The organism is Roseomonas sp. CAU 1739, from assembly GCF_039839775.1.
In the GTDB taxonomy this organism is placed as follows: domain Bacteria; phylum Pseudomonadota; class Alphaproteobacteria; order Acetobacterales; family Acetobacteraceae; genus Neoroseomonas.
On the sequence record NZ_JBDOQQ010000017.1, the window covers coordinates 54,130 to 111,800 of the forward strand.

The window sequence follows — 57,671 nt, forward strand, 5'->3', positions numbered from 1 at the left end:
TCGTGTCGCGGGGCGCCTTGCGGCACGGTCCGACCCGCTCAACGCGACAAGGCCCAGGCGTCGATCCCAGGGCCGCGTGCCGGGCCCCGCCCGGCCCCTTCTCAGCCAGGGTGGAGGCGGGCGTCGTGGCGCACTGGCACCGGTATGTTCACCACGAACGCCGCCCCGTCCTCAGCCGGCGCCAACGCAAGCGTGCCGCCGGCCGCCTCCACCAGGCTCCGCGCGATCGCCAGGCCAAGTCGTGTCCCGCCACTCTCCCGCTGATAGTGAAGTAGCGGTCAAACACCCGGCCGACATTCCTCGCCGAAATGCCGCGCCCGTCATCGCTGACCAGGATGCGCACCTGCTCCTGCGCCACCCTCCAGGCCACGCGGCATCACGCCCCTGCCCCGGCATGCTGGCGCACATTCTCGAACAGGGTCGACAGGATGCTGCGCGGCGCATGTCGCCACAGTCGACGTGACGCATCATCGATGCGCGCGACGATGGCCGTATGGGCCTCGGCATGCCCATGACGGCCGCCCCGGGAACAGGCGCCGCGGCCACCGCCGCGTCACGGGGTCAACGCGGCAGGGCGCGCAGCAGGCTCGAGAGATTTCCAAGGACGCGCACCGCATCCAGCGCGCCTTGCTCATGGGCTTGGGCGAGGATCGTATCGATCGCCCGCGCGGCATCGGCGAGCACCGCCGTGTCCTGTGGTTGACGGCCAGGCACCGCGGGCCGCGGGCCGCCTACCACCAAACCCAAGGACGCCCCGGCGAAACGTACGGTCTGAGACATGGGAACCTCCCGAAAACTTGAGTCCGCAATGCGAACTATGGCTTCCGGGCCGGGCACGTCCACTGAACAATGACCAAGTGCTGCCTGCAGCAACCTGCGAGCAACACCCCTTAACCCATTCGAATAACGAAATTTTGGTCGCTGGCTAACGCAGCGTTGACGACGAATTCGCGCCCTCACGACGCCCACCCGTACAGCCTAGTCGAGAGAGATGGCGATAGCCCAGACGGGAAAACCCCGTTCACTCACAATAGACAGACCATTCACGGTGCGCCGGACTTGCGCCCTTGCAGCCGCCTCCATGCCGAGGAAATTATATCCTTAGCGGTCTGACCGGCCCGTCCCCCCATGAGTTGAACGAGCCCCTCGGTTGCCAACACCACGCCGCTTGCTGACGACCGCCTTCGCGCAGGCGCTCCGCGAGCACATTTCGGATCACGACCGGCCGCTGGCGACGCTTGCTTGCGCGGCACGATCAATCGCCGATCTGCTGGCTGCCGCCCGCGTGCAGGCCGCGGCGGTTACCGCGTCCGGCTTTGACGAGCTGGCGTTGGCATTGCGCCACGCGCTGCACGCCCTGTGGATCGAATATGGTGGGGACCCCTGCCAGGTGCCCGATGCCTTCGGCGCATCACACTAGAGAATGATCAGTTCACGCCCGATCACCCATCACGCTCTAACCTATTGTTTGATCGCGTGATTTTGACCACCGGTGAGTTCGCACCCGCGGCCACCACGCTCCAGAGACGTCTCCGTTCGCGCTGGATCGGCACCGGCCGGGCCATTCGACGTCCATATCCTGGACGGGCGGCTGCGCGGGGGTGCGGTCCTAGTCCGGCGAGGGCAACGCCCGATCGGCCTGGCAGCGCGCCAGCGACAATTGTTGCGCCGCGATCACCCGCCGCACCTGGCGACCCGGCGCGGTGTCCAGCGTCAGGCAGGCGCAACCATGGCCGTAATACCCATTGGTCGCGACCCAATCGCGCGTCGACATGTCCGGGATCACGTCCATGCCGGGCACCGGCTCGCCCCCCTGGCTCGCCAGCCACCATTGGCCATCGCGGTCGGTCAGCCACCAATTGCCCGGGGTCGGATTGACCAGCCAGCCGCAGCGGCGCTCGGGCGCGGCCAGCGCCGGCAGCGTCGCGATCAGACCGATTCCAAGGACAAAGGTGGCAATACCGGGACGCATGACGGGGCCCTCCACCGTCATCGTGGCAGATTCGGGCGCCTGCGCCACCCGCATGGCCAGCACTTGGGGGGGTGCCAGCCCCAAGGTTGTCCGACGCCGGACAACCCCGATGCGGCGTAGCATTCCGACCGGCGGCGCATTGCCGCCGCGCCGCTGCGCGACCTGGTCTCGGCATTCGTTCCCGTTTCGTCACGCGACCGCTATGACCGAACTCGTGGTCACCACCCGCACCGACGGATATGCCGATGACGGCCTGCTCTCCTTGCGCGAGGCGTTGCTGTTCGCCGAGATCTTCGCGACGCCGGTGACCATCCGCTTCGACCCGGCCGCCTTCGCAGGCAGCAGCAACGGCACCACGGCGAAACTCGACCTCGGCACGCTGGCCATCGGCGCCCCGGCGAAAGTCACGATCGAAGGGCGCATCGGCCTTGATGTGGTGCGCATCGATGGCGGCTTCACCGGCCATCCCAACGCGCCCAATCCCGGGTCGCGGATCATGACGATCGCCGCGGGGGCCGAGGTCATGCTGCGCGGCGTCGCGCTGGCCAAAGGGTTCGAACGCGGCGCCGCGGGCCTGGCGACCCAGGACGGCACCGAGGGCGCCAGTGGCGGAGCCACCACCATCCATGGCGCGCCAGGCCCGCCCGGCAATGGCGGCACCGGCGCGACCGGCGCGGTGACCAATGGCGGGCCAGCCATCGCCGGCATCAGCAATGCCGGCAGCCTGACGTTGGACGGCGTGTTCTTCGCCGGCATGAACGCCCTCGCCGGGGTCGGCGGCGCCGACGGCGGCGCGGCGGTGGCGATCGCGGTGCTGCTCGACACGCCGGCCTTGTCGGCGGGGTCCTTCGCGGTCATCGCCTGACAGCCGCCCAGGGCGGGTCTATAGCGGCGGCATCCAGCCAGGGATGCCCGCCTTGCGTCATTTCGCCCTCGCACTTTCCCTCTGCGGCGCGCTCGCCGCGCCCGCCGCCGCGCAGACGCTGCGCATCGGCATGGCGGCCGAGACCACCGCCGCTGATCCGCACAACTACGCCGCCGCGCCGAATTCGACGTTCCGCGACCATGTCTTTGACGGGCTGACCGCCCTCGATGCCCGGCTACGGCCGAGCCCCGCACTCGCCACCGCCTGGTCGCGGCGGGATGACCTGACCTGGGTGTTCGACCTGCGGCAGGGCGTGACCTTCCATGACGGGCAGGCCTTCACGGCGGATGACGTCGTCTATTCCTACTGCCGCGTGCTGAACAACGACGCGGAGGTGGTCGGCTCCTTCTCCCGCGAGATCCGCCGCATCGCCGCGATGACCGCCGAGACGCCGCACCGCCTGGTGATCCGTACCGCGGAACCGGAGCCGCTGCTGGTCTCCGACCTCGCATCGGTGGCCATCATCCCGCGCGGGTCGCGCAGCGGCCTGACCTATACGCCCGAAGGCTGCGGACGGGTCGGCCCTTGGCCCAGCGTCGGCGAATTCAACGAGGGCCGCGCCGCGATCGGCACCGGCCCGTATCGCCTGCGGTCCTACGACCGCAGCAGCGGCATCGTGCTGACGCGCAACGACGCCTATTGGGGCGACAAGCCGCATTGGGCCGAGGTGCGGCTGCGCCCGGTCACCGCCGCCGGGCCGCGCCTTGCCGGCCTGCTGGCGGGCGACCTGGATGTGGTGGAAGCGCCGGCCACGGCCGACGTGCAGCGCATCCGACAGAACCCGGCCTTCGCGCTGGCCGTATCACCCACCACGCGGCTGATCTTCCTGCAGATGGACCAGCGGCCGGACGCGCCCTTCGTGCAGGGGCCGGGCGGGGGGAATCCGTTGCGCGACGTGCGGGTGCGCCAGGCGCTGTCGCTGGCAATCGACCGCCGTGTCATCGCCGAACGCGTGATGGACGGGCTGGCGACGCCGGCCGGGCAGTTGCTGCCGGAAGGCATGCGCGGCACCGTGCCTGGCGCGGGCGTGCTGCCCTATGACCCCGCCCGCGCACGCGCGCTGCTGGCGGAAGCGGGCGTGGCCAGCGGCCTGTCCTTCACGCTGCACGCCACCAACAACCGCTATGTCAACGATGCGCGCGTGGCACAGGCGCTGGCGCAGTATTTCCAGCGCATCGGCGTGACCGTCACGGTCGATGCCATGCCGTCCAACGTGTTCTTCGCGCGGCGCGGGCGGAAGGATTTCTCCGTGCCGATGGGCGGCTGGGCGGCCTCGGCCGAGGAGACGCAGCTGTTCTTCCGCGCCTGGATCACCACCACCGATCGCGACCGCGGCTTCGGCATGAGCAATTATGGCGAGTTCTCCGACCCCGAGATCGACCGCCTGGCCCGGAGCGCCTTCGCCACCATGGATGAGGGCGAGCGCGAACGCCTGATGGAACAGGCTTCGCGCCTGGCCATCGAGCGGCTGCCCGTGCTGCCGATCCATTTCGAGAACGCCGCCTGGGCCTTCCGCCGCGGGCTGACCTATGAGGGACGGATGGACCAGACGACGCTCGCCCAGGCGATAAGGCCCGCGCCATGATCGATGTGGACGCCATCGCCCGCGCGCTGGCCGCGTCGGGCCGCAGCGCCACCAGGCTGGTCGACCCGCTGCACGGCAAGCCCATCATGCTGCAGGCCTATCGCGCCGCCGCGTACACGGCCGATGCGCCGGTGGTCATCGTGCAGCACGGCATGGGCCGCAACGGGGACGAATACCGCGATTTCTGGATCGAGGCGGCGGACCGGCACGGGTTGCTGATCCTGGCCCCCACCTTCGCCAACAAGACCCATCCGGGGGCCGAACCCTACAACAATGGCGGCGTGCTGGATGGCGCCGGGGAAGCCACACCACGCGAGGGCTGGGCGTATCACCTGCCGGCGCGGGTGTTTGCCGCGGTGCAGGCGGCGGGGGTGACGCGGCGGCGCCAGGCGTTCCTGTTCGGCCATTCGGCGGGCTCGCAATTCGCCCATCGCATGGCGTCGCTGACCGACCGGTCGCCCTTCTGCGCCATCGGTTGCGGCAATGCGGGGTGGTATTCGCTGCCGCTGCTGGACCAGCCCTTCCCGGCCGGCCTCGGCGGGCTTGGATTGACCGATGCCGCGCTGGAGGCATGGCTCGCCTATCCGCTGCTGATCCTGGCCGGGACGGCGGATGTGCAGCGATCCGGCCCGTCCCTGCCGTCGAACCCGGAAGCGGTGGCACAGGGGCCGCATCGCTTCGCCCGCGCGCACAACTTCCTGCGCGTGGCGCGGGAGGAAGCCGCCCGGCGCGGCGTTCCCTGCCACTGGCGCATCGAGTCGGTGCCGGGCATCGGCCATGACGGCGACGCCATGTCCAAGGTCTGCGCGGCGATCTGGTTCGAGGGCGCGCAGCCGGATGCGGCCCGCATGGCGGCGCTGGCCGGCAAGGTCGCGCTGTAGCCTTCGGCGCCGGGCCCGGCCCGGCGCTGCATCGCGACGGTGGCGTTTCACACCCCGCGGGACCATCTTTGTTCCCATGAACCTGATCGCCCCCGGCCCCGTCCTGTTCATCCCTGAAAAGCGCCCGGCCCCGCCGATGGAGCGGGCCTTGAAGGTCGTCTCCCCCTTCGAGCCCAATGGCGACCAGCCCACCGCGATCCGTGAACTGACCGCCGGGCTGGTGAACGGCGAGCGCGACCAGGTGCTGCTGGGCGTGACCGGGTCGGGCAAGACCTTCGCCATGGCCAAGGTCATCGAGAATTTGCAGCGTCCGGCGCTGGTGCTGGCGCCCAACAAGACGCTGGCCGCGCAGCTCTATGGCGAGATGAAGTCGTTCTTTCCCGACAATGCGGTGGAGTATTTCGTCTCCTACTACGACTACTTTCAGCCGGAAGCCTACGTCCCGCGCACGGACACCTATATCGAGAAGGATTCCCAGATCAACGAGCAGATCGACCGCATGCGGCATTCCGCGACGCAGGCGCTGCTCGAACGCAATGACGTGGTGATCGTCGCCTCGGTGTCCTGCATCTACGGCATCGGGTCAGTCGAGACCTATTCCCGCATGGTGGTGAAGCTGGAACGCGGCGGGCGGATCGACCGCGACGCGCTGGTGAAGGGCCTCGTCGAGCAGCAGTATCGCCGCAACGACGCCTTCTTCGCGCGCGGCACCTTCCGCGTGCGCGGCGAGAGCGTCGATATCTGGCCATCCCACCTGGATGACCGCGCCTGGCGCATTTCATTGTTCGGCGACGAGATCGACGGCATCCGCGAATTCGACCCGCTGACCGGCGAGATCACCGGCGAGATGGAACGCGTCGCCGTCTATGCCAACAGCCACTACGTCACGCCGCGCCCGACGCTCACCCAGGCGATCGCGCAAATCAAGATCGAGTTGAAGGAACGCCTCGCCGAACTGGAGGCTGAGGGGAAACTGCTGGAACGCCAGCGGCTGGAACAGCGCACCATCTTCGACATCGAGATGATGGAGACGACCGGATCCTGCAAAGGCATCGAGAACTATTCGCGCTATCTCACCGGCCGCCGCCCGGGCGACCCACCGCCGACGCTGTTCGAATACCTACCGGAGAACGCCGTGCTGGTGGTGGATGAAAGCCATGTCACCGTGCCGCAGATCGGCGGCATGTTCCGCGGCGACTTCGCGCGCAAGGCGATCCTGTCGGAATTCGGCTTCCGCCTGCCCTCCTGCACCGACAACCGGCCTCTCAAGTTCGAGGAGTGGGACACCTATCGCCCGCAGACGGTGTTCGTCTCCGCGACACCAGGCCCATGGGAGATGGAGCGCACCGGCGGCGCCTTCGCCGAACAGGTGATCCGCCCGACCGGCCTGGTCGATCCGGTCTGCGAGATCCGCCCGGTGGAAGGCCAGGTGGATGACCTGCTCGCCGAATGCCGCGAGGTCTCGCAGAAGGGCGGCCGCGTGCTGGTCACCACGCTGACCAAGCGGATGGCCGAGGACCTCACGGAATACATGACCGAGGCCGGCATCCGCGTGCGCTACCTGCATTCCGACGTGGACACGCTGGAGCGCATCGAAATCATCCGCGACCTGCGCAAGGGCGTGTTCGACGTGCTGGTGGGCATCAACCTGTTGCGCGAGGGGCTGGATATTCCCGAATGCGCGCTGGTCGCCATCCTCGATGCCGACAAGGAAGGCTTCCTGCGCTCGGCGACCTCGCTGATCCAGACCATCGGCCGCGCCGCGCGCAACGCGGAGGGCCGCGTCGTGCTCTACGCCGACACCATGACCAACAGCCTCAAGCGCGCGCTCGAGGAAACCGAGCGCCGCCGCACCAAGCAGACGGCGTGGAACCTTGAGCACGGCATCACGCCGACCTCGATCAAGCGCGAGATCGCCGACGTGCTGCGCGACGTGTCGCAGGGCGACTACATCACCGTCGATGCGGTGGAAGGCGAGGAGGACCAGAACTTCGTCGGCAAGGACCTCCAGGCATCCATCGCCGAGTTGGAACGCAAGATGCGCGCGGCGGCGGCGGAACTGGAATTCGAGACGGCGGCGCGGCTGCGCGACGAGATCAAGCGGCTGGAAGCGCTCGACCTGGGGCTGGAGCCGAACCTCGCCGGCCGTTCGCTGCGGGAGGCGACGCCGCGCGCCGACTGGAAGCCGAAGCCGATGGGGCCGGGCGGCGGCGGCTACGACCCCAAGAAGGTCAAGGGCGGCCGGAAGCGCAAAGGACCCTGACGCGATCGTGAATCCCGGGGCAGCGCCCGCCGCATTTCGGCCGGTCGCTCGCCACACGCCGGGATTGTACTGACCCCATCGAACACCACCGATGGAGTCCTACACCATGACGATGTCCCGACTGCGCATGACGGCCGCAGCGCTTCTCGCCCTCGGCCTCGTGGCCTGTTCCGACCCGGTGGGGCAGCGGGCGCTGGTCGGCGGTGGCCTTGGCGCGGCGGGCGGGGCTGGCATCGCAGCGTTGACAGGCGGATCACCGCTGGCCGGTGCGGCAATTGGCGGCGCGGGCGGCGCGGCGGTTGGCGCCCTGACGGCGCCGCGCTCGCGTCGCGGCTACTACTGACGAGCAGGCGGGGCGCTGCCGGTCAGCGCCCCGACACCCGTTCCAGCAGATAGCCGAAGAACGGGTTCCAGGTGATGCGGGCAAAGCTGTTCGCATCCATCACCAGCACCCCGCGTTCCCCCCGCACCGCAATCGCCCCGAGTGCGACACCCATGGCGTCCGCAGGGTCCGGATCCCCGCCGTAGAGCCCATCGCTGGCCGGAAACGGCAGCGCGACGTGCGACAGCGAATAGACCGAGCGCGGCCATTCGACGCCCAGCGCGTGCACCTCCTCCATCGCGCTGCCGGCCGCGATGCGCCGGGCCACCGCCGCCAGCCCCTCCCCGTCATTGCCGACCACCGTGACCGCGTAGCGACGCGTCGCGGCAGGCAGGATGCGGCCCAGCGCGCCATCGGCGCCCGTGGCGAACAGCGGCCCGAACTTCACGCTGCGATTGATGTCGAACAGCACCACCTCGCTGCCATTCGCCGGCAGCCGGTCATACAGCCGCGTCAGTACCGCCGGCGTCGACACCGTCGCATCCACCACCGACTGGAAGGTCAGCACCGGCGGCAGGGTGCCAAGCCGCCCTGCCTGCGCCAGCCGGTCGATCTGCGCGTCCAGCGCGCTGGTCAGCCGATGCGTCTGCCGCGCCGCATTCACCGGGAAGGAGTTGAACTTGAACGGGTTGAACTCCGGCAGGATGTCGAGCCAAGCCGCCTTGGCGAAGCGTGGCAGGAAGGCGGGCAGCCCCGCCAGCCCGGCGAAGCGGGCAAAGGCCGTGACACCCACCATCGGCGAGAGCAACACCAGCCGGTCCGCCTGCGGCAGGCGCGGATCCTCGATCGCATCCAACGCGTGCTTCAGCGCCAGCGCCCCGCCATTGGAATACCCGACCAGATGCAGCGGCCCAGCCGGCACGCGCGCCCGTGCCGACCGCATGGCCAGGCGGGTCGCCGCCATCCACTCCTCCCACACCGCCTCGGTCAATCCGGCGGGGACCATGCCGTGGCCGGGCATGCGGATGGCGATGGCCAGGAAGCCCCGCGCGCGATAGGCCTCGGCCAGGTGGCGCAGGCTGTAGGGCGCATCGGTCAGCCCGTGCAGGAACACCGCGACGCCCACCGGCGGGCCTGACGGTTCCAGCACGAAGGACCGGTTCCAGTCGCGCGCGAAATGCGCCGGATTCACCGGGCTGCCGTCGAACCAGCGATTGATCGGGATGCGGTCGGCGGCATCCAGCCGGTCCGTCACCGCGGCGTGTGTGGCGGCGAAGGCAGCCTCTTCCGCGGACATCCAGGCGGCCCAGTCGGCGCGGTCGGTCGCGGCGACCGACAGCTCCGGCGGGACGAATTCGTGCCAGGGGCCAAGCGGCGGGCCGCTCTGCACATCCCAGATGCGCAACCCCACGATAAGCACCAGCAGGGCCGCCACCAACAGGATGGCGCGCTTCAGGCCGCGCGAGAGGAAACCGATCATGACAACTCCGTGCGACCCTTGCGCCCTGCATCGCCCCGATGGAGGGTGTCGCGCAACCTCGCATGTGATGACCGGGCCGGAATGAACGCTGACAGCGCACTGCGCACCATGGCCGGGCTTTGCACCGCCATTCTCCTGGCCGCGGCGCTGTCGCTGGCGCAGTCGGTGCTCGCCCCGGTCACCTTCGCGCTGTTCCTGATCGCGCTCGCCTGGCCGCTGCAGCGCGGGCTGGAACCGCGTCTGGGCGGTGCGGTCGCGATGATCGTCACGCTGCTCGTGACGCTCACAGTCGTGGGATTGATGGTGTACCTCGCCGCCTGGGGCTTCGGGCGGGTCGGCCGCTGGGTCATCGCCAATGCCGCGATGATGCAGGAACTCTATCTGCGCAAGCTGGAATGGGCCGCCGCGCAGGGGATCGAGGTCGCGCCGATCCTCGCCGAGCACTTCAACATGCGCTCCCTCGTGCGCCTGGCCCAGGAGGTGCTGAGCCAGTTGCAGGGCCTGCTGACCTTCGTGGCCGTGACGATGGTCTTCATGATCCTCGGCCTGCTGGAAACCGGCGGCACGGCGCGGCGGATGCAGGCGATGGGCGGCACCGGCGTCGCCGTGCTGGAAGCGCTGGCCGAGACCGCATCCAAACTACGCACCTACATGGCCGTACGCACGGTGATGAGCGCGCTGACCGGCCTCGCCGTCTTCGCCTTCGCCTATGCCATGGGGCTGGAACTGGCGGCCGAATGGGGCGTCATCGCCTTCGTGCTGAACTACATCCCCTTCATCGGGTCGTTCCTCGCCACGCTGTTCCCGACGGTGTTCGCCATCCTGCAATTCGGGTCGTGGCAGTCGGCGATCACCGTCTTCGCCAGCCTGCAGGTGATCCAGTTCCTGTCAGGCAGCTACATCGAACCGCGCCTGGCCGGCGCGCGGCTCGCCATTTCCGCCTTCATGGTGCTGGTGGCGGTGTTTCTCGGCGCGTTCATCTGGGGCGTGCCGGGCGCCTTCATCGGCGTGCCGGCGCTGATCGCCGCGCTGACGGTCTGCGAGCGCTTCGAGGGCAGCCGCTGGGTCGCCACGCTGCTGTCCGGAAAATAGGGGAAGGGGGCACCGGCCTTGATCATCCAGTCTGCATGCCGGCTGCGTGCCCGCCTCGCCACGGTGCTCGTGCTGCTGCTGGCGCTGACGGGGTGCGGCTACATCAACCGCCTCGACCCGCCACCGCTTGCGGCGACGGAGGCACTGCCCATCCTGGGCATTCCGAATGCCCGCTTCTGGCCGGATGGTGACACCGGGCCGCTGCTGCGCGAGATCGGCCAGTTGAATGCGCGCCAGGCCGCGGTCGTCGACCCGCGCCAGCCGCTGGCACCGCGCAACTTCCTGGCCCTGTCCGGCGGCGGCGACAACGGGGCCTTCGGTGCTGGGCTGATGGTGGGCTGGACGGCTTCGGGCCGCCGGCCGGTCTTCGACGTGGTCACCGGCATCTCCGCCGGCGCGCTGATCGCGCCCTTCGCCTTCCTCGGCCCCAGCTATGACCAGCAATTGCGCGAGGTGTTCACCGAGGTCGCCCCGCAGGACGTGATCCTGATGCGAGGCATGCTGCGCGCCGTGCTGTTCGGGGAGGCACTGGCCGATACCTCGCCGCTGTACCGGCTGATCGAACGCCACGTAAACGAGGCGATGCTCGCCGCCATCGCGGCCGAATACGGCCGCGGGCGGCTGCTGCTGATCGGCACCACCAATCTCGATCTCGGCCGGCCGGTGCTGTGGAACATCGGCGCCATCGCCGCGAGTGGCCACCCGCAGGCGCTGGAACTGTTCCGCCGCATCCTGCTCGCCTCCGCCTCCATCCCCGGCGCCTTCCCGCCGGTGCTGGTGGATGTCGACGTCGATGGCCGCGCCTATCAGGAAATGCATGTCGATGGCGGTGCGGCGCTGCAGATGTTCCTCTACCCGCCGACCCTCACGTTGCGGCCTGAATTCCGGAGCCGGCGCAACATGCGCGAACGTACCGCCTGGGTGGTGCGCAATGGTCGGCTCGATACCGAATGGTCCTCGACCAACCGCTCGATCCTCGGCATCGCCTCGCGCTCGGCCTCGACGCTGCTGCATTTCAGCGCGGTGAACGACATCACGCGCATCTACCTGACCACGCAGCGCGACGGGGTGAATTTCCGGCTGGCCTATATCGGCCCGGAATTCGATGCGCCGCGATCGGAACCGTTCGAGACGGCGTATATGCGCGCGCTGTTCGAGTACGGGTATCGGCAGGGCGTGGATGGCAATCGCTGGGCAACCTCGCTGCGGCCGATCGGGTCGATCGAACGGAACAACGACGGGCGTTGACGCGCTGCGACGCGGCGCCCGGAGAGGGGCTTTGCCCCTCTCCGAACCTCACCCCACCAAAGGCCGGTGGGCCTTTGGAAACCGTCACCTGGCGCTTGGCATCCCAGCCAGCGTTGGGTGCGGGAATTCGGGCCATCCGCGCGGTGTGAATGTCTCCTTTGGCGCTGACGATCGCGCCCGGCACCAAATCAAGGTTTCCAAAGGCCCACTGGCCTTTGGTGGGGGTGGTCCGGAGGGGGCGAAGCCCTCTCCGGCCTTCCGCGCCATCCCCGCGACGATGAAGCTTCGCACTACTCCAGTCGCAACGCCGCGCGCATTTCCGCCGCACCGGCAGGGTCGGCCAGGGCGGCCAATCGGCCCGCGGCCAGCATCGCCACACGCTGCGTCAGCGCACGGCGGCGCACCGACGCCAGGCGGTGTTCCGGTGCCTCGCGCAGCAATGCCGCCTCGCGGTCCTCGGCCACCAGCAGGCCAACGTCGCCGGGCAACAGCGCCTGCGGAAAATCGAGATCGACGGCGAAGTACAGCCGGTCGCACCAGGCGCGGTAGTCCTGCCACTTGCCGTCACACAAAAAGTCCCGCGCGCAGGACTTCACCTCGAGGATGACGAGATCGCCGCTGGGCAGCAGCGCCAGGATATCGGCGCGGCGCCCATCGGGCAGCGGCACCTGCTCGACCGGCGCCCAGCCGCGCAGGGCGCAGAAGCGCGCGGCGGCGCGGGTGACGGAAAGCGTACGGGCGGGGGCGTCCATTGCATCAATGTTCGCTCTATGTTCGCTGCGAATCAAGACCGGCGGCATTCGCGGGCGGCGAATACCGCCTTCGCCAAGCACTGCTTCCGCCCGCATCCGCCGAACAGCAAGGTGCCGTCACCAAGGGAGCGAAACGACGACATGGCCGCATCAGACCTCCGGCGCCGGCTGCTGGCGAATGACACGATCCTGTGCGGCGGCGTGTGGGATTCGCTCTCCGCCATCATCGAGGAACGCGCCGGGTTGGACGCGGTGAAGCTCGGCTCCTCGCAGCTCGCCGCCTCGCTCGGCTTGCCGGATATCGGGCTGCTCTCGGCCGCCGAGACGCGCGACCGCATCTTCAACATCACCGACCATATCGAAATCCCTCTGATGGTGGATTTCGAGAGCGGCTACGGCAGCGAGCGCGACATCGCCTCCGCCGTCCACTGGGCGCATGAGTTCGAGCGCGCGGGTGCGGCCGCCATCCACATCGACGATTACGGCGACGACAAATGCCCCTGGCTGCCGCCCTTCATCCCGGTGCTGATGAGTGCGGAGAGCATCGCCGACAAGATCAAGGCGATCTGCGACCGCCGCCGCAGCGAGGACTTCCTGGTCATGGTGCGCTCCGGCGCCACCTCCTCGATCGCCTTCAAGGACAAGGAAGCAGCCTTCGAGGAAAGCCTGCGCCGCTTCCATCTGTGGAAGGACGCGGGTGCGGACATCATCTGGCCGCGCGTCTTCACCGAGGATCATCTCGCCCGCGCCCGGGCGGAACTGCCCGGTGTGTTGTCGCAATCCATCGCGGGGAAGAAGGCGCAGGGCCGCGTCGGCGCGGAGGGCCGGGCGGAACCCTCCTACTCCGCCTATGAATACGCCGATCGCGGATACCGGTTCCTCACCGTCGGCGCGACCTTCCAGACCGTGATGATGCAGGCGCTGACCACCGCCGCACGCAAGTTCCGCGAGACCGGCGACTGCAACGACTTCGCCGAGATGTCGATGCCGTTCAAGGAATGGATCGAACTCGTCGACTTCTCCGACTGGTACGCGCTGAACGCGTGACGCAGGGCAGGAACTGGAGGACACCATGCTGACACGACGCACGATGCTGGCCGCGGCCGGCGTGCTGGCGGCACCGCGCCTGGCCCGAGCCGCCTGGCCCGCCGACCGCCCCATCGAGGTGATCGTCCCCTACCCGCCCTCAGGCGGCGGCGACACGCAGACGCGCTTCGTCATCAGCCATGTCGCGCGCCAGATGCCGCATGCGCGCTTCGTCGTGCAGAATCGTGCCGGCGCCGGCGGACAACTTGGGTTCGAGGCGAATTTCAACGCCGCACCGGATGGCTATACCTTCGGGCTGATCACCAACACCGCGCTGCATGGCCAACCGCTGGAACGGCGGGTGCGCTTCCGGCCACGCGACTTCTCCTTCATCGCCAATGTCGTCTTCGATCCCACCGCCTTCTGGGTGGCGGCGGACAGCCCGTTCCGCAATCTCGACGACCTGGTTGCGGCGGCGCGGCGGGCGCCGGAGACGATCGGCGTCGGCACCGCGGGCGTCGGCTCAGACGACCACCTGCTGATGATGGCCTTCGAGGAACTGACGGATACCCGCCTGCTTCACGTGCCCTACAACGGCACGGCGCCGACGCTGCGTGACCTGCTCGGCGGACGTTTGCCGATTGGCGGTTTCAATGCCGGTGAAGGCGGTGCGCTGTATCGCGAGGGCAAGATCCGCTGCATCGGCCAGTCCGGGGCCGAGCGCTGGTCGGGCATGCCGGAGGTGCCGACCTTCCGCGAGCAGGGTTTCGACCTGATCAGCGGCAGCGCGCGCGGCTATGCCGGCCCGCCGGGCCTGCCGCCCGACATCCTGGAAGGGTTCCGCACCGCCTTCGCCGCGGCCATGGACACACCGGAATTCCGCGCCGATGCGGTACGTCTCGGCCTGCCGATCCAGCCGCTGATCGGCGAGGCCTATCGCCGCATGATGGCAGAGGAGGATGAACGCATGCAGGCGCTGTGGCGTCGGAGGCCGTGGCGGGAAGGCTGAGCAGCTTGCTCAGGCGCAATCGTCTGCGAGATGGTCGCGCAGCAGCCATACCGGCGGCGGCAGGGCCGCATCATCGCGCACCACCAGGGACAATTGCCGTTCCGCCCAGGGTTCCGCGAGCGTCACGCCGCGCAGTCCGAAGCCTGCCGCGTGCGGCAGCACGACGCCTTCCGGCATGACGCCAATGCCGTGGCCGGCCGCGATCAGGTGCCGCGCCGCATCGGTGCCCTGCACGCGGAATCGCCAGCGCGGCGTGCGGCCAAGCCGTTCCGCCTCATCCTCCAGCCGCAGCGCCAGCGATCCGCCGGCGAGCACACCGATCATCGGCTCCTCCAGCACCTCGGCGTAGCGCAGCGCGTCGCGCCCGGCGAAGCGATGCGCCGCCGGCATCGCGACGACCAGCCGATCGGTTCGCCAGGGATGCGCGACCAGACCCTCCGGCAGCGCATCGGACCGCGAGACGATGCCGATATCCGCCTGGCCGTCGATCAGCGCGCGCAGCACGGTCAGCGCCGTCGCTTCGGTCAGCTCGACTCGGATGCCCGGCTGCCGCTGCGCGAAGCCGGCGAGCGATTCCGCGAGGCGCTGGCCGGTGATGGCCGAGGCGGTGGCGTGCAGCCGCACGCTGCCCCGTCCACCGGCCGCGAAGGCCCGCATGTCGTCGGCCAGCAGCGACAGGCGATCGAGCAGCCCGCGCGCATGCACCGCCAGCGCCTCCCCCGCTGCGGTGGCGCGTACACCGCGCGAACTGCGCGCCAGCAGCGCTACGCCGAGATCGGATTCCAGCAACTGCAGCCGCCGCGTCGCCGCCGAGACCGCGATGCCGCAGCGATCCGCCGCCCGCGTCACGCTGCCCGCATCAAGGCAGGTCAGGAACAGGCGCAGCGTCACCCAGTCGGGCGGCGGTGGCATGCGTGGCTGGCCCTACCGCACCAGGCCGCTCGGCTTCGGCGTCGCCCCCACATTCCCGGCCGTCCGCCCCGCATCGACCGGCAGCGTCACCCCGGTGATCCAGCGCGCCGCCGGAGACGCCAGGAAGCAGGCGGCCTCCGCCACGTCCCAGGCCGATCCTTCGACCTTCAGCAGCCCAGCCGTGGCGCGCTGCTGGCGCAGCTCATCGGACATCCCACGGGAAGCGACCATCGGCGTGTACACATAGCCGGGTGCCACCGCGTTCACTCGGATCAGGTCGCCGCCATGATGCGCGGCCATCGCCCGCGTCATCTGCACGATCGCGCCCTTGGTCGTCGCATACAGCAGCCCGGGATGCCCGCCTTGCAGCCCGGCCACGGAAGCGAGGTTCACGATCGCGCCCGCACCCTGCTTGCGCATCTCCGGCACGGCATGGCGCGCCATCATCACCATGGACTTCACGTTGACCTGCATGCCGTGGTCCCAGGCTTCGAGGTCGAGCACCGTCGCGTCGCCGGCCGGGCCGGAGATGCCGACATTGTTCACCAGGATGTCCACCCGACCCCACAGCCGCAACGCCTCGGCCACGGCAGCCTTGCAGTCGGCATCCTTCGACACGTCGCACACCGCGGAGGCGCTGGTGCCCCCTTCGGCGTGGATCATGTCCCCGGTGCCCTTCAGCCAGCCGAGTTCCACATCCAGCAGCAGCACGCGCGCCCCGCGCCGCGCGAGCAGGGCCGCAATGGCGCGGCCATTGCCGAGGGTCGTGGTCCCGGTGCCGGGATCACGCGATCCGGCGCCGGTCACGATGGCGACGCGGCCATCGAAACGCGTGTTGTCCTGCATGCTTCGTTTCCTCCTGTTGTCGCGAAGCCTGCACCGGGACGAAGGGCCTGCAAAGGTTGCGCGCGCCGTGGCCCGGGCCCACCTGATCGGAATGATTCGCCGCGCCCTCCTCGCCGTCGCCCTGCTCGCCACGCCTGCGCTGGCGCAGGAGGCACCGGTCGTCTCCGAACGCGCGACCTTCCGCGTCACCACCTTCGCGACCGGCCTCGAACACCCCTGGGGCGCGGTGTTCCTGCCGGATGGCTCGATGCTGGTGACCGAGCGACCGGGCCGGCTGCGCCGCGTCACGCCGGATGGCCGCGTCTCGGCGCCGCTCGCCGGCGTGCCGCAGGTGGAGGCGGTCGGCCAGGGCGGGCTGCTCGACATCGCCCTGGCACCGGATTTCGCGCGGACGCGGGACGTGTTCCTGTGCCAGGCCGCGATGGTGGAAGGTGGCGCGCTGACACGCCTGGTCACCGCGCGGCTGTCGCCGGGACATGACGGGCTGACCGGCCTGCGGCGCCTGCTCGACGCGACGCCGGCGCAGTCGAGCGGCCGGCTGCATTTCGGCTGCCGCATCGTCTTCGACCGGGATGGCTTCCTGTATCTCTCGACCGGGGAGCGCAACGAGCGCGCCCGCGCGCAACGGCTCGACGATCTCGGTGGGAAGGTCATCCGCCTGATGCGCGACGGGCGCGTGCCGCCGGACAATCCGTTCATCGGTCGTCCCGATGCGCGAGCGGAGATCTGGTCCTACGGCCATCGCCACCCGCAGGGCCTGGCCATCAACCCCTGGACCGGCAGCCTGTGGGAAGCGGAATTCGGCCCGCGCGGCGGGGACGAGATCAACGTCATCCGCCGTGGCGGGAATTACGGCTGGCCGGTGGTCAGCCATGGCCGGGAATATTGGGGCCCGCGCATCTCCCGCGAGGTCAGCGCACCGGGAATGGAGGACCCGATCCATGTCTGGGTGCCCTCGGTCAGCCCATCCGGTATCGCCTTCTATGACGGGGCGGCCTTTCCCGGCTGGCAGCGCAGCCTGTTCGTCGCGGCACAGGCCGAACCGGGGCTGGTGCGGCTGACCACCGATGGCGACCGCGTGACGGGCGAGGAGCGGTTGCTGTGGGGCAAGGCGCGCATCCGGCAGGTGGTGGTGGGGCCAGATGGGCGGTTGTTCCTGCTGACGGATGCGCCGGATGGGGTGATCCTGCGGCTCGATCCGGCGTGATCGGAGGATCTGCGGGATTGGAGCGACGTTCCTGGCCTGCCCAACGCGGTGAACGAGGGATCATTGGAGGGGCGCTGCCCCTCCAAGCCACCCCGCCAGGGGGCTGCGGCCCCCTGGACCGCGGGGGTTTGGCGCTGGGCATCGCGGTTCGGCGGCGTGGAACGCGACCGATGGGCGCTACGCCGGACATCGGCCCCGCTGCCGATCCACATAGTGCAGATCGCGTTTAGATGGAATCATCTGGACGCGTGAAGATGCTCTCAAAACAATAGGCTGGAGCATGTGGCGTGAGCGCATGCGAACGCAGCATGCTCCAGCCTCGGATTATCCTGATCCGGCTGCTGCATTCGGCGGAGCGTTCGCGAGCCACGACTTGGCGCCGGACGACCACACCCGGACCAGCCTTGACGTCAGGTGCAAAAGCCCCGCGGTCCAGGGGCCCATTGGCCCCTGGCGGGGAGCGGTCCGGAGAGGGGCGGCGCCCCTCTCCGCGCCCTTCACGGCAAGTTCAACATCACCCGATGCGCCGCACTCGGCGTCCCCTGCGGCAACCGCAGCCTCAGCTTCGCCGCCAGCAGATGCACCCCCGGATGCCCCTTCGCCTCCGGCAATTCGGCGCTCGCTTCGGCGAGCGGCCCGTCCTCCCCGCAGAGGCCCTGCAGCCAGGCGTTCAGTGCGCGGGACGCCGCCGCCGGGCCGTGGCCGCGATGCAGTTCATGCGCACCGCGCAGCGCCAGCGCCTGCAGGAAGCGCCCCATGCCCAGCACCCAGGGCAGGCGGGCGGCCATCGCGGCATCCGCCGTCGCTGACGGGGCGTGGAAGCGCGGCGGGTTGTGCAGCGTAGGCGCCAGGAGCACCGCCGCGCGATCCGCCCCGCGCGGAACCAGCAGCGTCAGGCCGAGCGTGGCGAGGCTGATTTCCTGGCCATCCGAGGGATCGCATTCGGTTGGCACGGCGCCCATGGGCGGCAGGCCGGCCTCGGTGCCGTCCTCCCGGCCTTCGATGGAAGCCGCCCAGCCATCGCGGCGAAAGGCGGCGGCGATGCGGGCGGCAAGCACCCAGCCGCCACCGGTCCAGCGCGGCGCACCCTCCCCGCCCCGGGCCAGCACGCGCGGGCCGACCAGGGTGAGGAAGCGCGCCTCCTCGCTGTCGCGCAGCGTGCGCCAGGCGATGTGGCGTGGGCCTTCATGCACGCGGGCGAAGTCGCGGCGGCCCGGCAGATCCGACCAGTTGGCGAGGTCGAGCAACGCCGGCGCGGCATGCGCCACCACCGGGACGAAGGCGCCGGCACCCGCCGCGGCCAGTCCGCGCAGGGCGAGCACATCCTCTGGCTCGGCGGAGAAATCGGCATCCATCAGCAGCAGGCCGAAGGGTTCCTCCGCGCCGAGCCCTTCATCCCACAGCAGCAGGGACAACTCGCTGTCGGCCGGGTCCTGTACGTCGCGCAGGTCGCGCACGACCTCGCGCTTCGTGAGCGGCATCAGCTTTACGATCGCCGGCGCACCTTCCTGCGCCTCGACGAGGCGATGCAGGGAACGCCAGGCGGCCTCCAGCGCCACAAAGCGCGGATGGTTGCGGATCGCTGCCTGCATCAGCGCGATCATCGCCTCGACCTTGGCCAGCGCGCGGTCTTCCGAACCGCCGGCAGCGGTCACGGTCGGGCGTGCCGCCTCGGTCGCGGCCAGTACCATCGCGAACGGGTCCTCCGCGTCATCGGGCGTCTCGGGCATCGGAACCTCCGCGGTGGCCAGGGGGCAGGGTAGCGCGGCACGCGGGGGCTGTCCCGCCATGGCTTGACGCGACCACGCGCGGCACCGATGCATGCGCCGCTTGCGCCCGGACCTCGCTCTCCTCCCCCTCCTCGCCGCTGCCGGCTTCGCCGCCGGGGGCGGTATGCGCCTGATGGACCCGCTGCTGCCGCTGCTCGCCGCCGATTTCGGCGTGGGCGTGGCGGCGTTGGCGCCGGTCGTCGCAGGGTTCACACTGGCCTACGGGGCCGGGCAGCTGGTGACGGGGCCGCTCGGCGACCGCTTCGGCAAGGTGCGCGTGGCGGCGATCGCGCTGCTGCTCTACGGGCTCGGGCTCGCTGCCTCGGTGCTGGCCTGGGACCTCGCATCGATGACGCTGCTGCGCACGGGAACCGGGCTGGTGGCGGGCGCGGTGATCCCGCTCGCCATCGCCTGGATCGGCGATGCGGTGCCCTATGAAGACCGCCAGGCGACGATTGGGCGATTCCTGACCGGCATGGTCATGGCACAGTTGCTGATCGGGCCGCTGTCGGGCATGGCGGCGCAGTTCTTCGGCTGGCGGGCGTCCTTCCTGATGCTGGCCGTGCTTGCGCTGGTGGTGGGCGGGCTGCTGGCGCGCCGGCTGGGCCCCGCCGTCATGTTCGGTGGCGCGACGGGGCAAGCGCGCGGCTTCGGGTTCGGCCAGTACATGCGGCTGCTGCGCGCGCCCGCAGGGCGGCGACTGATGGCGGCCGCGGCGCTGGACGGCGCGGCGCTGTTCGGCGGTGCCTTCCCATTCACCGGCGCCTTCCTGATCGAGGATTTCGCCTTGTCGCCCGGTGAGGCCGGGCTGGTGGTGGCGGGCTTCGGCCTCGGGTCGTTCCTGTATACGCGGCTGGCGAAGCGGCTGGTCGGACGACTGGGCGAACAAGGGCTGGTCGCCGCCGGCGGTGCGGGGCTGACGCTGGCATTGGCGGGGCTGGCTTTCGCACCGTCCTGGTGGGTGGTGGCGGCGCTGCAGGTGCCAATGGGAATGGCCTTCTACATGTTCCACGGCGTGCTGCAGGCGCGCGCGACGGAAGCCCTGCCGGATGCGCGGGCAACCGCCGTCTCGGCCTTCGCCATGGCGCTGTTCCTGGGGCAGAGCGTCGGCGCACTGGCTTTCGGGGCGGTGCTGCATGCGGCGGGATATGGCGCCGTGTTCGCGGGTGCCGCGGCGGTTACGGCGGGGCTGGCAGCCTGGGTTGCGATGGCGCCGGCGCGGTAGCGCCGGTCCCGATCGGGCGGAAGTCGCTGACCGGGTAGGCATGTCTGCTCGCATGCAGGTCTGGGGCGGTCGCCCCGCGCCGGGGTGGGCGGGGTGGCTTGCCTGCCCGAAATGCCGAAGGCCCGGTGTCGGTTTCCAACGGCCGTCCGGCCTTTGGTGGGGTGAGCTCGAGAGGGGCGAGGCCCCCTTCGGTCCCGCAGGTCAGGCCGCCGGTATCAGGCCGGCACCGCCTCCCGCAGGGCCAGGGCGAGCGGGCGGACATGCTCGGCATAGCGGATCGTGCGGCCATAGACGCCCCGGGCGGCACGCTCGGCGCCGATCCGCTCATACTCGGGCACCGACACCTCCGGCCAGGCGAAGCGCGCGGGCAGGATATGCTCCTCGGCCAAGGCTGCGGGATCGGCGCGCAGCAGGGCTTCCGCTTCCTCCGCCAGTGGGGCATAGGCCGCGATGGCGACGCGCTTGCGCGCCAGCGTCCCGGCATCGAGGCGCAGCACCTCGCCACTCCGGCGCGGCGCCATCAGCGGATAGGTCAGCCGCGCCCCACCGATGCGCACCGCCACCGCATCGGCCACCGCGGCCGCCAGGTCATGCATCGGGTTGTAGCCTTCGACGGGATCCGCGATGACCGACGCGCCGGGCGTCGCCGCCGCGGCGATCGCATCCGCCGCCGCGATGAACGGCGCGACATCGCCGTGGAGGATCGCGGCATACCAGGCACGGTCGGGCATGGCGCCGAACACCGGCCCAGGGGCGGCGCCGCAGCCCTTCGCCAGGGCCGCCGAATACTGCGTGCGGGCCGGGGCAATGCTGCCCGATCCGTCAGTCAGGATGCACAGCAGCGGCCGTTCGCGCTCCATCCAGGCGAACAGGCGCAGCTCATGGCCAGGATGCGCGACGATCAGCAACGGGCGTGTCATACCATCACCCTAATGCCGCAGCCGTTACCGGACCAAGCCCGCACCCCGCGCGCCATCCTGCTGACCAACATCATGCTCACCCGGCGCACCGGCACCGAGGTGGTGACGGGCCAGCTTGCCGACGGGCTGCGTCGGCGCGGGCACGACGTCATGGTCTTCACGCCGCAGGCCGGTCCGCTGGCGATGCAGATGCGAGCGCGTGGGCATGTGGTGGTGACTGACCCGGCGGCGCTGCCGCGACGGCCGGACATCATCCACGCCCATCACATCGGCCCGGCGATGGCCGCCCTCGCGGCCCATCCCGGCGTGCCGGCCATCTTCGTCAGCCACGACGCCACCGCGCCGTTCGACGCCGCGCCGCCGCATCCGGCGATCCGGCGCATCTTCGCAGTCGATGAACGCTGCCGCGCGCGCCTGGTGGCCGATGGCGTGCCGACGGAGGCGGTCGGCCTGCTGCCGAACGCGGTGGACCTGTCGCGCATCCCGCCGCGCGCCGCCCCGCTGCCCGTGCGGCCCACGCGCGCAGTGGTGCTGGCCAAGCAGGGCGCGCATCTGCCTGCCATCCGCGACGCCTGCGCGGCGGCGGGCATCGCGGTCGAGGAATTCGGCCGCGGGCCCGGCCGCATGACCGATGCGCCCGAGGCGCTGTTCGCCACCGCGGACCTGGTGTTCGCCACCGCGCGCGCGGCGCTGGAAGCCGCGGCGGCCGGGGCGGGCGTGATCGTCTGCGACGCGCGCGGCTGCGCCGGATTCCTCACCCGCGCTCGGGCGGAGGCCTGGCTGCCCTGGAACCTCGGCGCGGGCATCCTGGCCAACCCCGCCGCGCCCGGCCCGATCGCCGCGGCCATCGCCGAATGGTCGGCCGGCGAGGCCGCGTCTGCGTCAGCGCTCATCCGCGCCGAACGTAACCTCGAGGCGCTGCTTGACCGCATCGAGGCGATCCATGCCGAGGTGCTTGCCGCCGGCGATACGGTGGACCCGGCGCAGGCGGCCGCCGCGATGGGGGCCTTCATCGCCGGCTGGGTGCCGAGCTTCGACCTCCAGGCACCGTGGCGACCGCTGGCCATCGCGGTGGGCGGCGCAGCCCCAGCCCCACCCGCCGCCGAGATCCTGCCGGGTCAGGTTGCCACGCTCAGCGAGCAGGTCACCCGCCTGGCCGCGCAACACTCCGCCGTCGCGCCGATGCTGGAGGCACTGCGGGCGGAGCTGTCGGTCGTCGCGGCGCGCAGCCAGGCGATCGCGGCGCGTGGCGAGGCGATCGAGGCGCTGTTGCATCGCGGACCGCTGCGACGGCTGCGCGACGGCGCCGCGGCCGTCTGGCGGGCGGTGGTGCCGCGCGCGATCCGCGCGCCGCTGAATCGCTGGCGCCGGGGCAGGCCGGCGCCTTGACGCGAACGGGCCGGTTCAGCCGGCCTCGTCTTCCTCGCCTTCGACCATCGCGGCCTGCAACTGTTCCGTGGTGATCAGCAGGATGCGGCGCGCATCGAGGATTTGCGGCGCCTGGTGCTGCAACTCCTCCCAGCGGTCCTCCACCGCATCGAGCGCGGCATCGAGGTCGGAGAAGGTCTCGGTCTGGGGCGCGGCGCCGGCGGCGCGCCAGCGCAGGGTGACGGGGCCTTGGGTGGTCATGGGGGCAGCACCGCGGATCGGGGTTGAGGCCGTGCCGGCTGCAGCCGACGGCAGCAGGACATAGGCGGGAAGCGGCCGGCTTGGCCAGGGGGCGCGCCTCGCATGGATCACCTTCGGATGGAATTCATCCGGTCGCGTGGCGACGCTGATACGGCACCGCCGAGACCAGGTGGCGCGACCGACCCGCGCGAGGCGCGGTCCACCGCAGGCACCTCGCCTGCCGGCGCGCATCGCGGTAAGCAGACCGACCAATCGGATCGGGAGGAAGGCGGCATGACCGTGCAGCGCAAGACGGCACTCATCACCGGGGCGGGGCGCAATATCGGGCGCGCCGTCGCACTCGGCCTGGCGGAGGACGGCTTCAACGTCGTGGTGAACGGATCCTCCGACCGCGCCGCCTGCGATGCGGTCGCGGCCGCCGCGCGCGGCTTCGGCGTCGAGGCGATGGTGGTGATGGGCGATGTCGGCAGCGCGGCGGAATGCGCCCGCATCGCCGCCGAGGCGATCGCCCGCTTCGGCACCGTCGACGTGCTGGTGAACAACGCCGCGCTGCGCCCGGCCAAGCCGTTCCTGGAGATGAGCGAAGTTGAGTGGCAGCGGGTGATGGCGGTGGACCTCGACGCGTCGGTCTGGCTGTCGCGGGCCTGCCTGCCGGGGATGCTGGCGCGCGGCTGGGGGCGCATCGTCAACTTCACCGGCATGAACGCCATGCAGGGCTATGGCGGTCGCGCACCGGTCAGCGTCGCCAAGCACGGCGTCTGGGGACTGACCAAGGCGCTGAGCAAGGAATTCGGCCCGAAGGGGATCACGGTGAACGCGATCTCGCCGGGCCCGATTGCCGCCGATGAGGAACCCACGGATGCGGCGACGACGGCCTATCGCGCGGCCGCCGTGGCGAAGGTGCCGCTCGGCCGCCAGGGCACGCCGGTGGAAGTCGCCGCCATGGCGCGGCTGCTGGTCTCGACGGGTGGCGCCTACGTCAATGGGCAGATGCTGCAGGTGAATGGCGGCGCGCAGACCTGAGCCGCCGCCCCGGATGGCGCCGCAGGGCGCCATCCGTCGTTCAGGCGACCTTGTCGCCCGCGGTTGCCGAGGCGGCGTGCATGTCATAGCCGAACACCGCCATGGCCTTGGCGCAGTAGCGTTCGATGTGGGCGATCGCCTCGGGCGTCAGGGCCTCGCGGTATCCGCCGGGATGCACGCGGCGGATGTGCTTGCTGGGATCCTCGGTCTCGGGGAACACGTCTTCCTTGGCGACGAGCTTGGCGATCGCGTCCTCGGACAGCTCGACATTCAGTTGCCGGGCAATGTCCCGCGCCCATTCGATCTTGGTGTAGATCACGTCTTCATACCGGTAGATGCGCCATTCACCGGCGGCCTTGTTGCGGCTGAGCATCGCGAAGGCGTTGAAGTTGCTGAACACGCCATCGACACCGCCGCTCAGCACATAGTCCGACGGACCCTGCGCCTGGGCGCGGTTGCGCTGTTCCATGATGACGTCGCGCACGGCGCCGTCGGGCACCGTGTGGCTCTTGGCCATGGAGTGATAGAAGGAGATGGCGATGTCGCGCGGGTCACGCACCAGCATGAGCTTCCGTGAATCGCGGAAGCGCCGCAGCAGCATCAGCTGCCACAGGCCGCGGAAGCCCGAATAGACGAAGCCCGGCCGGCCGCAGAAATCCAGCAGCAGGTGGTCGCAATGGCTGAAATTGAGGCCCTGGCGGAACAGCTGCACCTCGATGTCGACGCAGCTGCGGCCGGACGCCTTGCAGATTGCCTTCACCAGGTTGTCGAACAGCACCGAGCCGCTCTTGTGCAGCGCCACGGTGTAGATCGAATCCTCGCGATCCGTCGGGTCGAACGCAATCTCGTAGGGCTGGCCGGAGAAGGTTTGCAGCTTCAGGATTTCTGGCATCGACCTCGACCTCGCGGAATTCCAGGCACCGACCACGCTGTCGGGACACAATTCATACACGCTGACGCCTCCCATGTTGCTCCGGCCATGTCAAGCGAAGACAAAGAATGCGCGCATTTTCCAAATATTGACCCAGAATATTCAGCATAAACATCAAACAATGCGCTCGGTCGCGTGAAGATCGGGCTTAGTCGAGCGGAAAATGACTGTCCGAATTTCGACAGGCGGCCTGGACCTTGGCTGGAAAAGCGGCGCTTCGTGCGGCTTCCAGCCTCATACTGGCCAGCCCTCGGCGCCGGGGCACGATGGTCTCGTTCTCTGTCGGACATGTCACAACCCTGAGTGTCGACATGGCGAAGGATCGCCCCCTATAGATGCTTAAGGCTAAGTCTATGGGGCTTGATGAATGGTGTCGTCGCAGTGCGGTCCTGCCGGGATGGCGCGGGCCGGAACGCGAATGCCGCGTCGCACGATCGGCCTGCGTGCGCGGCCCCCGATGCGCGCCTTCGCCGGGGGGATCTGACGGCACATGACCGTCATCCTCTCGCATCGGCGCGCCGGCCATTCGGTCGATGTCGCCTGGCGCGGCGCCAACCCGACCTCGACCCTGGCCTATCGGCTGGTCGAGGCAACGCCCGAAGCCCTGCTGTGCCTGCGCCTGAGCGACAATCCCGCACTGCTGCCCAATAACGATGCCCATGCGGCGCCACGCGGCGAGGGTGCCGACATCGTCATCCTGCGGCTGAGCGAGTTGGCGCGCGCCCTGCCCGGCCTGTTGCCGCAGCAGGACCGTCGCAGCGCCTTTATTGCGGCGTTGCGCGACAGCCTCGACGACTGGCCGCCGCTGGGCCAGGCGACGCCTGCATCCCGCCTGCGCGCCGCCTGCGCCGAAGCCGTCGCGCGGCTGCCCGACCAGGCCGCCGCCAAGCCCGCGCGGCGCAAGGCCACAACGGCGAAATCGGCGACCAGGGCCGATGAGGAATCGCAGGAGGCGCTGTTCCGGGCGCTCTACTTCTGCAGGCAAAGGGCGGATGGCGATGCGTAAGCGGGTCGCGTTCCTCGGGCACGGGTACCACACCAAGACGCTGTCCTCCCGCTTCATGATCGACCACATCGCCAAGACCCGCGATGTCAATCTGCATTTCGACAACAGCTGGGAAGACAAGTCCGCCGGGCTCGACCTCGAGGCGCTGGTCGCCGCCGGCTATGACGAGATCCATGTCTGGCAGCTTGAACGACCGGCGCAGAAACTCGCAGCGCTGCGGCCGGGCTGCCCGGTGTTCTTCTACCCGATGTTCGACAGCTGCCGGATGCTGGGCGACGACTTCTGGCTGTCGCTCAAGGACCATCTGCACATCGTCTGCTTCTGCCGCGCATTGCATGAGCGAGTGCGACGCCTCGGGCTGACCAGCCTGTGGCTGCAATACTGGCCGGCGCCCGACATGACCTTGCCCGACTATGCCGACCTGCGCATCTTCTGGTGGCGGCGGCGGCGCGACCTGACCTGGGATTTCCTCAAGGAGCTGACCGCCAGCTGGCCGCAGCCGCGCCTGCACCTGCATGAAGCGCCGGACCCGACCTACCCGAACCCCGAGAGCCTGCCGTCGGCCGATGTCATCCGCTACAACGTGACCCGTTCGACCTGGTTCGAGGACCGCGCCGCCTTCGACCGCGTCGCCGCCACCTTCAACGTCTTCGTCGCACCCCGGCGTTTCGAGGGGATCGGCTTCTCCTTCCTCGAGGCCATGGCCCGCGGCCAGGTGGTGGTCGCCGAGAACAACCCGACAATGAACGAATACATCGTTCATGGCGTCAACGGCCTGCTTTATGAACCGGGCGCCGCCGAGGTCTGGGCGCATCACCTCACCCCCGCGCGGGCGCGCGACATAGGCAGCCGCGCCCGCCTGTCCTGCGAGATGGGCCAGGCGCGCTGGGAGGAAGGGCTCGCGCGGCTCGATACCTATGTGCGCGACTGGGGCGACGTGCCGGCGGCGCTGCTGGAACCGGCCGGCCGCGCGGCGCGGCGCTGGCTGCCGGAGCCGGCGTGATGGCGCGCATCTCCGTCGCCGTCGTCACGCGCAACGCCGAGGCCGAGATCCGCGGCACGCTCGACTCCATCCTGTCGCAGACCATGCCGCTCGAACTCGTGGTGGTCGATGGCGCCTCCACCGACGGAACGCTCGCCGCCTGCGAGGATTTCCGCGACAGCATCGACGTGCTGGTCTCCGAACCCGATGGCGGGCCCTACAACGCGATGAACAAGGCGGCCGGCCTCGCGACCGGCGACTACATTCTCTACATGAACGCGGGCGACTGCTTCGCGTCCGAGGATGCGCTCGAAAGGCTGTTCCGGCACGCGCCGGAATCGGCCGACTTCATCTACGGCCATCACTTCTACCGGCTGACGGACGGCGCCATGGAATGGCATCGCGCCGCGGACCTCGCCTTCATCCATCACCAGGTCGCCACCGGCCACGTCAACTTCCACACCATCGCCGGGATGCCGTGCCACCAATCCTCGGCGACGCGCCGGACGATGCTGGTCGCGCAGGGCTACGACACCACCTATCGCATCGCCGCGGACCATGCGCGCATCCACCAGATGCTCGCCGAAGGGCGCGAATACTATCACGCCGATGTCGATGTCTCGATCTATTCGCAGGGCGGGCTGTCGGGCCAGCAGCAGGCGCTGTGCAATCACGAATGGTACCGGATGCTGTCCGAAGCCGCCGGGCCGAAGGCGCCCGAGGTCCTGCGATTCTTCGTCGAACGCGTCCGCCCGGGCATCGCCGAATCGCCGGTCGTGGTTGCGCGCCAGATTGCCCAGGTGCGCGAGAGCGGCATCTTCATGGAAGGCTGGTATCGCGCCACCTACGGCCTGCCGGCGAACATCGAACCGATCGAGCACTACCTGTATGTCGGCGTGCGGTCGAATTTCCGGCCCAATCCGTTCTTCGACGGTGACCACTACCTCGAGCGCAATGGCGACGTCGCGAAGGCGGGCATGAACCCCCTGATGCACTACGTGCTGTATGGCGCGAAGCAGATGCGGCTGACCTATCCGTGGGAGCGCTCGCGCGGCTGGGTGCGCGGGCTGCTGGCGATCCACGACCCGCACAGGCAGACCCTGGCCGAACTGCTGGACCGCGTCGCGGCCCTGAAGCCGGCCGAGGTCGAGGCGCTGATGGCACTCGCCACCCAGGCGCGCACGGAATCCATGCAGGCCGCCGAGTGACAACATATCCGCGGATCGGGACCGATCCGCAGGACCTGGCATGCGCGTCCTGCCCGCAGACGCCGGGCGCCGGCCTGGCTTCGCCGGACGACCGGCAATGCGCAATCCAACAAGGCGATAGCGGGCCCACCCTCGGGGTAGACGCTCCGATCCGGCGCCTGGCCTGCGCGCCGGCTGCCGCCATCCCTCCGGCCGCGTCGCTCAGCCCGCCGAGGCCTGCGCCGTCGCCGCGCGCAATCCGACGGCCAGGCTGCGCTGGTGCAATTCGGCCTCGACCAGCCAGGTTTCCAGCGCCTCGGCGTGCAGGGGATTCTGCTCCCACAGGCAGCGCACCGCTTCCTTGAGGCAGCGCGCCAGGGCCGTGAGCAATGCACGGTCACGCGCTTCCGCCACGGCCACCGGCGTGCCGTCGGCCGCGATGTGCAGCACCTCGCCATACTGGTCGTAGGCAGTGCCGGGCCATTCGACGAACATCTCGGGCCAGCCATGCATGCGCCGGAATTCCAGATGGCGGGCATCGCGATCGCAGCAGATCTTGAACTTCACCCTCGCCCATGCCTCGGCACCAAGGGTCAGTCCATGCAGCGTCAGGTCGAGATGGCGGTACACCTCACCCGGCAGCAATTCATCCAGCGTCACGCGTGTCGCGGCCACGGCGTCGCGGCCCTGGCCGATGCGAAACGCTTCCACCGGCGGGGCCGCAGGTTCGGCAACCGCTTGCGGTACCGGCGCCGGAAGCGCGACCGCGGGCGGCACAGGCGCAGGCGGGACGGCCCGCGCCGGCCGCGACAGCATCACGCGCAGCCGGACCTGGCCATCGCGATTGTCCCCGCCTTCGGCCGCGACCAAGATGCGCGCCGTCCCCGGCGCGGCGCCGGCCTCGACCGCGACATTCTCCGGCAGCACCTGCGCACCGGTATCGACGTCCAGATGCCAGGCCTCGCCCGGCGGCCAGGCGAAGGTCAGTTCCGCGGCATGCCCCATCCATTGCACGGCGGCGCGCGGCGCCTCGGGCGCGGCCCGCACAGCCGGGGCGTCGGGCGCGCCGAGCGCCGGCACCGGCGGCCGCGCCTGCACCGGCAGGCTCGGCCGCCACAGCGCCCAGATCTGCTCGATCAACCCACCGGCGCCATTGGCGGCGTGAAAGCGCTGCGCCGCCTCGGCCGAGGCGCGGGCCAGCACGGCGCGCTGCACCACCGCGGCCTCGAAGGCGGAGTGCAGGCCGGCGATGGTCCAGTCGTGCGCCGCGACCGCGCCCGCACCCCATTCGGCGGCCTCGCGTTCCAGCCAGGTGCCATGCGGCACCACCACGGGCAGGCCAAGGCCCACCGCCTCCCACAGGATGCCGGAGGATTTGCGCGCATAGGCCGCCGGTTCGTGCGTGCAGACCAGCAGCGACGCCGATTCCATCAGCCGCTGATAGGCATCGCGCGGCAGACGACCGCCCTGCACGGTCACATTGGCGCGACGTGCGGCGAGGGCGGCGAGTTCCTCGCAGGTCTGGCGTGCCGGGCCCCAGGCCGTCGTCTCATTGACATGCAACAGCACGTCCCAGTCCGGTTGAGCGGCGGCGATCGCCTCCGCCAGGCCTGGCAGCAGCAGCACCCCCTTGTCCGGCTTGGCATCGCCGATGAACAGCAGGCAGGCCGGGCGCGCGCCATCGGGGCGCGGCGCGGTGCGGCGCGGCGCGACCGGGATGGGATGCGGCGGCACCGGCTGCGCGAACAGCGCGCTGAAGTCGCGCGACATCTGTTGCCCGGTGGCGAACAGATGGACCTGCGGCCCGGGTTCGGCCGCCCTGCGTTGGCCCAGCTGGTAGAACAGCGCGGTCAGCGCGTCCCGCACCACCGGCGCGCCATCGCCGCCGTCGGCCAGGCCGGGGTCGAACATCAGGTGCAGCAGGAACAGCGGCGCGCGCGACGGGTCGAATCCCTTCATCCAGCTGGCGTAGCCGAGGAGGTGGTTCTCGTTCAGCGTGGGCGCGAGCACGGCGTCGCCGGCGCGGAAGGTGCCCGGTTCGATGGCGGCGAGGTCGTCGGCCAAGGTTTCGTTGAACAGGTGGAAATCGTCGTAGCGGCCGGCGACCGGGTCCTGCGCGGCCCGGGCATAGGTGGTGAAGGTGAACCAGGGCCGGATGGCGATGCCTTCGGCCTGTTCGGCGGGGAAGTCGCGATGGGCGAAGATGACGACGGGTTCGCCACGCGCGCGCGCGGCGCGGGCGACGGCCAGGTCCCATTCCAGATGGTGCCCGTTTTCACGGTCGAGATTGGGGTCGAGGATGAAGAGGGTCATGTCGCAGACTTCTACCCGAGCCACATTGCGGCAGCCGATTCGGCCGAACACCGCATCTGCGGCACATAGGCACCACTAGCATCCACGATGGCAAGCAAGCGCTGAAGGCCTCCTGCACTCCTTCGAACCTCCGCCGGGCAGGTTGATCCTACGGAACGTCGGGCCCCATGTTGGGCTTGGTCCAGTGAAATGGGGCGAGATACAAGATCGGCGTTGCGTGTTCCGATCCGTCGGGCCAGACCTCGCACGAGACGAAATTCGATCCGCTTCGAAGATCGCGTGATCGCCAACTCCGGAGAACCGCCGCTAATGAAAATTAAAAAATCGAATAATAAATACTGTATATTCACAAGCGCAGGAAATAGAAATGTCATTAAGTCTTGGGTAAATACTACATCTTTTCGCCAATTTGATCTTATCGTCGCGTATTACGATGATGACGATATTACATTTCAAAGTTTGCAAAATCTTTCAGATTTATGTTTCCGCATAAAAGGTGGAAAATATCAGAATATTTGGAATCTTTGGAAGAGTAATAAAATTTCCTTGAGTTCTTATGATTATGTATGGATTGCTGATGATGATATGCAGATAAGTTATGCTGATATTGTAAGAGCATTTTCTATTGCTGATCATTTCTCATTTTGGGTATCTAGCCCTTCCCACGATCCTTCCGGTAAGATTTCTAACCCATTTATGATTAAGAAGGATGGAGATCATGATATTCGATTAGTTACTTATATCGAAGTAACATGGCCGATATTTCGATCAGACATGTTAGAAAAATTTTTGGCCGTATATGATGGAACGCTTACATGTTGGGGCGTTGATCATTGGTGGGCTAATGTTTTCCAAACCGAACGTAATTTCACCTCAGCAATTTTCGATTGCATTTCCGCCATCAACACACCCGATGAGCAAAAAGGCGGCCGGCGCGAAATCGGTCGGCTCGTTACCGACCATGCTCTCATCGAGGCCTTCGAACAGGCCAAGAAGAAATACAACTTTGCTGGCGTGCGCCCACGAACAGTAGCGAAGATATCTCTTGAGTGGGATGTGCGTTTCGCCATCCTTGGACAGTCATCAGGCAGCAAAAATCCCATCAAGAAAATACGCGCCGCGCGGATGCAAACTGGATCGTCATCGATCGAAGCGCCGGGCGCGGCGCAGGCGACGCCCCGGTTCTCGGAATCCGAAGGCAGGTTCCTGGAGCGTCATGTTGCCACCGCCTCGAGCGCCCTGTTTTTCGGGGCTTCCTGGCTTCTCACGACAGCAGTCAGCGGGGCATGCGGAACAATTGTTGCCGTCGAGACCAGCGAATCTGCGCTTCGCACAGCGCTTGAGGACCCGCACGTCAGCGACGCAACAAGGTCAGGCCGCGTCGAGTTCATCCACGTTGAACTCGGACAGCTTCGCGCCAACGGGCAGCCGGCAACACGCACCGCAATGTCACGGTGGTCCGCATTTCCGGATGCGCCTTGGCCGTCATGGAACGAAGCCGACAGTGGCCCGGAACTCGTCATCGTCGCCGGGCCGTTCCGCAAGGCGTGCTGCATCCGCTCGCTCATCCATTGGCACCAGGCGGGACGCACGCCATCAATTGGGATCATTCTCCACAATCTCTCCGGTCCGAATTTCGACTTCGTCGAAGACCTGTCGCCGTACTTCGAGGTTCGCGATCGCGCGGGAGCATTGGTCCAACTGATGCCGCGGCGCATCACGCCCGCACAGGCGACACATGCAAACTTCCTGCTGTCGCGCTGGCAACTGGACCTTCGCTGAACGTCCGCCGCATCGCACAGTGAATCGCGCCTGCGATCAGAGAGGATTGGAATGCGGGATTGCGGCTGCCGCTGATCCAGGATCCGCCCCCGGTGGTGACGTGATCCGGAGAATGGGTCATATTCCTTGAGAATGCTTGATCTTAGGGCAGGGACACGCGGGCGAACCGTTACGATCAAGCCGTCTGGCGAGCGCACCCTCGGGGCAGCAGCCAGGGCAGCTTCAACAACCCAGAATGTGAGCAATTCAATCGATGCAGGCAATCGAGTTCATGGCCCGCCGTATGCGGGACTTCGCGCCCCGGACGATCTTCGATGTCGGCGCCAATCAGGGTCAGTCCGCACAAGCCCTGAGGAAGGCCTATTCCGACGCGCGTATCTATTGCTTTGAGCCCGTGCCGAGCAGCCGCGACCTTCTCGAGACGGCCATGCTTGGCGATGAGGGGACGACGGTTCTGCCGATCGCGCTCGGCCGTCGGCAAGCCACAATGCGCATGCAAGCGCGTACCGCCAATCCGATGAATCGTTTGCTTCGTACCGACGAAAGCAACACCAATTCGATCGAAGTTGACGTCACGACCGGTGATCTCTTTTGCCTCGATCGCGGCGTCGATACAATTGACTTCCTGAAGATTGACACCGAAGGCAGCGACCTCGACGTTCTTCTCGGTTTCGGCTCGATGCTCGCTGCCAAGAAACTTCGCGTCATACAGGTGGAAGCCGGCATGAGCCCGGATAACGATCGGCATATACCTCTTGCTCGCTATCTTCCGTTCTTCGGTGATCACGGCTATCTTTTATTGCACCTGTTTGATGAAGTGCGGCGCAATCATCGGCAGCCGGTGGAACGACAGCAGCTTCGCGGCATGTGGTTCTGCAATGCCGTGTTTGTTGCCGAAGATGAAGGCTCCCTGATTCTTGGCCCGTCTGGCATGAATCGGTAGAGGCCACCCTTACGGAGCGCCGGTAAACCGCGGCGACGCGACATCCCTGGATGCCCAGGCGCGCGAACATCTCGGGGCTGCTTGCCACCACGAACTGGCCGGACGCGTCCTGCCCCCGTATGACGCTTCAAGACCGGTCGCGCGGACACCACCACCAGCCTGCCACCAAGGAGATGGCGCCACGATGGCTCCGAAGAATGACGTCTCGCAGTTCCTCGCGCGCTCCTTCTCGCAGGATGGCGAGGACCGCATCGTCGTGCGCCTGTTCCGCCATCGTCGCAACGGCTTCTACATCGACATCGGCGCGCACCACCCGCATCGCTTCTCCAACACCGCGCTGCTGCACGAAATGGGCTGGCGCGGCATCAACATCGACGCGACGCCCGGTTCCATGGACGCCTTCGCCGAGGCGCGCCCGCAGGACATCAACCTGTGGACCGCGGTCGCCGACCAGGAAGGCACGATCCCGTTCAAGGTGTTCGGCGAAGGCGCGTATAACAGCCTCGCGGTCAATCGCGTCGCGCCGGGCCGCGGCGGCCCCGACCAGGGCCAGGTGGTCGATGTGCCCTGCGCCCCGATCGACACCCTTTTGCTGAGGCACCTGCCTGCCGACCAGAAGGTGGACTTCGTCTCCATGGACGTCGAAGGATTCGAGATGACGGTGCTCGGCCGCTATCCCTTCGACACCCACGCCCCGGCCGTCATCGTCGTCGAGGACCATGGCTTCGACATCGCCAACTGCGCCAGGTCGAAGGTCTACCAACTGCTGACCGGCAAGGGTTATCGCCTGCGCTGCCATATGCTCTTCTCTTCCGTCTATGTGATCGAAGAAGCGCTGAAGCAGCCTGCATGAAGCCCGTTCCCCAACTCGAATCCGCGGCTGCCGTCTTCGCCGAGATCGACGCCAACCAGACCCGCCTGTCCGACATCCTCCAGGGCGTCGCAGCGGATGCGCATATGACGCAGGTGCTAGCGCGCGCGAAGGCGTCGCGCGACCGTCTCGCTCGCATCATCGCGCGCGGAGAACTCGTCGTGTGCGGCGGCGCGCTGCCGGCCGACCAGATTGCCCGCGAACTCGGCGTCGCCAAGGTGACCATCATCGCCTTCGACAGCTTCATCGCCGGGCAGTCGCGCTGCGACCTGCTGCTGGTCAACCACCACACCTTCTTCCAGAACCAGGCCTCGGTCGATGCCCTGGCCCGCGCCGCGCGGGATCCGGACTTCGTCTCCGCCATCCAGTTCCGCGACCATCACCACATGTATCGCCGCAACCTCGACCTCGCGGCGATGGTCGACTTCGTCTTCCCCGGCCACCAGTACAAGCACGAGTATCTGCGTGCGGCGAACATGAACATCCTCGCCGTCATCCCGATGTGCTGCGGGCAATGGTCCGACGGGCTGATGGCGAAGCTGTTCGCCGAAACCGCCGGCGCGGCGCGATCGGACGCGCTGTATGGCGGCTACGGCTTCTACCCGCGCTATCGCGCCCGCACCGCCTTCATCGATGCGATCGGGCAGGCGATGCCCGACGGCAAGGTCATCCAGTGGCGACCGAACATGGCCGGCAGCTACCTGTCCCTGTCGCATGAGGACCGCTTCCGCGACTGGCTCGGCCACAAGGTCTCGGCCGTGGTGAACACGGATTTCTGCATCCCGAACCGAGTCTTCGACGCTCTGGCGGCCGGCCAGATCCCGCTGGTCCCGCATGGTCTTTCGCATCTGGAAGCGGTGATCCCGGCCGAACACCAGGCGCAGCTGCCCGTCATGCGCTACGACGATTTCGACATCGACAGCCTGCGCCGCGCCCATGCCGCGGCCCTTGCCGCCTATGACCGCGACGGCGCGGAAGGTGCGGCGCGTCGGCACGCCTATGCGCTGCGCTTCCACACCTACACCGACCGCGCGCGCCGCATGCTGCGCGAATTGCGCCGCGTCGCCGAACAGTCCGCCTGACGCCGGGCCGGCAACCGAAGGATCATCGCGATGCCCCTGACGCTCCGGCTCCATCCGGAGGCCCGCGTCGAGATCGACCCGGTCCTCGCCGAACGCGTCGATGGGCTGGTCGAAGCCGCCGCCGGCGCCGTGATCGTGCTCGGCCGGCCGAAGAATTTCGGCCCGCGCGGCCGGCTGGTGGTCTCCGCCGAGGCGAATTCGCAGATCCATATGGCGCCCCGCTGCTTCTTCAACGGCCTGACCATCCGCGCGGCGGGCGGCGGTGCGGTGCGCATCGGCCCCGAATGCACCTTCAACGGCGCCGAACTCGTCGCCTTCGACGGCCCCACCATCCACGTCGGACGCGACTGCATGTTCAGCAGCGAGATCCGCGTGATGACCACCGACCACCACGTGATCCGCGACGCCGCCACCGGCGAATGCATCAACCCGCCGGAGGATGTGGTGATCGGCGAGCATGTCTGGGTCGGCCGCGGCGTGCAGATGGTCAAGGGCGCGCGGGTCGGCGACGGCTCGGTGATCGGCGCGCGCGGCCTGGTCAGCGGCGAAATCCCGCCCGGCTGCCTGGCCGTCGGCGTGCCGGCGAAGGTGATCCGCAGCGGCATCGTCTGGGAACGGTAGAACAGATCGCGCCCGACTGAAACTCGGCCAGGCGCACGAAGACGCTCCTCCAACCAACAGGTCGGAGCGATCTGCGTCAGCGCGGTCGAACGCAAGCCGCCCCAACCTCCGGCATCGCCGGTCAGCCCGCCGCGCCCAAAGCCTCCGGCGTCACCACCCGCTCGCTCAGCGCGACGCGCGCGATCAGCAGGTCGACCACCTTCTCCTCCAGCAGCGGCGCGCGCAGCGCCTCCAGCGCCTGGGCATTGCCGCGATAGAAGTCGAGCACCTGGCGTTCCTGCCCCGGATAGCGCGTCGCGTCCTGGCGGATGGCGCGGGCCATTTCCTCCTCTGACACCTGCACGTCGTGGGCGCGGGCGACCTCGGCCATCAGCAGGCGCAGGCGCACGCGCCGCCCGGCGATGGCGCGGTATTCGTCGCGCAGCGTCGCCTCGTCCTTGCCGGCATCGGCGGCGTCGCGGCGGCCGGCCCGCGATTCCGACTGCTGTCGCTGCCAGATCTGGTCAAACTCCGCCTCCAGCAGGCTGTCCGGCACCGGGAAGTCAGCGGTGGCGGCCATCGCATCCAGCAGCGCCGTCTTCAGCCGCAGCCGCGACCGCGCATCGTATTCGCGCTGCAGGGTCCGCTGCACCGCGGCCTGCAGCGCCGCAAGATCGGCGAGGCCCACGGCCTGCGCCAGGCTATCATCCAGCGCCCGCGCGCGGCGCTGCTTCAGCGCCGTGGCGGTGACGCGATAGCGCACCCGCTGGTTGGCCAGCTCGCTTGACGGATGGTCGGCGGGCAATATCGCCTCGACGATGCGCGTCTCGCCGGGCGCCAGGCCTTCCAGCTGCGCGGCAAAGCCGGGCGGCATGGCGCGGCCGCCGACCTCGATCGCCTGGCCGGTCGCGGCGGCGCCGGCGAAGGGCGGTGCCTCCGGCTCCTCGTCACCGGCGAAGACGCGCGCCGGGCCGATGCGCAGCGTTACGTCGACCTCGACTCCGCCCTTGAAGGCGATCTCCAGCAGGGGCCGCGCATAGGCCAGTGCCGGATTGTCCGTCATCGCGACGGTGGCGCGCATCTCCTGCGGTCCCAGCATTGCCGGGCGGCGCGACCCGCGCAGGATGTCGTTCTCCGACCGTTCGTTGAAGCCGAGCCGCACGGCGCTGTCCTCCGGCAGGTCGCCGGCCAGCAGGCGGGCGCGCATGCACAGCGTCAGCACCTGGCCCGGCGATGCGCCCAGCCCGTTGGAGGGCGCCGGAAAGACGCGCAGGAAGGCCCCGGCGCGCGCCGTGCCGCGCAGGGCGAGGTCGAAGCAGGGCAACCCCTCCTCCAGGCCGGTCGCGACGATCTCGCGCTCCAGCCCGGGAGAAGCGTCGATCGCCCAGCGCGATGGCGGCAGGCCGGGATTGCCCGGCCGCGCACCAAGCCCCGGCCCATTGCCCAGCAGGTCGATCGGCAGGCCGCCCTGCAGGTCGCAGACCAGCACCTCCCCGCTCGCAGCGGGCCGCGGTGCGATCTCCTCCAGCGTGCCGTGACGGGCGGCGAGCCGCGCAAGCGCTGCGCGCAGATGAGCTTCCCCGGGCTGCGCGCGCAGCCTTTCGAGCCGCAGGCCGGACAGGTCCGGCACCGGCACCTCGGGCAGCAGTTCGAGTGTGACGCCGATGGCCAGGTCGCTGCCATCGGCGAAGGCGCCGATATCGACCTTCGGCGCCAGGGCGGGACGCAGCGCGCGATCGGCGACCAGCCGGCGGACCGCGGCGGCCACTTCCTGTTCCAGCACTTCCCCCAGAACCGAGGCACCGAAGCGCTGCATCACCACCGACCACGGTGCCTGCCCACGACGATAGCCGGAAACCGGCACGGCCTTCGCGATCTCTGCCAGGCGGCTGTCGCGCAGGCCGGCGACGTGGGCGCCCGGCACGGTGATGCGGTAGCCCCGCTTCAGGCCGTCATGGAAAGTCTCGGTCACCTGCATCGTGGCGTGTCCGTCGAAATGCGCGGGGCATCGGGCGGGCCCCGGCGGATGGTGCCGTTCCGAAGCGTGTAGCCGAGGCCCCAATGCCGCGAAAGGCGGCGCCGCCTGTGCTGCGGCGCAATACGATGTTGCCATTTGACACTGGCAGCGCGGCCCGCGTCGGGCCAGATAGGAAGGCGAAGGGGTGTGCCCATGGATGCGTCGAAGCCTGATGCCATGTTCCGCGAAGTCGGCTCCGTCACCGCAGCGCCCTGGCGCGCCATGCCGGATGGTTCTGCTGGCCATGTCCCTGGCCGGCTGCGCCCTGCCCATCGAGCCCGCTGAATCCGGCATCGCCGCGCCCGCCCGCTTCGTGGCGGGGCAGCCCGCGCCGGCGCCCGCGCCGGCACCCGACCCCGCTTGGTGGCGCGCCTTCGGTGCCCCCGAGCTCGACCGGCTGATGGAAGCGGCGATGGCGGGCAACTACGACATGGCCGCGGCGGTCGCCCGGCTGCGCCAGGCGGATGCGGGGCTGCGCATCGCCGGCGCCCAGCTGCTGCCGCTGGTCGAGGGCAATGTCTCGATCGGCCGGTCGCGTGGCACATCCGCCACGCCCGGCACGCCGGCCGAAGCGGGCCGCCGCTATGGCGGCAGCATCCAGGCCAGCTATCAGATCGACTTCTGGGGCGGCCTGCGGGCGCAGGAACAGGCGGCGCGCGACAGCGTCACCGCCGCAGAATTCGGCATCGGCACGATCACCCTGACCACCCAGGCCGCGGTGGCATCGACGCTGTTCGACCTGCTCGGCGCGCAGGAACAGCTGGCCAACCAGAGCGACAACCTGCGCATCGCCGAACGAACGCTGGCGATACTGCGCCAGCGCCTCGCGGTCGGCACCGCCACCGGCCTCGATGTCGCCCAGCAGGAAGCGGTGGTGGCGCAGCAACGCGGTCAGGTCCCGCCTCTGGAGCAATCGGTCGAGGCCAATACCTTCGCCCTGGCGACGCTGGCCGGGCTGACGCCGGCCGAAGTGACCATCGCCGGCCAGCGCCTGGCCGCGATCCGCGTGCCGGAGATCCCGCCGGGCGTGCCCTCCGCGGTCCTCGCTCGCCGGCCGGATGTCCGCCTTGCCGAGGCGAATCTCGCCGCCGGCAGCGCCGATGTCACCGCCGCGCGGGCCGCGCTGTTCCCCACCATCGCCCTGACCGCCGATGGCGGCTTGCAGTCCATCGCCCTGCAGACCCTGCTGCGCCCGGGGGCGACGATCTACAGCATCGCCGTCGGGCTGACCCAGACGATCTTCGACGGCGGGGCGCTGCGCGGCCAGCTGGCGTTGACCCGTGCCCGGCGGGAGGAATTGCTGGCGAACTACCGCGGGGCGATCCTGGCCGCGCTGCAGGATGCGGAGACCAGCCTGTCCGCCCTCCAGCGCAACCGGGAACTGGTCACCTTGCAGATGGCACGCGTGGAAGCGGCCCAGCGGGGCTATGCTATCGCCGACGCGCAATTCCGCGCCGGAACCATCGACCTGCTGACGGTGCTCACCACCCAGACCACGCTGTTCAATGCCAGGTTGGCCTTGGCGCAGGCACATACGCTGCGGCTGCGGGCGGCCGCCGCGCTGTTCACCGCCCTCGGCGGCGGCTGGACGGTGGACAGCATGCGCGCCGTCCAGGCCGCCGCAGGGGGACCGACGCCATGAACGAGCTGCCGCGCCCGCCACTGCCCAAGACTTCGGACGCGCTGGAATCGCAATCCCCGCCGCGGCGCCGCCGGGCCTGGCGCTGGCTGCTGCTGCTCGCGCTGCTGGGCGGCGGGGGCTGGTATGCCTGGCAGCGCGGCTGGCTGCCCTGGCTGCCGCAGCCGCAGCCCGCCGCGACAACCGCGCCCGCCGGCTTCGGTCCGAATGGCGGGCCGCGCGGGCGCGCGACCGTGCCGGTCAGCGCGGTGGAAGCCACCGTCACCGACGTGCCGATCCTGCTCGACGCGCTTGGCACGGTGCAGGCCTTCAATACCATCACCATCGTGCCGCAGGTCGCCGGTCGCATCACCGAGATCGCCTTCACCGAAGGCCAGGATGTGAAGGCCGGGGAGGTGCTGGTTCGGCTCGACCCACGCAGCTACCAGGCCGCACTCGACCAGGCGATCGCCACCAAGGCGCAGCGTGAAGCGCAATTGGCCAATGCGCGGCTCGACCTGCAGCGCTACGCCACGCTGGTGCGCGGCCAGGGCGCATCGCAGCAGACGCTCGACACCCAGCGCGCCACCGTCGCGCAGCTTGAAGCCCAGGTGCAATACGACCAGGCGACGATCGAGAATGCGCAGGTACAGCTTGACTACACCGTCATCCGGTCCCCAGTGGATGGCCGCGTCGGGCTGCGCCAGGTCGATATCGGCAACCTGGTGCAATCCAGTTCCAGCGGCATCGTCACCGTCACCCAGGTCCGCCCGATCAGCGTCACCTTCACCTTGCCGCAGCAGGCCCTGTCCCAGGTGATGGAGGCAATCGCCGCCGGCCCCGTGCAGGTGGAGGCGCGGCTGCCCGAGCCGACCATCCCGCGCCAGGACGGCGCGGCGCCGCCGGCCAATCCGGTCGGCACGCTGGTCACGCTGGACAACCAGGTGGACCCGACCACCGGCACGATCCGGCTGAAGGCGACCTTCCCAAACGACGACCGGCGCCTGTGGCCCGGCGCCTTCGTCAATATCCGGCTGCAGGTGGCGATGCTGAGCCGCGTCACCGCCATTCCGCTGGTGGCGGTGCAGCGCGGGCCGGACGGTGCCTATGCCTTCGTCGTCCAGGCGGACAACACGGTGGAACAGCGCCCGCTCTTGCTCGGCGTCGTCGCCGGCACCCAGGCGGTCGTCCAGCGCGGGCTGCGGCCGGGGGAACGCGTGGTGACCTCGGGTGCGCTGCGGCTGACCGCGGGTGCGGCGGTGCAAGTGGCCGAGCCGGTGCGCCCGCCGGCCGCAGCGAGCCAGCCGCAGCGGCGCCGCGGGCCGCCGGGCGCAACGCCGGGTGCGGTTCAAGGCGGGCCGGCGGGTGCCGCGCCGGCGGCCGGCGATGCCGGTGCGCCTGCCGGCCGCGACGGAGCCACGCCGGGCGGCCGTCCGGGCGGTCGCGAGGGCGCCGCCGCGGGCAACCGTCCGGGTGGCGCGCCAGGCAATCGCGACGGCGGACCGCCAGTCAGCCGTCAGGGTGGCGCCGAGGGCGCAGCACCGCCTGCCGCACCGCGGTGATCCGACGAGCATGAATATCTCGGGCCCCTTCATCGCCCGGCCGATCGCTACCTCGCTGCTCGCGATCGCGCTGCTGCTGGCAGGGTTGTATGGCTATCTGCGCCTGCCGGTGTCCTCGCTGCCGGAGGTCGATTTCCCGACCATCCAGGTGACGACGCAGCTGCCCGGCGCGTCCCCGGACACCATCGCGGTGCTGGTGACGGCGTCACTGGAACGCCAGCTCGCACAGATTTCCGGGCTGAACGAGATCGTCTCGGTCAGCGGGCCGGGCGTCAGCCGCATCACGCTGCAATTCAACCTCGACCGCGACATCGACGATGCGGCGCAGGATGTCCAGTCGGCGATCAACGCGGCGCGCGGCACGCTGCCCTCCACCCTGCCCTACCCGCCGACCTACGCGAAGGTGAACCCAGCCGACCCGCCGATCCTGACGCTGGCGCTGACATCGGACACGCTGCCGGTCGCGCGGCTGTCCGATGCGGTGGATACCCTGCTGGCGCAGCGCCTCGCGCAGGTGGGTGGCGTCGGGCGCGTGGCGGTGCAGGGCAACATGCGCCCAGCGGTGCGGCTGCAGGTCGATCCGCGCCGGCTCGCCGCCTACAATCTCGGGCTGGAGGATGTGCGCACCGCCATCGTCGCCGCCAATGTCGCCGGGCCGAAAGGGTCGGTGGATGGGCCGCAGCAGGCCTCGGCGGTGATGGCGAATGACCAGCTTTCCGCGCCCGCGGCCTTCGCCAACCTGATCATCGCCTGGCGCGGGGACGCGCCGGTGCGGCTCAGCGATGTCGGCACGGCGGTCGAGGGGCTGGAGAACACGCTGACCGCCGCCTGGTACAATGGCCGCGCGGCCGTGCTGGTGGATGTGCAGCGCCAGCCCGGGGCGAACATCGTCGCCACCGTCGCCGCCCTGCGCGCGCAGTTGCAGTCACTGCAACGCGCCCTACCGGCGGGCACGGAACTATCCATCGTCGCCGACCGCACTGAGATGATCCGCGCCTCGGTCGAGGAAGTGCAGCTGACGCTGGTCATCGCCATCGTGCTGGTGGTGCTGGTGATCTTCCTGTTCCTGCGCACTGCGCGCGCCACCATCGTGCCGGGCGTCGCCCTGCCGCTGTCCATCGTCGGCACCTTCGGGGTGATGGCGCTGTGCGGCTACACCATCGACAACCTATCCCTGATGGCATTGGTGATCGCGACGGGCTTCATCGTCGACGACGCCATCGTGATGATCGAGAACGTCGTCCGCCTGGTCGAGAAGGGCCTGCCGCCCTTGCAGGCGGCCTATGAGGGCGCGCAACAGATCGGCTTCACCATCGTCTCGCTGACCGTCTCGCTGATCGCGGTGTTCATCCCGCTGCTGTTCATGGAAGGCGTGGTGGGGCGGCTGTTCCGCGAATTCGCCATCGTGCTGTCGATCTCGGTGCTGGTGTCGATGATCGTCTCGCTGACGCTGACGCCGATGATGTGCGGCTACCTGCTGCGCCCGGCGGAGCAGGAACGCCCTGGTTTCGTCAATCGCGCCTTCGAGGCGGGATTTGAGGCATTGCGTCGCGGCTACGCCCGCACCCTGGCCTGGGCGCTGCGGCGGGAGGGCCTGATGCTCGCCATCGCGGCGGCGACGCTGGGTGGGACGGTCTGGCTCTATGTCGACATGCCCAAGGGCTTCCTGCCGCTGCAGGACACCGGCATCATCGCCATCACGACGGAGGCGCCGCAGGATGTCTCCTTCCGGCGCATGTCCGACCTGCAGCGCGGCGTTGCCGAGATCGTCGCCCGCGACCCGGACGTCGCCGCCGTCACCTCGGTGGTGGGTGCGGGCACCATCAACCCGGCGCAGAACACCGGCCGCCTGACCGTGGTGCTGCGCCCGCGCGCCGAACGGGCCGACAATACCCAGGCCGTGCTCGACCGGCTCGCGCCGCTCCTGCCCGCACTGCCCGGCATCGTCGCCTATCCGCAGCCGGTGCAGGACATCCAGATCGGTACGCGGACATCCAGCACGCAATACCAGTACACGGTCATGGACAGTTCCGCCGCCGAGCTGACCACCTGGGCGCCGCGGCTGCTGGAAGCGCTTCGTCGGCTGCCGGAACTCCGCGACGTCGCCACCGACCAGCGCGAGGACGGGCTGCGCATCGCCCTCGATGTCGACCGTGTGCGCGCCGCGCGGCTCGGCGTGACGATGCAGGCGATCGACGATGCGCTGTACAGCGCGTTCGGCCAACGCCAGATCAGCACGATCTACGGCCAGTCCAACCAGTACCGCGTGGTGCTGGAGATCGACCCCGCCCTGGCCGGCGACCCCGATGTGATCGGCCAGTTGCGCGTGCCCGGCAGCACAACGGTCACGACCGGCGGCACCACGACGACGACCAGCGCGCAGGTGCCGCTGGCGGAACTCGCCACCATCACCCGCGTGGCTGGGCCGCTGACGGTGACGCGGCAGGACCAGTTCCCGGCAGCGACACTCAGCTTCAACCTCGCCCCCGGCGTCGCGCTCGGGGAGGCGGTGGCGGCGATCGCGCGCGCCGAGCGGCAGCTCGGCATGCCCGACACGATGGTCGGCAGCTATGGCGGCGACGCGGCTGAATTCACCCGGTCGCTGGCCGGCCAGGGGTGGCTGATCCTCGCCGCCATCATCGTCATCTACATCGTGCTTGGCGTGCTCTACGAAAGCGTGATCCACCCGATCACCATCCTGTCCACGCTGCCCTCGGCGGGGATCGGCGCGCTGGTGGCGCTGCGTATCTTCGGGCTCGACCTGTCAGTGGTAGGGCTGATCGGCATCGTGCTGCTGATGGGCATCGTCAAGAAGAACGCCATCATGATGATCGACTTCGCCATCGAGGCGCAGCGCGAGCACGGCATGACCCCGCGCGAGGCGATCACCGAGGCCTCCATCCTGCGCTTCCGCCCCATCATGATGACGACGATGGCCGCGATCCTCGGCGCCGTCCCGCTGGTGATCGGCCATGGCGCGGGCAGCGAGCTGCGGCTGCCGCTCGGCATATCCGTGATCGGCGGGCTGCTGCTGAGCCAGGTGATCACGCTCTACACCACCCCGGTCATCTACCTGGCGATGGAGGATCTGCGCGCCCGGGTGGCGTCGCTGACCCATCGCCCGCGGACCCAGCCGGCGGAATAGCATGTCGATCTCCGCCCCCTTCATCGCGCGACCGATCGGCACCTCGCTGCTGGCGATCGGCCTCGCGCTTGCGGGCTTCGTCGCCTATTTCAACCTGCCGGTGGCCCCGCTGCCGCGCGTGGATTTCCCGACCATCGCGGTCAGCGCCAGCCAGCCGGGTGCCGACCCGATCATCATGGCGTCCTCGGTCGCAGCACCACTGGAACGCCGGCTCGGCGAGATCCCCGGCGTGACCGAGCTGACCTCGACCTCCAGCCTCGGCAGCAGCAACATCATCGTGCAGTTCGACCTGTCGCGCTCGATCGCCTCGGCGGCGCGGGACGTGCAGGCGGCGATCAACGCGGCGGGGCCCGACCTGCCATCGGGCCTGACCGCGCCGCCCTCCTTCCGCAAGCTCAACCCGGCGGACGCGCCGGTGCTGATCCTCGCCCTCACCTCCGCCACCGTCGCACCCGGCGTCATCTACGATGCGGCCGACAGCATCCTCGGCCCGCGCATCGCGCAGGTGCCGGGGACCGCGCAGGTCAGCCTCGCGGGCGCCGAGCAGCCAGCCATCCGCGTCGCCGTCGACCCGGCCGCCGCCACCGCCGCCGGCGTGTCCTTCGACCAGATCCGCACCGCCATCACCCGTGCGAACGTGACGCAGGCGACCGGGCTGATCGATGGCGCGGACCAATCGGCGAGCATCGGCGTGAACGACCGGCTGACCACGGCCGGCGACTTCGGCGCCGTGGTGGTGCGCAGCCAGGGTGACGCGCTGGTCCGCCTCGATGCCGTCGCGCGCGTCGAACAGGGCCCGCGCGATCGCCGCCAGGCCGGGTTGTACAACGGCCGGCCGGCCGTGATCGTGACGGTCTACAAGCAATCCGACGCCAACGTGCTGGAGGTGGTGGACAGCATCCGCGCCTTGCTGCCCGACCTGCAGCGCTGGATGCCGGCGGGCATCGACGTCACCATCATGCGCGATCGGTCCCAGACCATCCGCGCCAGCGTGAAGGAGGTCGAGCACGCGCTGATGATCAGCATCGCGCTGGTCGTGCTGGTCGTCGCCGTCTTCCTGCGGCGCAAATCGGCGATCTTCGCCGCCGGCGTGGCGGTGCCGCTGTCGCTGCTCGGCACCATCGGCTGCATGTGGCTGGCCGGCTTCTCGCTCAACAACTTCACGCTGATGGCGCTGACCATCTCGGTCGGCTTCGTGGTGGACGACGCCATCGTGATGATCGAGAACATGGCCCGCTTCACCGAGCGCGGCCTGAAGCCGATGCAGGCCGCGCTGGAAGGGGCGAAGCAGATCGGCTTCACCGTGGTCTCGATCAGCCTGTCGCTGGTAGCGGTGTTCATCCCCCTGCTGTTCATGGGCGGGATCGTCGGGCGGATGTTCCGCGAATTCGCCGCCACGCTGACCATCGCCGTCGCGATCTCCGCGGTGATCTCGCTGACCGTCACGCCGATGCTCGCGGCGCACCTCGCCAGCACCGCGCCACGTCCGCCCGGCTGGTTCGGCCGCACCTTCGAAGCGGGCATGGACCGCCTGGTCGCCGGCTACATGCGCAGCCTGACAGTGGCACTTCGCTGGCGGCGGTCCATGCTGGCGCTGACTTTCGGGCTGATCGGGCTGACCGTGTGGCTCTATACCGTGGTGCCGCGGGGCTTCTTCCCCGATCAGGACAGTGGCCTGATCTTCGGCTTCGTGCAGGCGCAGCCGGACACCTCCTTCCAGCAGATGACCATCTACCAGCAGCGCGTGATGGAGGTGATCCGCGCCGATCCGGCGGTAGAGAACGTCTCCGCCGCTGTGGGCGGCGGCGGATTCTTCGGTTCGGGCGCCTCAGTGCGCCTGCAACTGACGCTGATCCCGCAATCACAGCGGCCGGGTGTCACTGCGAACGACGTCATCAACCGGCTGCGCCGGCCGCTCACCACCGTGACCGGCGTGCAGACCTTCATGCGCCCGGTCGCGGACATCGTCGTCGGCGGCCGCCAGGGCAATGCATCCTACCAATACGTCCTGCTGACGCCCGACATCGACGAACTGTTCACCTGGAGCGAGGCGCTGGTCCGCCAGCTGCGCACCGTGCCGGTGCTCGAGGACGTGTCCAGCGACCAGCAGCGCACCGGCCTCGTCTCGCGCCTGATTATCGACCGCGATGCCGCGGCACGGCTCGGCATTTCCGTGCAGGCGCTGGATTCGGCGCTGAATAACGCCTTCGCGCAACGCCAGGTCTCGACCATCTACCGCACGCGCAACCAGTACCGCGTGGTGCTGGAGGTCGACCCGCTGCTGACTGAGGCCCCGGAACATCTCGACCGCATCTTCCTGGCCGGCCGCGACGGGCCGGTGCCGCTCGGTGCGGTGACGCGGCTGGAACGCGGCATCTCGCCGCGATCCATCACGCATCAGGGGATGTTCCCGGCGGCGACCATCACCTTCAACCTCGCCGCCGGCGTCTCGCTCGGCGAAGCGGCTGCGGCGATCGAGAAGGCGGCGCTCGACATCCAGATGCCGGCATCGGTGCGCGGCGAATTCGCCGGCAACGCCCGCGCCTTCCAATCCTTCCAATCAGGCCTGCCGCTGCTGATCCTCGCCGCGGTGCTGGCGATCTACATCGTACTCGGCGTGCTGTACGAAAGCCTGATCCATCCGCTGACGATCATCTCGACGCTGCCCACGGCGGGCATCGGCGCGCTGATCGCGCTGCTCGTCACCGGGCTGTCCTTCACGCTGATCGCTCTGATCGGCGTCATCCTGCTGATGGGCATCGTCAAGAAGAACGCCATCATGATGGTGGACTTTGCGCTGGAACATGAACGCGAAGGCGGTCAGGGCGGCATGGAGGCGATCCTCGAAGCCTGCCGCGAACGCTTCCGCCCGATCCTGATGACGACGTTGGCCGCGCTGTTCGGCGCCATCCCGCTGGCGCTGGCGACGGGGCCGGGGGCGGAGCTGCGCTCGCCGCTCGGCATCACCATCATCGGCGGGATGATCCTGTCGCAGGTGCTGACGCTCTACACGACGCCGGTGGTGTATCTGGCGCTGGAGCGGCTGGCGACAGCACGGCGGGCGCCACTGCGGCGGTTGGCGCGGAGCTGACGGGGATTGGTGGTACCAGATGGAGGGGCGCTGCCCCTCCAAACCACCCCGCCAGGGGCCAGCGAGCCCCTGGACCGCGGGGAATTGGTGCCCCGCGCAGGAATGCCGGCCCTGGTGTGATGGATACGCCCCACGCCCGGCATTGGGACACGCCACGGAGTAACGAACGCCTCGGTCTGGCCGCGCCGCCCAGTGGCAGGTGCTGGTTCCCAAAGGCCCTGGGCCCTTGGTGGGCAGGAGGTCCGGAAGGGGCAACGCCCCTCCCGTTTCCGCTCACCCCTTGATCACCGCCCCGCCCAGCGACAGCATCAGCCGGTTCGCCCAATTGAAGAATGCCGCGCCCTGGATCACGTCGGCGACGGCGAGATCATCCATCCCGGCAGCGCGCAGCCGCGTCACATGCTCCGGCCCGAAGGTCATCGGGATCGCGGTCAGCGCGACGGATGCCGCGACAATCGCGTTCCAGCGCTCGCCGAGATCCGCACCGATGCCTTCCGCCAGCAGCCGATCGATATCGGCCTCCCGCTTCGCATAGGTCGCGGCGAACCGTGCGTGGACGGACGCGCAATAGATGCAGCCGTTGAAGCGCGACACCGCGGCGGCGGCGAGTTCGCGTTCGGCCCGCGGTGCCCCGCCATCCGTGTTGTAGAAGATGTCCTTGTCGGTACGCGTGCGATGTTCCAGCGCGTCCGCGTCGCGCGCCAGCAGGCGGAAATAATCCCGCTTGATCCGCGCCGGATCCATCAGCGCGGCGATCTGCCGCTCGCTCAGGTCGGCCTCGGCGACGGGCTCCACGAAGGGCAGCCAATCGACCATGGCGCGGGTGAATACATTCGGCTCGGTCGTCATGCCGGCGCTCCCGGCGTTGCGGCCAGCACGCGAAGGCCTGCGATGACGCGGATCTGGAAAGAGAGGAAGGAGACGAGCTGAGACAGCGTGACCAGCGCATCTACCGTCCAGCCTGCATCGGTCAGCGGGCGGAAGCGTTCGGCCGATGCGTCGCGCGGATGGAAGACAAGGAAATGGGCATGCGCGAAGGCCGTCTCCAGCCGCACACCGAGGGCCGCCGCGACTGGTGCCGAGAGCGTGAACCCAGGTGCCGGCACGTCTTCCACGCTGAGAGGACCGGGCGGGAAGCTGCCGGTCGGCCCTTCGGCCAGCGTCTCTGCCACTGCCAACGCAACGGTTTCAGCGAGCGCGGAACCACCGTGCTCCAACAGCCCGGCGGCGTAGTGCTCGATCGTCGCCGGCGCGCGATGCAGCCCGGCGACATAAGCCGCAATAGCGAAGCGCTCGGCATAGGAAACGTCGCCGGGTTCGGCCGGCAATAGCAGCGCCTGGTAGCTCGCCTGCGCATGGGTACGCGCCGCCGGCCGCCGGGCACGCACCGCATCCAGCGGCGATCCCGGCGCGATGCCGACCAGGGTATCGATCACATCCGTCACGATGTCGGTTCCTTGATTCAGGCGACGCGCAGCGTGGGTTCAGCCGGCTTGCGCTGCCAGCCGAAGGCGGGGGCCACGCCTTCCGCCACCAGTTCGATAGAACGCAGCACGAAGGGATGCGGCGGATCAACCGAATGCACCTGCACCGCGAGTTCCGTCGCGCGATCCATCACACGATCCGCGCGCAGCGATTCGATCACCTGCTCCACCGTGCCGATATGCACGTCCTGGCGGCGGATGACCTCCTCCGTCTCACGCGGCGCATCGGGCACGCGGCCGAGCGAGACCAGCCGCTTGTGGTAGCGCTGCAGGCCGATCTCGGCGAAGCGCATCGCCTCATCGCGCCGGTCGGCGGCGAAGACCGAACGCGACGCCAGGATTCGCGGTGCCACACCCGCCGGCAGTGCTTCGAGATAGGCATCGACCATCGGATCCTGGATATCCGCCAGCGTCGCGTCCGGGGCCTCCTTGGGCCGCGGCTGGGTGCGCGACAGTAGCAGCCCCATGCCGAGCTTGCCGGCCGCGCGCGCGCCATCGACCGAGAAGGTTGCGTACCACATCCGGTCGAGCAGCGCCGGCTGCGCCGGATAGACGTGGTCGCCGCCCTTCAGCGCCTCACCACGCAGCGCGCCGAGCAGTTGGTCGAGCTTTTCGGCAAAGACCGTCCGCCGGTCGGCATCCTGCAGTCCGAAGGCGGCGAAGGCTTCGGGATTGCCGCCCGACCCGACGCCGAGTTCCACCCGCCCGCCGGAGATCAGGTCCAGCACCGTCGCATCCTCGGCGACGCGGATCGGCATTTCCATCGGCAGGGTGACGATGCCGGTGCCAAGGCGGATGCGCGACGTCAGTGCCGCGACCTGTGCCAGCAGCACCAGCGGGGACGGCAGCCCGCCCTCGAATTCATGGAAATGGTGCTGGGCGACCCAGGCGCTGTCGAAGCCCTGCGCCTCCGCATGCCGGATCTGCGCGACGGCGCAGCGGTAGCGTTCCGCGGCGCTGCCCTCATCAAGAACCCGGGTGAAGAAGCCGAGCTTCATGGTGCTGCCTTTCCTGGTCCGCCTGCGCCGCCCGGAATGGCCGCGATCAGGTCGCGCGTATACGCGTTGGCGGGGCTGTGGAACACTGTTTCCACAGGCCCGGATTCCACCACCTTGCCGCTGCGCATCACCGAGACGGTGTCGGCGATCAGCCGCACCACGGCAAGATCGTGGGAGACGAAGACATAGGTGAGGCCGAGTTCCCGCTGCAACTCGTCCAGCAATTCAAGGATACGCGCCTGGACGGTGACGTCGAGTGCGGAGACCGCCTCATCCAGCACCACCACGCGCGGCTTCAGCACCAGCGCGCGTGCAATGGCCACGCGCTGACGCTGGCCGCCCGATAGTGCCGCGGGCGGGCGCGTCAGCACGCCGTCGGGCAGGCCGACGCGCTCGATCATGGCGCGCACGCGGCTTTCCCGTTCAGCGCGGCCGATGGATTCGAAGTTCCACAGCGGTTCCTCGACGATCTCGCCGATGGTCTGGCGCGGGTCTAGCGAGGCGAAGGGGTTCTGGAACACCAGCTGCACCTTGCGGCGGAACTGGCGCAGCGCTTCGCCCGACAACTGGGCGACATCGGTGCCGCCGACCTCGACGCGCCCGGCGGTGGGGCGCAGGAAGCCGGCGATGCAGCGCGCCGTGGTGGTCTTGCCGGAGCCGGATTCACCGACCAGCGCATGGGTCGTGCCTGCGCGAACCTCGAAGCCGACATCGTCCACCGCGTTGAACAGGCGGCCGCGTTCGCCGGCGACCGGGTAGGCCTGCAGCAGGCCCTCCACCTTCAGCATGACGCCCGCGCTGACCGGCACCAACGGGCGCGCGCGCGGCGTGGCGAGCGACGGCGCATCGGCCAGCAACTGCCGCGCATAATCGCTGCGCGGCGCGGCGAGCACCTGGCGCACCGGCCCGGCCTCCTGCACCTCGCCCTGGCGCAGCACCACCACTCGGTCGGCGCGGTCGGCGGCCACGCCGAGGTCGTGGGTGACCAGCAGCACGGCGGTGCCGTCCTCCCTCCGCAACTCGTCCAGCAGGTCGAGGATGCGGCGTTGCACCGTCACATCCAGCGCGCTGGTCGGTTCATCCGCGACGATCAGCCCCGGGCGCAGCGCGACGGCGATGGCGATCAGCACGCGCTGCCGCATGCCGCCCGACAGCTGATGCGGGTATTGCTGCGCGCGCATTTCGGCCGGTTCCAGGCCGACGCGCGTCAGTAGTTCCAGCACGCGGGCGCGGATCTTGGCACGGTCGCGCTCGCCATGGATCTGCAGGATCTCGGCGATCTGCGCGCCCACCGTGCGCACCGGGTTCAGCGAGGTGGTGGGGTCCTGCGGGATCAGGCTGATGCGCGCCCCGCGCAGGGCGGAGAGCTTCTTTTCCGGCCAATGCGCGATGTCGGTGCCATCGAGGCGGATGGAGCCGCGCTCGATGGAACCGTTCGCCGGCAGCAGGCCGAGCACCGCCTGCGCCGTGGTGGTCTTGCCGGAACCGGATTCACCAACTAGCGCCAACACCTCGCCCGGGGCGACGGTGAAGGAGACGCGGTCCACCACGCGGCGCGACGTGCCGCCGCTGACGTATCGGATGGCGAGATCCTCCACCGCCAGTAGCTTGCCGCTGGCGGCGAGCGTCGTCGCGGGTGCGAGGCGCGCGGCGAGGTCCATGTTCATGTCCGGCGCGCCCCCAGGCTGCGGCTGATGCGTTCCGTGGCCAGCACAGCGATGACGACGACCACGCCGGGCGCGGCCGTCAGCCACCAGGCGGTGGCGAGGAAGTCGCGACCCTCGGCGATCAGCAGCCCCCATTCCGGCGTCGGCGGCGGCGCGCCATAGCCGAGGAAGCCGAGCGTCGCGAGTGCGAGGATCGCCGAGCCGAACTGCAAGGCGGCGAGTGCGAGCACCGAGGTCATCGCGTTCGGCAACACATGCCGCCAGAGCACGGCGAGGAAGCGCCCGCCGCTGCCGAAGGCGGCCTCCACATATTCCGAGCGCCGTACGCGCAGCACCTCGGCGCGCGACAACCGGGCGAAATGCGCGACCGAGACGAAGCCGACCGCGATCGCCGCGTTGATGGACCCGAAGCCGAGCAGGATGATCACCGATAGCGACAGCAGCAGCGAGGGGATGGCGAGCAGCGTATCCACCAGCCGCATCACCGCCGCATCCAGGATGCCCCCGCGCGCGCCGGCGAGCAGGCCAAGTGCGGTGCCGAAGGTCAGCCCGACGCTGACCGCGAGGAAGGCGCCGACCAGCGACTGCCGCGCGCCATAGACCACCCGCGCCAGCATGTCGCGGCCAAGCCCGTCCGTGCCGAGCCAATGCTCGACGCTCGGTGGTTCGAGCTGGCGGCCGGACACGCCCTGCAACGGGTGCTGCCAGGCGAACAGGCCCGGTACGGCAGCCCAGGCGAGCAGCAGGACGATCACCGCCCAGGCCAACAGCAGCCCCGGCGGCGGCAGCCGCAGCGCACGCGCGGCAGTCAGTGTCGCGCCGCTCATGTCGCGCTCGCGGGGCGAAGCGCGAGGCGCGGGTCGAGCAGCGGCAGCAGCAGATCCACCGTCAGGCTAATGGTCACGAAGGCCGCGGCGGACAGCACGACGATCGCCTGCAGCACCGCGACATCCTGGTTGGCCACCGCCTGCTGTGTGAGGCCACCGAGGCCGGACAGGCCGAACACCGTCTCGGTCACCACCGCGCCGCCGAGCAATTCGCCGAACAGCACGCCGGCCATGGTCAGCGTCGGCGGCAGGGCGTTGCGCGCGACATGGCGCCACAGCACCCAGCTATGCGTCGCACCCTTGGCCCGGGCCACGGCGACGAAGGGTTCGCCGAACACCTGGTCCATGTTGCGGATCAGCACCTGCGCCAGCGGCGCGGAGATCGGCACGGCGAGCGTGGCCACCGGCAGGATCAGTTCCTCCCACGGTTCCGGCGCGATCACCGAGACCAGGCCAAGCTGGAAGGAGAAGACCTGGATCAGCATGATGCCGAGCCAGAACACCGGCACCGCCACGAAGAAGGACGGCATCGATCGCGCGAAGACGCGCGCCCAGCCGACGCCGAGCTGGCTCAGCACCGCCAGCAGCGTCGCCAGCAGCGAGGCCGCCACGAAGGCGAGTGCGGCGAGCAGCAGTGTGGAGGGCACGTTCTCGATCAGCAGTGCGGAGACCGGCACGCCGGCGCGGATCGAAGTGCCGAACTCCCCGCGCAGGAAATTGCCGAGCGTATGCAGGTACTGCTCCCACATCGGCGCATCCGCGCCATAGGCGATGCGCAGCTCGGCGATCTGGTCGGCGGTCAGCCCCATCTCGGAACCGAGGAACTTGATCAGCACCGCATCGCCCGGCAGCGCCTGCAGCAGCACGAAGGCGACCGTGAAGGCCGCGAGCAGCACCAGCAGCGCCTGGCCGAAGCGTTGCGCCAGATGCCGGGTCATCGCGCGGCGAGCCAGGTGCCGTAGAAGCTCGGCCGGCCGACCGCTTCGAAGCCGAAGCCATGCACGCGCGGTGCGGCAGCGAAGACCTGCGGTTCCTCGAACAGCGGGATCACATAGGCCTTCTCGATGATGTAGCGCTGCACGTCGCCGGTCAGCGCCAGCCGCTTCGCCGGGTCAGTCTCGGCGGCAATGGCTTCGAGGATGGCGTTCAGCTCCTCATCGCGGAAGGATTGCACGCGGTTGCTGACGCCGCCCATCTGCAGGAGCACGTTGCGCGTGGTGGGGTAGTAGTTGCTGCGGATCACGTCGGGATCGGCGCGGCCCACCATGGCGGGCGCGACCGGCGTCTTGGCCGGATCCAGGCTGTCCACGGTGCGCGATCCAAGATCCCCCGCCAGCACGTTCAACCGCACGCCCACGCGTTCCCATTGCTGGGCGACCAATTGAAGCGTGTCCTTGTTGCGCGGTTGGGGCGGGGATTCATAGGCGGTGAGGATCAGCGCCACGCCGTCCTTCTGGCGGATGCCGTTCGGCCCAGGCGTCCAGCCCGCTTCATCCAGCAGGCGCGCCGCCAGCGCGGGGTCGTAGGTCAGCCGGTCCGACAGGTTCACATAGCCCTGCGCGGTGGAAGCGATCACCGATGTCGCCTTCGGATAGTTCGGCGAGAACAGTGTATCGACGACCTGCTGCGCATTGGTGGCGTGCAGCAGCGCGCGGCGCACGCGAATGTCGGCGACCAGCGGATTGTCCGGGCGGAAGGCGATGGAATTGTTCACCCCGCGGGTCGAAGGCGCGAAGATCTGGAAGCCGCGCGACGACACGCGCCCTTCGTCATAGGCCTGCACCTGGCGGATCACATGCGCCTGGCCGGCGAGCAGTCCGCCGATGCGTACGCTGTCCTCGCCGGTGACGATGATGCGGATCGAATCCAGCAGCGCACGGCCCTGGTGCGGATGCTTCGCCGGGCCCCAGGCGTAGTCCGGGCGGACATTCAACACGAGTTCGCGCCCCAACACTTGCCGAGCGACGGTGAAGGGGCCGGAGCCTATGATCTTCGTCGCATCGCCCAGTTGATCGAAGGGTAGAGCGAGGGTGCGCAGCGAGACAAGGCCGCCGCCGATCACCGATGTGCCCTGCAGGAAGCCCGGCGAGGGCGCGCGGAAGATGAAGCGCACCGTCAACGGATCGACGACTTCGCTGCGTTCGTAGTTGGTGATGACCTCGGAGACCGGGTGCCGCAGCGCGCGGTCGCCCAGGCCATAGATGTCGTAGTTCTTCGCCACCGCCGCGGCATCGACCGGCGTGCCGTCCGAGAAGGTGACGCCCGGGCGCAGCTTGAAGACGTATTCCGTGGCATTCGCATTGACCGTCCAGCTTTCCGCGATCCAGGGCTCGATCTCGAGCGTACGGGGGTTCTGGTAGGTCAGCTTGTCGGTGATCTGATTGAGCACGCCGCTGTTCGGATAGAAGCCGCCGGCGGGCGGATACAGGTTCGTGTAGGTCTGCTGCTCCAGGTAGATCAGCGTGCCGCCGCGCACCGGCGTCCCTTGCGCACAGGCCTCCCGCCCACCCATGGCCAGGACAGGCAGGATGGCGGGGGCGGCGAGGAGGTGGCGTCGGGTGGTGCGCATCGAAGGCTCCTTGTCAGGGACCGGGACCGGCCGTGAGACTAGGCAAGGCGGGTTTCGTCTCGCAACTGCGAGATGATAATTTACTCGGCAAAAATACGAAAACAGACGGACTTCCTCCGAATCGTGGGCAGATTGGAATTTCCTTGCCCATTTTTGCGGCTATCGGAGGAAGCGGCCCGGGCGGTGCTCACCGCGCGGCGAGCCAGGCGGCATAGAAGGCCGGACGGCCCACCGCCTCGAAATCCATGCCGCGCAGGCGGGGCGATCCGGCGAAGACCTGCGGTTCCTCGAACAACGGAACCACATAGGCCTTGTCGACGATGTACCGCTGCACGTCGCCCACCAGCGCCAGGCGCTTCGCCTGCTCCGGTTCCGAGGCGATGCCGTCGAGCAGTGCGTTCAGCGCGGGATCGCTGAAGCTCTGCACGCGGCGGCTGACGCCACCCATCTGCAGCAGCATGTTGCGCGTCGTCGGGTAGAAGTTGCTGCGGATCACATCCGGATCGGCGCGCCCGACCATGGCGGGCGATACCGGCGTCTTCGCCGGATCGAGACTGTCCACGGTGCGGCTGCCGAGATCACCGGCCATGACGGAGAAGCGCACGCCGAGCCGCGCCCATTGCTGCGCGACCAGCTGCATCGTGTCCTTGCTGCGCGCGTAGTTCGGGCTTTCATAGGCGGCCAGCGCGAGGTCACGGCCATCCTTCTGGCGCACGCCCTGCGGCCCCATCGTCCAGCCCGCGCCATCGAGCAGCCGCGCGGCGAGCTGCGGGTCGAAAGTCAGCCGGTCCGCGAGGTTCACGTAGCCCTGCGCCGAGGCGGCGATGATCGAGGTGGCGACGGCATAGTTCGGCGAGAACAGCGTTTCGACCACCTGCTGCGCATTGGTCCCGTGCAGCAGGGCACGGCGCACGTCGAGATCGGCGACCAGCGGATTGTCGGGGCGGAAGGTGAGCGAGTTGTTCACCCCGCGCGTCGGCGGCGCAAAGACTTGGAAGCCGCGCGCCTGGATGCGGTTCTCGTCGAAGGCCGGCACCTGGCGGGCGAGCTGCGCCTGGCCGGAGAGGAGGGCGCCGACGCGCACGCTGTCCTCCCCATTGACGATGATCCGGATGGTATCGAGCAGCGCACGCCCCTGGTGCGGCAGCCTCGCCGGGCCCCAGGCGTAGTCGGCCCGCGCATTGAGCACGAGTTCGCGGCCCAGCACCTGGCGCGCCACGGTGAAGGGACCGGAGCCGATGATCTTCGTCGCATCGCCCATCTGGTCGAAGGGCAGGGCGAGGGTGCGCAGCGAGACGAGGCCCGAGCCGATCACCGATGTGCCCTGCAGGAAGCCGGGCGATGGCGCGCGGAAGACGAAGCGCACGGTCAGCGGGTCGATCACCTCGGAGCGTTCGTAGTTGGTGATCACCTCCGACACGGAATGGCGCAGTTCCCGATTGCCGAGGCCGTAGGTGTCGTAGTTCTTCGCCACCGCCGCGGCATCCAGCGGCGTCCCGTCGGAGAAGGTGACGCGCGGGCGCAGCTTAAAGACGTATTCCGTCGCATCGGCGTTGATCGTCCAGCTTTCGGCGATCCAGGGCTCGATCTCGAGCGTGCGGGGGTTCTGGTAGGTCAGCTTGTCGGTGATCTGGTTGATCACGCCGCCAGCCGGGTAATGGCCCGCGGCAGGCGGGTAGAGGTTCGCGTAGGTCTGCTGCTCCAGATAGATCAACGTGCCGCCGCGCACCGGCGCGGCCTGCGCCAGGGCATCGCGCGCGCCGATCGTGGCCAGCAACGCGGGGGCGGCGAGGAGGTGGCGGCGGGTGGTCAGCATGACGGCTCCTGGGCCCATGGGCCGGGTTCGGAGCGGTCACACTACGGTCACGGGAATTCATCTCGCAACTGCGAGATGACTTCATCTGTGGCAGGTGCTGCCGAGCCGAGCCTCAGGTTCCAGCCACGGCCAAATTTGGAAGATTTTTGTGCAGCGGCTGCTCGGCGATTGAGCGGTCCTGCGTTCAGCCGCGCAGGGAGGTGCCTCCACCGGCTTGCCACCCGCACCGATGACGGCGCTCGTCAGCCTGATGCGGCTGCCCCGGCTTGGCACATTGCGGCTCGACCCATGCCCGTCCCGCAGGACGGGCGTGCCGGCCTGCCGGGGCGTCCAATCCGGCGTCTCCTGCCGCCGCTGCACCTCGTTACTGCACCAGGGGACCGGATGCCGCACCTTCGAAGGTGAAGCCCTCGATCCGCGCATGGGCGGCCAGCACGGCAATGAATTGTCGTACCCCCTCATGCCAGGATTGCGCACGCAGATCGGCGGCGACGCGTTCGGCGACCGCCTCGAACGGCGGCAGCCGTGCCGGCGCATGGGCATGCAATGTCACGACGTGCATCCCGTAGCGCGAGGCCACGACGGTCGCGCAGAGCTGCCCGGGTTCGAGCGCGGCGAGCGCCGCCTCGAACTCCGGCACGGTGCTGCCGCGCGCCACCTGGCCGAGATGGCCGCCTTCTTCGCGCGAAGGGCAATCCGAATGCTGACGCGCCAGGGCGGCGAACAGCGTCGCATCGGCCTGCAGCCGGCCAAGGATATCCTCGGCCGCGCCGCGCGCGGTGGCGCGGGCCTCGTCATCCTCTGGATCGGCGGCGATCAGGATATGGCTCGCTTCCCACAGATCCGGCGCGCCGAAGCGGTCGGGATGGGCCGCATACCAACGGCGCGCGGCCGCATCGCCGACCGGCGGAACCTGCACCTCCGCGGCCAGCATCGCGTCCAGCGACGATTCATCCGCCGGGTCGAGGCCACGCGCCGCCAACGCATCCTCCAGCAGGCGCTGGACGACCAGGGCCAGGGCCGCTGCCTTCCAGGCTGCCTCGGCGTTGTCGGCGGGGTGGTGCTGCATCTCGGCGGCGATCTCGCGCGCCGTG

The 57,671-nt window shown here is 69.1% G+C and carries 47 protein-coding genes (1 of these 47 running past the window's edge); 26 read left to right on the forward strand and 21 right to left on the reverse strand.

Annotation, left to right across the window (positions count from 1 at the left end; genetic code table 11):
• Window positions 1-561: 561 nt before the first annotated feature.
• On the reverse strand, window positions 562-684 hold the full coding sequence (locus AAFN86_RS23175) for a hypothetical protein (RefSeq protein ID WP_347545927.1): 123 nt from the start codon (window positions 682-684) through the stop codon (window positions 562-564).
• 484 nt (window positions 685-1,168) lie between these two features.
• On the opposite strand from AAFN86_RS23175, the gene AAFN86_RS23180 reads away from it, so the two are divergent.
• Window positions 1,169-1,420, forward strand: coding sequence for a hypothetical protein (locus tag AAFN86_RS23180; protein ID WP_347545928.1), 252 nt, complete (start codon window positions 1,169-1,171; stop codon window positions 1,418-1,420).
• Between the two features lie 189 nt (window positions 1,421-1,609).
• Here the strand turns inward: AAFN86_RS23180 and AAFN86_RS23185 are convergent, their stop codons facing one another.
• Window positions 1,610-1,972 (reverse strand): DUF4087 domain-containing protein, encoded by a 363-nt coding sequence (locus tag AAFN86_RS23185; RefSeq protein ID WP_347545929.1) that lies wholly within the window; start codon window positions 1,970-1,972, stop codon window positions 1,610-1,612.
• A gap of 202 nt (window positions 1,973-2,174) precedes the next feature.
• On the opposite strand from AAFN86_RS23185, the gene AAFN86_RS23190 reads away from it, so the two are divergent.
• From AAFN86_RS23190 to AAFN86_RS23210, 5 genes are all read left to right on the forward strand, one after another.
• On the forward strand, window positions 2,175-2,837 hold the full coding sequence (locus AAFN86_RS23190; protein ID WP_347545930.1) for a hypothetical protein: 663 nt from the start codon (window positions 2,175-2,177) through the stop codon (window positions 2,835-2,837).
• A gap of 52 nt (window positions 2,838-2,889) precedes the next feature.
• Complete coding sequence (locus AAFN86_RS23195) at window positions 2,890-4,482, forward strand: ABC transporter substrate-binding protein (RefSeq protein ID WP_347545931.1); 1,593 nt, start codon at window positions 2,890-2,892, stop codon at window positions 4,480-4,482.
• Window positions 4,479-5,363, forward strand: a complete 885-nt coding sequence (locus tag AAFN86_RS23200) for an alpha/beta hydrolase (RefSeq protein WP_347545932.1) — start codon at window positions 4,479-4,481, stop codon at window positions 5,361-5,363. Before AAFN86_RS23195 ends, AAFN86_RS23200 begins: the two co-directional genes overlap by 4 nt.
• Window positions 5,364-5,439: 76 nt before the next feature.
• A complete protein-coding gene (gene uvrB, locus AAFN86_RS23205) occupies window positions 5,440-7,626 on the forward strand; it encodes an excinuclease ABC subunit UvrB (protein WP_347545933.1) in 2,187 nt (728 codons plus the stop codon).
• Between the two features lie 106 nt (window positions 7,627-7,732).
• Window positions 7,733-7,969 carry a hypothetical protein gene (locus AAFN86_RS23210; protein ID WP_347545934.1) on the forward strand — a complete coding sequence of 79 codons (237 nt, stop codon included), beginning with the start codon at window positions 7,733-7,735 and terminating at the stop codon, window positions 7,967-7,969.
• A gap of 22 nt (window positions 7,970-7,991) precedes the next feature.
• Here the strand turns inward: AAFN86_RS23210 and AAFN86_RS23215 are convergent, their stop codons facing one another.
• Window positions 7,992-9,428 carry an alpha/beta fold hydrolase gene (locus tag AAFN86_RS23215; RefSeq protein ID WP_347545935.1) on the reverse strand — a complete coding sequence of 479 codons (1,437 nt, stop codon included), beginning with the start codon at window positions 9,426-9,428 and terminating at the stop codon, window positions 7,992-7,994.
• Between the two features lie 81 nt (window positions 9,429-9,509).
• Here AAFN86_RS23215 and AAFN86_RS23220 point away from each other — a divergent pair, with 81 nt between their 5' ends.
• Both AAFN86_RS23220 and AAFN86_RS23225 read left to right on the forward strand, forming a co-directional pair.
• Complete coding sequence (locus AAFN86_RS23220) at window positions 9,510-10,520, forward strand: AI-2E family transporter (protein WP_347545936.1); 1,011 nt, start codon at window positions 9,510-9,512, stop codon at window positions 10,518-10,520.
• Between the two features lie 18 nt (window positions 10,521-10,538).
• The gene (locus tag AAFN86_RS23225; RefSeq protein ID WP_347545938.1) at window positions 10,539-11,768 is read left to right on the forward strand and encodes a patatin-like phospholipase family protein; all 1,230 of its coding nucleotides are present in this window, start codon (window positions 10,539-10,541) and stop codon (window positions 11,766-11,768) included.
• A gap of 290 nt (window positions 11,769-12,058) precedes the next feature.
• Here the strand turns inward: AAFN86_RS23225 and AAFN86_RS23230 are convergent, their stop codons facing one another.
• Window positions 12,059-12,520: an MmcB family DNA repair protein gene (locus AAFN86_RS23230; RefSeq protein WP_347545939.1), complete on the reverse strand. Its 462-nt coding sequence runs from the start codon at window positions 12,518-12,520 to the stop codon at window positions 12,059-12,061.
• Between the two features lie 141 nt (window positions 12,521-12,661).
• Here AAFN86_RS23230 and AAFN86_RS23235 point away from each other — a divergent pair, with 141 nt between their 5' ends.
• Both AAFN86_RS23235 and AAFN86_RS23240 read left to right on the forward strand, forming a co-directional pair.
• A complete protein-coding gene (locus AAFN86_RS23235) occupies window positions 12,662-13,567 on the forward strand; it encodes an isocitrate lyase/PEP mutase family protein (protein ID WP_347545941.1) in 906 nt (301 codons plus the stop codon).
• Window positions 13,568-13,592: 25 nt separating this feature from the next.
• Window positions 13,593-14,555 (forward strand): tripartite tricarboxylate transporter substrate binding protein, encoded by a 963-nt coding sequence (locus tag AAFN86_RS23240; RefSeq protein ID WP_347545942.1) that lies wholly within the window; start codon window positions 13,593-13,595, stop codon window positions 14,553-14,555.
• Window positions 14,556-14,564: 9 nt separating this feature from the next.
• On the opposite strand, the gene AAFN86_RS23245 is transcribed toward AAFN86_RS23240, so the two are convergent.
• Together AAFN86_RS23245 and AAFN86_RS23250 are read right to left on the reverse strand one after the other, a co-directional pair.
• Window positions 14,565-15,467 (reverse strand): LysR family transcriptional regulator, encoded by a 903-nt coding sequence (locus AAFN86_RS23245; RefSeq protein ID WP_347545943.1) that lies wholly within the window; start codon window positions 15,465-15,467, stop codon window positions 14,565-14,567.
• 12 nt (window positions 15,468-15,479) lie between these two features.
• Window positions 15,480-16,313, reverse strand: a complete 834-nt coding sequence (locus tag AAFN86_RS23250) for an SDR family oxidoreductase (protein ID WP_347545944.1) — start codon at window positions 16,311-16,313, stop codon at window positions 15,480-15,482.
• Between the two features lie 91 nt (window positions 16,314-16,404).
• On the opposite strand from AAFN86_RS23250, the gene AAFN86_RS23255 reads away from it, so the two are divergent.
• A complete protein-coding gene (locus tag AAFN86_RS23255; protein ID WP_347545945.1) occupies window positions 16,405-17,520 on the forward strand; it encodes a PQQ-dependent sugar dehydrogenase in 1,116 nt (371 codons plus the stop codon).
• Window positions 17,521-18,017: 497 nt separating this feature from the next.
• Here the strand turns inward: AAFN86_RS23255 and AAFN86_RS23260 are convergent, their stop codons facing one another.
• Window positions 18,018-19,250, reverse strand: a complete 1,233-nt coding sequence (locus AAFN86_RS23260; RefSeq protein ID WP_347545947.1) for a type VI secretion system contractile sheath domain-containing protein — start codon at window positions 19,248-19,250, stop codon at window positions 18,018-18,020.
• 91 nt (window positions 19,251-19,341) lie between these two features.
• Here AAFN86_RS23260 and AAFN86_RS23265 point away from each other — a divergent pair, with 91 nt between their 5' ends.
• The gene (locus AAFN86_RS23265; RefSeq protein ID WP_347545949.1) at window positions 19,342-20,514 is read left to right on the forward strand and encodes an MFS transporter; all 1,173 of its coding nucleotides are present in this window, start codon (window positions 19,342-19,344) and stop codon (window positions 20,512-20,514) included.
• 215 nt (window positions 20,515-20,729) lie between these two features.
• Here the strand turns inward: AAFN86_RS23265 and AAFN86_RS23270 are convergent, their stop codons facing one another.
• The gene (locus tag AAFN86_RS23270) at window positions 20,730-21,434 is read right to left on the reverse strand and encodes a hypothetical protein (RefSeq protein WP_347545951.1); all 705 of its coding nucleotides are present in this window, start codon (window positions 21,432-21,434) and stop codon (window positions 20,730-20,732) included.
• Window positions 21,435-21,446: 12 nt separating this feature from the next.
• On the opposite strand from AAFN86_RS23270, the gene AAFN86_RS23275 reads away from it, so the two are divergent.
• Entirely contained in the window at window positions 21,447-22,823 is a 1,377-nt protein-coding gene (locus tag AAFN86_RS23275; protein WP_347545952.1) for a glycosyltransferase family 4 protein, read from the forward strand.
• A 15-nt stretch (window positions 22,824-22,838) separates the two neighbouring features.
• Here the strand turns inward: AAFN86_RS23275 and AAFN86_RS23280 are convergent, their stop codons facing one another.
• Complete coding sequence (locus AAFN86_RS23280) at window positions 22,839-23,063, reverse strand: hypothetical protein (RefSeq protein WP_347545953.1); 225 nt, start codon at window positions 23,061-23,063, stop codon at window positions 22,839-22,841.
• A gap of 117 nt (window positions 23,064-23,180) precedes the next feature.
• On the opposite strand from AAFN86_RS23280, the gene AAFN86_RS23285 reads away from it, so the two are divergent.
• On the forward strand, window positions 23,181-24,086 hold the full coding sequence (locus AAFN86_RS23285) for an SDR family oxidoreductase (protein ID WP_347545954.1): 906 nt from the start codon (window positions 23,181-23,183) through the stop codon (window positions 24,084-24,086).
• Between the two features lie 40 nt (window positions 24,087-24,126).
• On the opposite strand, the gene AAFN86_RS23290 is transcribed toward AAFN86_RS23285, so the two are convergent.
• Entirely contained in the window at window positions 24,127-24,978 is an 852-nt protein-coding gene (locus tag AAFN86_RS23290; RefSeq protein ID WP_347545955.1) for a sulfotransferase domain-containing protein, read from the reverse strand.
• A gap of 529 nt (window positions 24,979-25,507) precedes the next feature.
• Between AAFN86_RS23290 and AAFN86_RS23295 the strand changes: the two genes are divergently transcribed.
• Genes AAFN86_RS23295 through AAFN86_RS23305 form a run of 3 tightly spaced genes read left to right on the forward strand, consistent with a single transcriptional unit; the run spans window position 25,508 to window position 28,213 of the window.
• The gene (locus tag AAFN86_RS23295; RefSeq protein ID WP_347545956.1) at window positions 25,508-26,023 is read left to right on the forward strand and encodes a hypothetical protein; all 516 of its coding nucleotides are present in this window, start codon (window positions 25,508-25,510) and stop codon (window positions 26,021-26,023) included.
• Window positions 26,010-27,026 carry a glycosyltransferase gene (locus AAFN86_RS23300; RefSeq protein ID WP_347545957.1) on the forward strand — a complete coding sequence of 339 codons (1,017 nt, stop codon included), beginning with the start codon at window positions 26,010-26,012 and terminating at the stop codon, window positions 27,024-27,026. Before AAFN86_RS23295 ends, AAFN86_RS23300 begins: the two co-directional genes overlap by 14 nt.
• Window positions 27,026-28,213, forward strand: a complete 1,188-nt coding sequence (locus AAFN86_RS23305; RefSeq protein ID WP_347545958.1) for a glycosyltransferase — start codon at window positions 27,026-27,028, stop codon at window positions 28,211-28,213. Before AAFN86_RS23300 ends, AAFN86_RS23305 begins: the two co-directional genes overlap by 1 nt.
• A gap of 201 nt (window positions 28,214-28,414) precedes the next feature.
• Here the strand turns inward: AAFN86_RS23305 and AAFN86_RS23310 are convergent, their stop codons facing one another.
• Complete coding sequence (locus AAFN86_RS23310) at window positions 28,415-30,505, reverse strand: hypothetical protein (protein WP_347545959.1); 2,091 nt, start codon at window positions 30,503-30,505, stop codon at window positions 28,415-28,417.
• Window positions 30,506-30,784: 279 nt separating this feature from the next.
• Between AAFN86_RS23310 and AAFN86_RS23315 the strand changes: the two genes are divergently transcribed.
• The 5 genes from AAFN86_RS23315 (at window position 30,785) to AAFN86_RS23335 (ending at window position 35,804) form a co-directional block, all read left to right on the forward strand.
• Window positions 30,785-32,287 (forward strand): hypothetical protein, encoded by a 1,503-nt coding sequence (locus AAFN86_RS23315; RefSeq protein WP_347545960.1) that lies wholly within the window; start codon window positions 30,785-30,787, stop codon window positions 32,285-32,287.
• Window positions 32,288-32,540: 253 nt separating this feature from the next.
• On the forward strand, window positions 32,541-33,230 hold the full coding sequence (locus AAFN86_RS23320; RefSeq protein ID WP_347545961.1) for an FkbM family methyltransferase: 690 nt from the start codon (window positions 32,541-32,543) through the stop codon (window positions 33,228-33,230).
• Between the two features lie 184 nt (window positions 33,231-33,414).
• Window positions 33,415-34,083, forward strand: a complete 669-nt coding sequence (locus AAFN86_RS23325; protein WP_347545962.1) for an FkbM family methyltransferase — start codon at window positions 33,415-33,417, stop codon at window positions 34,081-34,083.
• Complete coding sequence (locus tag AAFN86_RS23330; RefSeq protein WP_347545963.1) at window positions 34,080-35,183, forward strand: hypothetical protein; 1,104 nt, start codon at window positions 34,080-34,082, stop codon at window positions 35,181-35,183. The genes AAFN86_RS23325 and AAFN86_RS23330 overlap by 4 nt, the downstream gene beginning before the upstream one ends.
• 30 nt (window positions 35,184-35,213) lie before the next feature.
• Window positions 35,214-35,804: an acyltransferase gene (locus AAFN86_RS23335; RefSeq protein ID WP_347545964.1), complete on the forward strand. Its 591-nt coding sequence runs from the start codon at window positions 35,214-35,216 to the stop codon at window positions 35,802-35,804.
• Window positions 35,805-35,925: 121 nt separating this feature from the next.
• Here the strand turns inward: AAFN86_RS23335 and AAFN86_RS23340 are convergent, their stop codons facing one another.
• A complete protein-coding gene (locus AAFN86_RS23340) occupies window positions 35,926-37,761 on the reverse strand; it encodes a trigger factor (protein WP_347545965.1) in 1,836 nt (611 codons plus the stop codon).
• A 268-nt stretch (window positions 37,762-38,029) separates the two neighbouring features.
• On the opposite strand from AAFN86_RS23340, the gene AAFN86_RS23345 reads away from it, so the two are divergent.
• The 4 genes from AAFN86_RS23345 to AAFN86_RS23360 are packed head-to-tail and all read left to right on the forward strand — an operon-like array spanning window position 38,030 to window position 47,216.
• Window positions 38,030-39,442 (forward strand): efflux transporter outer membrane subunit, encoded by a 1,413-nt coding sequence (locus tag AAFN86_RS23345; RefSeq protein ID WP_347545966.1) that lies wholly within the window; start codon window positions 38,030-38,032, stop codon window positions 39,440-39,442.
• Entirely contained in the window at window positions 39,439-40,980 is a 1,542-nt protein-coding gene (locus AAFN86_RS23350) for an efflux RND transporter periplasmic adaptor subunit (protein WP_347545967.1), read from the forward strand. Before AAFN86_RS23345 ends, AAFN86_RS23350 begins: the two co-directional genes overlap by 4 nt.
• A gap of 10 nt (window positions 40,981-40,990) precedes the next feature.
• A complete protein-coding gene (locus AAFN86_RS23355) occupies window positions 40,991-44,125 on the forward strand; it encodes an efflux RND transporter permease subunit (protein ID WP_347545968.1) in 3,135 nt (1,044 codons plus the stop codon).
• 1 nt (window position 44,126) lies between these two features.
• Entirely contained in the window at window positions 44,127-47,216 is a 3,090-nt protein-coding gene (locus tag AAFN86_RS23360; RefSeq protein ID WP_347545969.1) for an efflux RND transporter permease subunit, read from the forward strand.
• Window positions 47,217-47,489: 273 nt separating this feature from the next.
• On the opposite strand, the gene AAFN86_RS23365 is transcribed toward AAFN86_RS23360, so the two are convergent.
• The 9 genes from AAFN86_RS23365 to AAFN86_RS23405 form a co-directional block, all read right to left on the reverse strand.
• Entirely contained in the window at window positions 47,490-48,065 is a 576-nt protein-coding gene (locus AAFN86_RS23365; RefSeq protein ID WP_347545970.1) for an alkylhydroperoxidase domain protein, read from the reverse strand.
• Entirely contained in the window at window positions 48,062-48,661 is a 600-nt protein-coding gene (locus tag AAFN86_RS23370) for a CMD domain protein (protein WP_347545971.1), read from the reverse strand. Before AAFN86_RS23370 ends, AAFN86_RS23365 begins: the two co-directional genes overlap by 4 nt.
• A 17-nt stretch (window positions 48,662-48,678) precedes the next feature.
• Window positions 48,679-49,698 carry a putative FMN-dependent luciferase-like monooxygenase gene (locus AAFN86_RS23375; RefSeq protein WP_347545972.1) on the reverse strand — a complete coding sequence of 340 codons (1,020 nt, stop codon included), beginning with the start codon at window positions 49,696-49,698 and terminating at the stop codon, window positions 48,679-48,681.
• On the reverse strand, window positions 49,695-51,359 hold the full coding sequence (locus tag AAFN86_RS23380) for an ABC transporter ATP-binding protein (RefSeq protein ID WP_347545974.1): 1,665 nt from the start codon (window positions 51,357-51,359) through the stop codon (window positions 49,695-49,697). Before AAFN86_RS23380 ends, AAFN86_RS23375 begins: the two co-directional genes overlap by 4 nt.
• Window positions 51,360-51,361: 2 nt before the next feature.
• Window positions 51,362-52,192, reverse strand: a complete 831-nt coding sequence (locus tag AAFN86_RS23385) for an ABC transporter permease (RefSeq protein WP_347545975.1) — start codon at window positions 52,190-52,192, stop codon at window positions 51,362-51,364.
• Window positions 52,189-53,130 carry an ABC transporter permease gene (locus AAFN86_RS23390; protein WP_347545976.1) on the reverse strand — a complete coding sequence of 314 codons (942 nt, stop codon included), beginning with the start codon at window positions 53,128-53,130 and terminating at the stop codon, window positions 52,189-52,191. The genes AAFN86_RS23385 and AAFN86_RS23390 overlap by 4 nt, the downstream gene beginning before the upstream one ends.
• A complete protein-coding gene (locus AAFN86_RS23395) occupies window positions 53,127-54,761 on the reverse strand; it encodes a TIGR04028 family ABC transporter substrate-binding protein (RefSeq protein ID WP_347545977.1) in 1,635 nt (544 codons plus the stop codon). The genes AAFN86_RS23390 and AAFN86_RS23395 overlap by 4 nt, the downstream gene beginning before the upstream one ends.
• Before the next feature lie 187 nt (window positions 54,762-54,948).
• Window positions 54,949-56,577, reverse strand: coding sequence for a TIGR04028 family ABC transporter substrate-binding protein (locus AAFN86_RS23400; protein ID WP_347545978.1), 1,629 nt, complete (start codon window positions 56,575-56,577; stop codon window positions 54,949-54,951).
• A gap of 364 nt (window positions 56,578-56,941) precedes the next feature.
• Window positions 56,942-57,671, reverse strand: partial view of a peptidylprolyl isomerase gene (locus tag AAFN86_RS23405; RefSeq protein WP_347545979.1) — the 3' portion only. It continues 101 nt past the right edge of the window; the window shows 730 of its 831 coding nt (coding positions 102-831); its start codon lies off the right edge, out of view; it ends in the stop codon at window positions 56,942-56,944.

Coding starts and splice junctions, on each gene's coding strand:
- AAFN86_RS23245 (WP_347545943.1), bottom strand. CDS start 15,467: ATGCCACCGCCGCCCGACTGGGTGACGCTGCGCCTGTTCCTGACCTGC.
- AAFN86_RS23200 (WP_347545932.1), top strand. CDS start 4,479: ATGATCGATGTGGACGCCATCGCCCGCGCGCTGGCCGCGTCGGGCCGC.
- AAFN86_RS23385 (WP_347545975.1), bottom strand. CDS start 52,192: ATGAGCGGCGCGACACTGACTGCCGCGCGTGCGCTGCGGCTGCCGCCG.
- AAFN86_RS23380 (WP_347545974.1), bottom strand. CDS start 51,359: ATGGACCTCGCCGCGCGCCTCGCACCCGCGACGACGCTCGCCGCCAGC.
- AAFN86_RS23240 (WP_347545942.1), top strand. CDS start 13,593: ATGCTGACACGACGCACGATGCTGGCCGCGGCCGGCGTGCTGGCGGCA.
- AAFN86_RS23355 (WP_347545968.1), top strand. CDS start 40,991: ATGAATATCTCGGGCCCCTTCATCGCCCGGCCGATCGCTACCTCGCTG.
- AAFN86_RS23305 (WP_347545958.1), top strand. CDS start 27,026: ATGGCGCGCATCTCCGTCGCCGTCGTCACGCGCAACGCCGAGGCCGAG.
- AAFN86_RS23300 (WP_347545957.1), top strand. CDS start 26,010: ATGGCGATGCGTAAGCGGGTCGCGTTCCTCGGGCACGGGTACCACACC.
- AAFN86_RS23310 (WP_347545959.1), bottom strand. CDS start 30,505: ATGACCCTCTTCATCCTCGACCCCAATCTCGACCGTGAAAACGGGCAC.
- AAFN86_RS23395 (WP_347545977.1), bottom strand. CDS start 54,761: ATGCGCACCACCCGACGCCACCTCCTCGCCGCCCCCGCCATCCTGCCT.
- AAFN86_RS23260 (WP_347545947.1), bottom strand. CDS start 19,250: ATGCCCGAGACGCCCGATGACGCGGAGGACCCGTTCGCGATGGTACTG.
- AAFN86_RS23265 (WP_347545949.1), top strand. CDS start 19,342: ATGCGCCGCTTGCGCCCGGACCTCGCTCTCCTCCCCCTCCTCGCCGCT.
- uvrB (WP_347545933.1), top strand. CDS start 5,440: ATGAACCTGATCGCCCCCGGCCCCGTCCTGTTCATCCCTGAAAAGCGC.
- AAFN86_RS23270 (WP_347545951.1), bottom strand. CDS start 21,434: ATGACACGCCCGTTGCTGATCGTCGCGCATCCTGGCCATGAGCTGCGC.
- AAFN86_RS23400 (WP_347545978.1), bottom strand. CDS start 56,577: ATGCTGACCACCCGCCGCCACCTCCTCGCCGCCCCCGCGTTGCTGGCC.
- AAFN86_RS23290 (WP_347545955.1), bottom strand. CDS start 24,978: ATGCCAGAAATCCTGAAGCTGCAAACCTTCTCCGGCCAGCCCTACGAG.
- AAFN86_RS23250 (WP_347545944.1), bottom strand. CDS start 16,313: ATGCAGGACAACACGCGTTTCGATGGCCGCGTCGCCATCGTGACCGGC.
- AAFN86_RS23190 (WP_347545930.1), top strand. CDS start 2,175: ATGACCGAACTCGTGGTCACCACCCGCACCGACGGATATGCCGATGAC.
- AAFN86_RS23325 (WP_347545962.1), top strand. CDS start 33,415: ATGGCTCCGAAGAATGACGTCTCGCAGTTCCTCGCGCGCTCCTTCTCG.
- AAFN86_RS23255 (WP_347545945.1), top strand. CDS start 16,405: ATGATTCGCCGCGCCCTCCTCGCCGTCGCCCTGCTCGCCACGCCTGCG.
- AAFN86_RS23335 (WP_347545964.1), top strand. CDS start 35,214: ATGCCCCTGACGCTCCGGCTCCATCCGGAGGCCCGCGTCGAGATCGAC.
- AAFN86_RS23330 (WP_347545963.1), top strand. CDS start 34,080: ATGAAGCCCGTTCCCCAACTCGAATCCGCGGCTGCCGTCTTCGCCGAG.
- AAFN86_RS23235 (WP_347545941.1), top strand. CDS start 12,662: ATGGCCGCATCAGACCTCCGGCGCCGGCTGCTGGCGAATGACACGATC.
- AAFN86_RS23295 (WP_347545956.1), top strand. CDS start 25,508: ATGACCGTCATCCTCTCGCATCGGCGCGCCGGCCATTCGGTCGATGTC.
- AAFN86_RS23340 (WP_347545965.1), bottom strand. CDS start 37,761: ATGCAGGTGACCGAGACTTTCCATGACGGCCTGAAGCGGGGCTACCGC.
- AAFN86_RS23210 (WP_347545934.1), top strand. CDS start 7,733: ATGACGATGTCCCGACTGCGCATGACGGCCGCAGCGCTTCTCGCCCTC.
- AAFN86_RS23345 (WP_347545966.1), top strand. CDS start 38,030: ATGGTTCTGCTGGCCATGTCCCTGGCCGGCTGCGCCCTGCCCATCGAG.
- AAFN86_RS23360 (WP_347545969.1), top strand. CDS start 44,127: ATGTCGATCTCCGCCCCCTTCATCGCGCGACCGATCGGCACCTCGCTG.
- AAFN86_RS23390 (WP_347545976.1), bottom strand. CDS start 53,130: ATGACCCGGCATCTGGCGCAACGCTTCGGCCAGGCGCTGCTGGTGCTG.
- AAFN86_RS23185 (WP_347545929.1), bottom strand. CDS start 1,972: ATGCGTCCCGGTATTGCCACCTTTGTCCTTGGAATCGGTCTGATCGCG.
- AAFN86_RS23375 (WP_347545972.1), bottom strand. CDS start 49,698: ATGAAGCTCGGCTTCTTCACCCGGGTTCTTGATGAGGGCAGCGCCGCG.
- AAFN86_RS23220 (WP_347545936.1), top strand. CDS start 9,510: ATGAACGCTGACAGCGCACTGCGCACCATGGCCGGGCTTTGCACCGCC.
- AAFN86_RS23285 (WP_347545954.1), top strand. CDS start 23,181: ATGGAATTCATCCGGTCGCGTGGCGACGCTGATACGGCACCGCCGAGA.
- AAFN86_RS23275 (WP_347545952.1), top strand. CDS start 21,447: ATGCCGCAGCCGTTACCGGACCAAGCCCGCACCCCGCGCGCCATCCTG.
- AAFN86_RS23320 (WP_347545961.1), top strand. CDS start 32,541: ATGCAGGCAATCGAGTTCATGGCCCGCCGTATGCGGGACTTCGCGCCC.
- AAFN86_RS23280 (WP_347545953.1), bottom strand. CDS start 23,063: ATGACCACCCAAGGCCCCGTCACCCTGCGCTGGCGCGCCGCCGGCGCC.
- AAFN86_RS23350 (WP_347545967.1), top strand. CDS start 39,439: ATGAACGAGCTGCCGCGCCCGCCACTGCCCAAGACTTCGGACGCGCTG.
- AAFN86_RS23215 (WP_347545935.1), bottom strand. CDS start 9,428: ATGATCGGTTTCCTCTCGCGCGGCCTGAAGCGCGCCATCCTGTTGGTG.
- AAFN86_RS23230 (WP_347545939.1), bottom strand. CDS start 12,520: ATGGACGCCCCCGCCCGTACGCTTTCCGTCACCCGCGCCGCCGCGCGC.
- AAFN86_RS23365 (WP_347545970.1), bottom strand. CDS start 48,065: ATGACGACCGAGCCGAATGTATTCACCCGCGCCATGGTCGATTGGCTG.